Annotated in this window: 57 protein-coding genes, 1 pseudogene and 3 riboswitches (1 of these 61 running past the window's edge); of the genes and pseudogenes, 44 read left to right on the forward strand and 14 right to left on the reverse strand. The window is 28.4% G+C overall.

The genetic code is table 11. The features are described 5' to 3' along the window. Positions 1 to 228 (forward strand): annotated as a pseudogene (locus OREMA_RS17315) (IS30 family transposase); the annotation flags it as partial. A 208-nt stretch (positions 229 to 436) separates the two neighbouring features. Here the strand turns inward: OREMA_RS17315 and OREMA_RS0106570 are convergent. Beyond that, positions 437 to 853 carry an Hsp20/alpha crystallin family protein gene (locus OREMA_RS0106570; RefSeq protein ID WP_018248477.1) on the reverse strand — a complete coding sequence of 139 codons (417 nt, stop codon included), beginning with the start codon at positions 851 to 853 and terminating at the stop codon, positions 437 to 439. A gap of 265 nt (positions 854 to 1118) precedes the next feature. Here OREMA_RS0106570 and OREMA_RS0106575 point away from each other — a divergent pair, with 265 nt between their 5' ends. The 4 genes from OREMA_RS0106575 to OREMA_RS0106590 all read left to right on the forward strand — a co-directional run bounded on the left by OREMA_RS0106575 (position 1119) and on the right by OREMA_RS0106590 (position 3654). Further along, on the forward strand, positions 1119 to 1508 hold the full coding sequence (locus OREMA_RS0106575) for a DUF2721 domain-containing protein (RefSeq protein ID WP_018248478.1): 390 nt from the start codon (positions 1119 to 1121) through the stop codon (positions 1506 to 1508). Between the two features lie 10 nt (positions 1509 to 1518). Further along, positions 1519 to 1944: a DUF2721 domain-containing protein gene (locus tag OREMA_RS0106580; RefSeq protein WP_018248479.1), complete on the forward strand. Its 426-nt coding sequence runs from the start codon at positions 1519 to 1521 to the stop codon at positions 1942 to 1944. 414 nt (positions 1945 to 2358) lie between these two features. Further along, complete coding sequence (locus tag OREMA_RS0106585; protein ID WP_018248480.1) at positions 2359 to 3063, forward strand: cytochrome c biogenesis CcdA family protein; 705 nt, start codon at positions 2359 to 2361, stop codon at positions 3061 to 3063. 333 nt (positions 3064 to 3396) lie between these two features. After that, positions 3397 to 3654 (forward strand): hypothetical protein, encoded by a 258-nt coding sequence (locus OREMA_RS0106590; protein WP_157280033.1) that lies wholly within the window; start codon positions 3397 to 3399, stop codon positions 3652 to 3654. Between the two features lie 66 nt (positions 3655 to 3720). Here OREMA_RS0106590 and OREMA_RS0106595 read toward each other — a convergent pair whose 3' ends face one another. Next, positions 3721 to 3990 (reverse strand): hypothetical protein, encoded by a 270-nt coding sequence (locus OREMA_RS0106595; protein ID WP_018248482.1) that lies wholly within the window; start codon positions 3988 to 3990, stop codon positions 3721 to 3723. Between the two features lie 251 nt (positions 3991 to 4241). On the opposite strand from OREMA_RS0106595, the gene OREMA_RS0106600 reads away from it, so the two are divergent. The 9 genes from OREMA_RS0106600 to OREMA_RS0106640 all read left to right on the forward strand — a co-directional run bounded on the left by OREMA_RS0106600 (position 4242) and on the right by OREMA_RS0106640 (position 17081). Then, positions 4242 to 4487, forward strand: a complete 246-nt coding sequence (locus OREMA_RS0106600) for a hypothetical protein (RefSeq protein ID WP_018248483.1) — start codon at positions 4242 to 4244, stop codon at positions 4485 to 4487. A gap of 131 nt (positions 4488 to 4618) precedes the next feature. Then, positions 4619 to 5689 carry an IS30 family transposase gene (locus tag OREMA_RS0106605; protein ID WP_018247563.1) on the forward strand — a complete coding sequence of 357 codons (1071 nt, stop codon included), beginning with the start codon at positions 4619 to 4621 and terminating at the stop codon, positions 5687 to 5689. Between the two features lie 165 nt (positions 5690 to 5854). Beyond that, a riboswitch (Lysine riboswitch) is annotated at positions 5855 to 6031 on the forward strand. Between the two features lie 237 nt (positions 6032 to 6268). After that, complete coding sequence (locus tag OREMA_RS0106610) at positions 6269 to 7552, forward strand: IS110 family RNA-guided transposase (RefSeq protein ID WP_018248371.1); 1284 nt, start codon at positions 6269 to 6271, stop codon at positions 7550 to 7552. A gap of 430 nt (positions 7553 to 7982) precedes the next feature. After that, positions 7983 to 9569 (forward strand): Na+/H+ antiporter NhaC family protein, encoded by a 1587-nt coding sequence (locus OREMA_RS0106615; protein ID WP_018248484.1) that lies wholly within the window; start codon positions 7983 to 7985, stop codon positions 9567 to 9569. 185 nt (positions 9570 to 9754) lie between these two features. Continuing rightward, positions 9755 to 10453 (forward strand): vWA domain-containing protein, encoded by a 699-nt coding sequence (locus tag OREMA_RS0106620; RefSeq protein ID WP_018248485.1) that lies wholly within the window; start codon positions 9755 to 9757, stop codon positions 10451 to 10453. Between the two features lie 255 nt (positions 10454 to 10708). Then, complete coding sequence (locus tag OREMA_RS0106625) at positions 10709 to 11896, forward strand: HEAT repeat domain-containing protein (RefSeq protein WP_018248486.1); 1188 nt, start codon at positions 10709 to 10711, stop codon at positions 11894 to 11896. Between the two features lie 42 nt (positions 11897 to 11938). Next, entirely contained in the window at positions 11939 to 14737 is a 2799-nt protein-coding gene (locus tag OREMA_RS0106630) for a UPF0182 family membrane protein (protein WP_018248487.1), read from the forward strand. A 152-nt stretch (positions 14738 to 14889) separates the two neighbouring features. Next, on the forward strand, positions 14890 to 15930 hold the full coding sequence (locus tag OREMA_RS0106635; RefSeq protein ID WP_018248488.1) for a hypothetical protein: 1041 nt from the start codon (positions 14890 to 14892) through the stop codon (positions 15928 to 15930). A gap of 119 nt (positions 15931 to 16049) precedes the next feature. Continuing rightward, positions 16050 to 17081 (forward strand): DUF4899 domain-containing protein, encoded by a 1032-nt coding sequence (locus OREMA_RS0106640; RefSeq protein WP_018248489.1) that lies wholly within the window; start codon positions 16050 to 16052, stop codon positions 17079 to 17081. Between the two features lie 11 nt (positions 17082 to 17092). Here OREMA_RS0106640 and OREMA_RS18270 read toward each other — a convergent pair whose 3' ends face one another. Beyond that, on the reverse strand, positions 17093 to 18013 hold the full coding sequence (locus tag OREMA_RS18270) for a VanW family protein (RefSeq protein ID WP_018248490.1): 921 nt from the start codon (positions 18011 to 18013) through the stop codon (positions 17093 to 17095). A gap of 271 nt (positions 18014 to 18284) precedes the next feature. Between OREMA_RS18270 and OREMA_RS0106650 the strand changes: the two genes are divergently transcribed. The 5 genes from OREMA_RS0106650 to OREMA_RS0106670 all read left to right on the forward strand — a co-directional run bounded on the left by OREMA_RS0106650 (position 18285) and on the right by OREMA_RS0106670 (position 24306). Next, positions 18285 to 19802 (forward strand): Mur ligase family protein, encoded by a 1518-nt coding sequence (locus tag OREMA_RS0106650; RefSeq protein WP_018248491.1) that lies wholly within the window; start codon positions 18285 to 18287, stop codon positions 19800 to 19802. Positions 19803 to 20242: 440 nt separating this feature from the next. Further along, positions 20243 to 21298 carry a M42 family metallopeptidase gene (locus tag OREMA_RS0106655; RefSeq protein WP_018248492.1) on the forward strand — a complete coding sequence of 352 codons (1056 nt, stop codon included), beginning with the start codon at positions 20243 to 20245 and terminating at the stop codon, positions 21296 to 21298. Then, positions 21289 to 22308: a M42 family metallopeptidase gene (locus OREMA_RS0106660; protein WP_018248493.1), complete on the forward strand. Its 1020-nt coding sequence runs from the start codon at positions 21289 to 21291 to the stop codon at positions 22306 to 22308. The genes OREMA_RS0106655 and OREMA_RS0106660 overlap by 10 nt, the downstream gene beginning before the upstream one ends. A 2-nt stretch (positions 22309 to 22310) precedes the next feature. After that, a complete protein-coding gene (locus OREMA_RS0106665; RefSeq protein WP_018248494.1) occupies positions 22311 to 23321 on the forward strand; it encodes a M42 family metallopeptidase in 1011 nt (336 codons plus the stop codon). A 187-nt stretch (positions 23322 to 23508) separates the two neighbouring features. Then, complete coding sequence (locus tag OREMA_RS0106670; RefSeq protein WP_018248495.1) at positions 23509 to 24306, forward strand: SDR family NAD(P)-dependent oxidoreductase; 798 nt, start codon at positions 23509 to 23511, stop codon at positions 24304 to 24306. 208 nt (positions 24307 to 24514) lie between these two features. Here the strand turns inward: OREMA_RS0106670 and OREMA_RS0106675 are convergent, their stop codons facing one another. Together OREMA_RS0106675 and OREMA_RS18275 are read right to left on the reverse strand one after the other, a co-directional pair. Continuing rightward, entirely contained in the window at positions 24515 to 24745 is a 231-nt protein-coding gene (locus tag OREMA_RS0106675) for a hypothetical protein (RefSeq protein WP_018248496.1), read from the reverse strand. Positions 24746 to 24911: 166 nt separating this feature from the next. Further along, entirely contained in the window at positions 24912 to 25496 is a 585-nt protein-coding gene (locus OREMA_RS18275) for a hypothetical protein (RefSeq protein WP_018248497.1), read from the reverse strand. Between the two features lie 215 nt (positions 25497 to 25711). Between OREMA_RS18275 and OREMA_RS0106685 the strand changes: the two genes are divergently transcribed. The 4 genes from OREMA_RS0106685 to OREMA_RS0106700 all read left to right on the forward strand — a co-directional run bounded on the left by OREMA_RS0106685 (position 25712) and on the right by OREMA_RS0106700 (position 30140). Beyond that, entirely contained in the window at positions 25712 to 26698 is a 987-nt protein-coding gene (locus tag OREMA_RS0106685; RefSeq protein ID WP_018248498.1) for an asparaginase, read from the forward strand. A 199-nt stretch (positions 26699 to 26897) separates the two neighbouring features. Further along, positions 26898 to 27911, forward strand: coding sequence for a spore photoproduct lyase (gene splB / locus OREMA_RS0106690; RefSeq protein WP_018248499.1), 1014 nt, complete (start codon positions 26898 to 26900; stop codon positions 27909 to 27911). A gap of 234 nt (positions 27912 to 28145) precedes the next feature. Next, positions 28146 to 28427 carry a hypothetical protein gene (locus tag OREMA_RS0106695; RefSeq protein ID WP_018248500.1) on the forward strand — a complete coding sequence of 94 codons (282 nt, stop codon included), beginning with the start codon at positions 28146 to 28148 and terminating at the stop codon, positions 28425 to 28427. A 225-nt stretch (positions 28428 to 28652) separates the two neighbouring features. Beyond that, positions 28653 to 30140, forward strand: a complete 1488-nt coding sequence (locus OREMA_RS0106700) for a sodium-dependent transporter (protein WP_018248501.1) — start codon at positions 28653 to 28655, stop codon at positions 30138 to 30140. Positions 30141 to 30180: 40 nt separating this feature from the next. Here the strand turns inward: OREMA_RS0106700 and OREMA_RS0106705 are convergent, their stop codons facing one another. Both OREMA_RS0106705 and OREMA_RS0106710 read right to left on the reverse strand, forming a co-directional pair. Further along, complete coding sequence (locus OREMA_RS0106705) at positions 30181 to 30789, reverse strand: 5' nucleotidase, NT5C type (RefSeq protein WP_244871491.1); 609 nt, start codon at positions 30787 to 30789, stop codon at positions 30181 to 30183. Between the two features lie 37 nt (positions 30790 to 30826). Beyond that, a complete protein-coding gene (locus OREMA_RS0106710) occupies positions 30827 to 31600 on the reverse strand; it encodes a DUF1385 domain-containing protein (protein ID WP_018248503.1) in 774 nt (257 codons plus the stop codon). Positions 31601 to 32048: 448 nt separating this feature from the next. Between OREMA_RS0106710 and OREMA_RS0106715 the strand changes: the two genes are divergently transcribed. The 16 genes from OREMA_RS0106715 (at position 32049) to nhaC (ending at position 48918) form a co-directional block, all read left to right on the forward strand. Then, positions 32049 to 32348 carry an MTH1187 family thiamine-binding protein gene (locus OREMA_RS0106715; protein WP_018248504.1) on the forward strand — a complete coding sequence of 100 codons (300 nt, stop codon included), beginning with the start codon at positions 32049 to 32051 and terminating at the stop codon, positions 32346 to 32348. Between the two features lie 232 nt (positions 32349 to 32580). Next, complete coding sequence (locus OREMA_RS0106720) at positions 32581 to 33630, forward strand: IS30 family transposase (protein ID WP_018248379.1); 1050 nt, start codon at positions 32581 to 32583, stop codon at positions 33628 to 33630. A 221-nt stretch (positions 33631 to 33851) separates the two neighbouring features. Next, a complete protein-coding gene (locus OREMA_RS0106725; protein WP_018248505.1) occupies positions 33852 to 35003 on the forward strand; it encodes a cysteine desulfurase family protein in 1152 nt (383 codons plus the stop codon). Positions 35004 to 35008: 5 nt separating this feature from the next. After that, complete coding sequence (gene thiI / locus OREMA_RS0106730; protein ID WP_018248506.1) at positions 35009 to 36193, forward strand: tRNA uracil 4-sulfurtransferase ThiI; 1185 nt, start codon at positions 35009 to 35011, stop codon at positions 36191 to 36193. A gap of 331 nt (positions 36194 to 36524) precedes the next feature. Beyond that, positions 36525 to 37187, forward strand: coding sequence for a SatD family protein (locus OREMA_RS0106735; RefSeq protein WP_018248507.1), 663 nt, complete (start codon positions 36525 to 36527; stop codon positions 37185 to 37187). Positions 37188 to 37281: 94 nt separating this feature from the next. Further along, on the forward strand, positions 37282 to 38166 hold the full coding sequence (locus tag OREMA_RS0106740; protein ID WP_018248508.1) for a DUF3307 domain-containing protein: 885 nt from the start codon (positions 37282 to 37284) through the stop codon (positions 38164 to 38166). Between the two features lie 260 nt (positions 38167 to 38426). Continuing rightward, a complete protein-coding gene (locus tag OREMA_RS0106750) occupies positions 38427 to 39371 on the forward strand; it encodes a L,D-transpeptidase family protein (protein WP_026188934.1) in 945 nt (314 codons plus the stop codon). An 18-nt stretch (positions 39372 to 39389) separates the two neighbouring features. Further along, positions 39390 to 40820, forward strand: a complete 1431-nt coding sequence (locus OREMA_RS0106755; protein ID WP_018248511.1) for an ABC transporter substrate-binding protein — start codon at positions 39390 to 39392, stop codon at positions 40818 to 40820. A gap of 96 nt (positions 40821 to 40916) precedes the next feature. Beyond that, complete coding sequence (locus OREMA_RS0106760; RefSeq protein ID WP_018247563.1) at positions 40917 to 41987, forward strand: IS30 family transposase; 1071 nt, start codon at positions 40917 to 40919, stop codon at positions 41985 to 41987. A 134-nt stretch (positions 41988 to 42121) separates the two neighbouring features. Beyond that, a riboswitch (SAM riboswitch) is annotated at positions 42122 to 42229 on the forward strand. A 54-nt stretch (positions 42230 to 42283) separates the two neighbouring features. Next, positions 42284 to 42499: a DUF6485 family protein gene (locus OREMA_RS19420; RefSeq protein WP_407667763.1), complete on the forward strand. Its 216-nt coding sequence runs from the start codon at positions 42284 to 42286 to the stop codon at positions 42497 to 42499. 265 nt (positions 42500 to 42764) lie between these two features. Continuing rightward, entirely contained in the window at positions 42765 to 43964 is a 1200-nt protein-coding gene (locus tag OREMA_RS0106765; protein ID WP_018248512.1) for an O-acetylhomoserine aminocarboxypropyltransferase/cysteine synthase family protein, read from the forward strand. Between the two features lie 307 nt (positions 43965 to 44271). Then, on the forward strand, positions 44272 to 44601 hold the full coding sequence (locus tag OREMA_RS0106770) for a hypothetical protein (protein WP_018248513.1): 330 nt from the start codon (positions 44272 to 44274) through the stop codon (positions 44599 to 44601). A 61-nt stretch (positions 44602 to 44662) separates the two neighbouring features. After that, positions 44663 to 45907 (forward strand): PIG-L deacetylase family protein, encoded by a 1245-nt coding sequence (locus OREMA_RS0106775; RefSeq protein ID WP_157280034.1) that lies wholly within the window; start codon positions 44663 to 44665, stop codon positions 45905 to 45907. A gap of 103 nt (positions 45908 to 46010) precedes the next feature. Continuing rightward, complete coding sequence (locus OREMA_RS0106780; RefSeq protein ID WP_018248515.1) at positions 46011 to 47057, forward strand: type I phosphomannose isomerase catalytic subunit; 1047 nt, start codon at positions 46011 to 46013, stop codon at positions 47055 to 47057. Positions 47058 to 47269: 212 nt separating this feature from the next. Then, positions 47270 to 47455 (forward strand): type Z 30S ribosomal protein S14, encoded by a 186-nt coding sequence (locus OREMA_RS0106785; protein WP_018248516.1) that lies wholly within the window; start codon positions 47270 to 47272, stop codon positions 47453 to 47455. 77 nt (positions 47456 to 47532) lie between these two features. Further along, positions 47533 to 48918 (forward strand): Na+/H+ antiporter NhaC, encoded by a 1386-nt coding sequence (gene nhaC, locus OREMA_RS0106790; protein ID WP_018248517.1) that lies wholly within the window; start codon positions 47533 to 47535, stop codon positions 48916 to 48918. Positions 48919 to 48954: 36 nt separating this feature from the next. Here the strand turns inward: nhaC and spoVB are convergent, their stop codons facing one another. After that, positions 48955 to 50508 carry a stage V sporulation protein B gene (gene spoVB, locus OREMA_RS0106795; RefSeq protein WP_244871492.1) on the reverse strand — a complete coding sequence of 518 codons (1554 nt, stop codon included), beginning with the start codon at positions 50506 to 50508 and terminating at the stop codon, positions 48955 to 48957. Between the two features lie 124 nt (positions 50509 to 50632). Between spoVB and OREMA_RS0106800 the strand changes: the two genes are divergently transcribed. The 3 genes from OREMA_RS0106800 (at position 50633) to OREMA_RS19030 (ending at position 52263) form a co-directional block, all read left to right on the forward strand. Then, positions 50633 to 50827 (forward strand): hypothetical protein, encoded by a 195-nt coding sequence (locus tag OREMA_RS0106800; RefSeq protein WP_018248519.1) that lies wholly within the window; start codon positions 50633 to 50635, stop codon positions 50825 to 50827. Positions 50828 to 50869: 42 nt separating this feature from the next. Next, the gene (locus tag OREMA_RS0106805) at positions 50870 to 51919 is read left to right on the forward strand and encodes an IS30 family transposase (RefSeq protein ID WP_018248520.1); all 1050 of its coding nucleotides are present in this window, start codon (positions 50870 to 50872) and stop codon (positions 51917 to 51919) included. Between the two features lie 191 nt (positions 51920 to 52110). Then, entirely contained in the window at positions 52111 to 52263 is a 153-nt protein-coding gene (locus OREMA_RS19030; RefSeq protein ID WP_018248521.1) for a hypothetical protein, read from the forward strand. A gap of 32 nt (positions 52264 to 52295) precedes the next feature. On the opposite strand, the gene OREMA_RS0106815 is transcribed toward OREMA_RS19030, so the two are convergent. Then, entirely contained in the window at positions 52296 to 52508 is a 213-nt protein-coding gene (locus OREMA_RS0106815) for a DUF1540 domain-containing protein (RefSeq protein ID WP_018248522.1), read from the reverse strand. Between the two features lie 473 nt (positions 52509 to 52981). On the opposite strand from OREMA_RS0106815, the gene OREMA_RS0106820 reads away from it, so the two are divergent. After that, positions 52982 to 53434 (forward strand): hypothetical protein, encoded by a 453-nt coding sequence (locus tag OREMA_RS0106820; RefSeq protein WP_018248523.1) that lies wholly within the window; start codon positions 52982 to 52984, stop codon positions 53432 to 53434. On the opposite strand, the gene OREMA_RS0106825 is transcribed toward OREMA_RS0106820, so the two are convergent. The 5 genes from OREMA_RS0106825 to thiT form a co-directional block, all read right to left on the reverse strand. After that, positions 53429 to 54364, reverse strand: a complete 936-nt coding sequence (locus OREMA_RS0106825; protein ID WP_018248524.1) for a tyrosine recombinase XerC — start codon at positions 54362 to 54364, stop codon at positions 53429 to 53431. The two genes, OREMA_RS0106820 and OREMA_RS0106825, sit on opposite strands and share 6 nt — an antisense overlap. Before the next feature lie 679 nt (positions 54365 to 55043). After that, positions 55044 to 55214, reverse strand: a complete 171-nt coding sequence (locus tag OREMA_RS19035) for a hypothetical protein (protein ID WP_018248525.1) — start codon at positions 55212 to 55214, stop codon at positions 55044 to 55046. 251 nt (positions 55215 to 55465) lie between these two features. Beyond that, positions 55466 to 55720 (reverse strand): 4Fe-4S dicluster domain-containing protein, encoded by a 255-nt coding sequence (locus OREMA_RS0106835; RefSeq protein WP_018248526.1) that lies wholly within the window; start codon positions 55718 to 55720, stop codon positions 55466 to 55468. Positions 55721 to 55956: 236 nt separating this feature from the next. Beyond that, positions 55957 to 56595, reverse strand: a complete 639-nt coding sequence (locus OREMA_RS0106840; protein ID WP_018248527.1) for a thiamine diphosphokinase — start codon at positions 56593 to 56595, stop codon at positions 55957 to 55959. Beyond that, the gene (gene thiT, locus OREMA_RS0106845) at positions 56595 to 57164 is read right to left on the reverse strand and encodes an energy-coupled thiamine transporter ThiT (protein ID WP_018248528.1); all 570 of its coding nucleotides are present in this window, start codon (positions 57162 to 57164) and stop codon (positions 56595 to 56597) included. Before thiT ends, OREMA_RS0106840 begins: the two co-directional genes overlap by 1 nt. A 74-nt stretch (positions 57165 to 57238) precedes the next feature. Further along, positions 57239 to 57340: riboswitch (TPP riboswitch) on the reverse strand. 226 nt (positions 57341 to 57566) lie between these two features. Between thiT and OREMA_RS0106850 the strand changes: the two genes are divergently transcribed. Next, on the forward strand, positions 57567 to 57671 hold the 5' end (the start) of the coding sequence (locus OREMA_RS0106850; RefSeq protein WP_018248529.1) for a hypothetical protein. The gene runs 294 nt beyond the window's last position; 105 of the gene's 399 nt are visible here — the first part of the coding sequence; the start codon lies at positions 57567 to 57569; its stop codon lies off the right edge, out of view.

The following is a 57671-nucleotide window of genomic DNA, read 5'->3' on the forward strand; positions in this document are numbered from 1 at the left end:
CCAAGAACTAATCATTACTATGCTGATGCCTATTGTTCTTGGCAAAGAGGTAGTAATGAAAATTTAAATAAGATGATTAGAAGGTTTTTGCCAAAAGGAAGCAGTTTTAAAGATATTAGTACGAGTGAGGTTAAAAATATTCAACAATGGATGAATAACTACCCAAGAAAGATGTTTGATTTTAAAACTTCGAATGAAGTTTTTGAAAATAAATTAAAAGTAGCTTAAAAGTTTATATTATATGGGGTATAAGTGTTTCACAAAAAAACGTGCATTTTATATTGCAATTCTCATTAATCAATTTAGATAAAGAAAAACTTGAAGAATTAGCTTGAGTATTTTAAAGTAATATGAATTGTTTGGTTGATATATGAAAAGTAAATTAATAATTCAGCTCCTTTAGAAATGAACTGAATTATTAATTATGTTATTTAATTTAATTAATTGTAATACTTCTTTTTTCCTTGCTAGTAGCATTTTCTTTAGGAAGAATAACTTCTAGGAGCCCATTCTCATATTTAGCTTGAATTTCTTCTTTTTTAATGTTTTGCAATTGGAAATTACGTTGAAAGCGACCTTTTCTTCTTTCTTTTCTGATATAACTTTCATTTTCTTCAGTATTATTTTCTAGGATAATGGCAGATATTGTTAAGTAATCTTCATCTACTTCTACATTTATATCCTCTTTTTTTACTCCTGGTAATTCAGCTTGAATTAGATAGTCATTCTTTCTTTTTCTAATATCTGTCTTAAATCCAAAATCATTAAAGTCCATTAAGTCACTAATGTTATTAGATATTTTACTTAATGGTTTAGTTAATTTACGATTATCAAAAGGGCTTAAGTCAAACATTTAAATCACCTCTGTAGATTTAATTTAGATTTCTATAAATTATTATAGCTTATAACTTAAGCTTATATACATTAAAGTAGGATATAAGTTATAATAACTTTAATCATTTTTAATTATTTATTATCTAATTTGGATTAGAATATTGAAAGTTGTAGTAAAAAGATAAGATATTGTGGTTGATATATATTCGAAATATATGATATAATGGGAGAAATATTATTCTTTTCTAAAGTTTATGATGATTGAAAATCAGGGAGGGGTAAAGATGGGGTTAAATATAAATATTCCTGCTTTTCTTTTTTCTACCATCTCATTGTTGATGTCAGCCTATGGTGGTAGGTTTTCAAAGATATCTAAATTAATAAGAGATTTATCCATAGAATTAGATAATAATAATTTAGAAGAAAGAATCTATCTTAAAAAGCAGATTCTGATCTTTTCTAAAAGAGTAAGATATATTAAAAGGTTACAACTAGCAGCAATCTTTTCTTTGTTCTTTTCTGCTTTATCTATGTTCTGTTTATTATTTGAGAAGATTAATTTTGCAAATATAACTTTTATAATTGCTTTAATATTCTTTTTAATTTCTCTTTTAATATCTTTAATTGAAATTTTGTATTCAATAAAAGCTTTACAAATAAATTTTAAAATATGAGGTGATTAAGATGAAATTTACTCTAACAACACCTGCTCTTATTTTTTCTACTATTTCGCTTTTATTGTTAGCATATACTAATAGATTTTCAGTTTTAGCCAATTTAATTAGAGGGTTGCATGATAAAGCAAAAGAAAAAGGGGAAAAGGATCATATTATTGCTTCTCAGTTATCTTCATTAAAGAAACGAGTTAAACTTATTAGAAATATGCAATTTCTTGCTATTTTATCTCTTTTTTCTTGTGTATTCTCAATGTTTTTATTATTTCTTGATAAAAATATAGCTGGAGAAATTGTTTTTGCAGTAGGACTTGCCTTATTAATGTTCTCTTTAATTTTATCTGCTATTGAGATTAATATTTCTGTTCATGCTTTAAATATTCAATTGAGTGAAAGTGTAGAGAGTGAATCTTTTGACGATAATAAAGAAGAGTAAAAACAATAACTTATAATGTATAAAAACTGCTACACTGACTTGTACAAGTCAGTGTAGCAGTTTTTTAGTGACTCAGTATTTATGAATAGTTAATTAAAACTTAGTCATTTATGACTATAATCTAAAATAAAATTTAATAAGTATAAAGAAATACTTTTAGGTGCTAGGTGATAGGTCATAGGAGTTAGTAAGATCTTTCTATCTCCTAGCTCCTAGCTCCTAACTCCGAAACTGTCGCTTTATTATTCTATAAAGTCATATTTAAGCTTGAATAGCTATTTAATAAATTGAAGAACTTATTAATTTAACTTAAATAAAATTTTGAATTAGTTTATTAAATATGTTATATTTAATTAAATATTATTGTATTTGAATATTAAGATTTTGAAATTAATTTAAAAGAAAGGAGATAACATGGAGGATATTTCTATTATTATTGCTTTTTTTGCTGGGATTATTTCTTTCTTTTCACCATGTGTTTTACCGTTAGTTCCTGCTTACATAGGATATATAACAGGTAGCACTACTATTAGAAGGAGGTTCTTTACTCTAATAAGATCTATAGGATTTGTGCTTGGTTTTTCATTAATCTTTATCCTAATGGGAGCTTCAGCTAGTTATCTTGGTCAATTATTTGCTAGATATAAATTTATATTTACTAAAGCAAGTGGAATCTTAATTATTATCTTTGGTTTACATATAACAGGATTATGGAAGATAAATTTATTTTATAAACAGTTTAGGTTTAGTGAACCAAAACAAGCTGGAACTTGGTTAAGCTCTATCCTAATGGGAATTGCTTTTGCAGCCGGTTGGACTCCTTGTGTAGGTACAGTTTTGGGATCAATTTTATTATATGCTGGTACTGGGGCAACCTTAAGTAATGGAATAATATTATTGGCGTTTTATTCCTTAGGAATGGGAATTCCATTTATTCTAACTGCAATCTTTATTAATAAATTCACACAAATATCTCCTAAAATCAATAAATATCTACCTTTGATTTCAAAGATTAGTGGTTTTATAATGATCATCTTTGGCTTATTACTTTTCTTTAATAGGGTTCAAAATTTAAGTAGATATTTTTATTTTTTAAATAATATTTTACCAGAGTATTAATATAAGAGTTGATAAAGAAGGTTATGCTCTCTTATTCTTTTTAATAATCTTTGAAGGATAATATTCTTAAAATAACAGGTGAATTAAAATTCACCTGTTATTTTAATTTAGTTAACTAAATTAAAGGAGGATATATATTATTATGGTCATTTATGACCATAATAATATATATCTTTTGTAATAGAAAAGAGACAAAGAATAATATACTTAAATAAGATATTTATTTTGGAGGTGTTAATAATTAAGAAAAAGGATAGATATAAAGAATTTTGGATTTGGCATCTTGGAGAATATATAAAAATAAAATATGAAGGTAATCTCAAAAAAGAGGATATGTTTGAGATAATTAATAACAATCACAATCAATTCCAAGTATCTCCTTATGAAGCTGACAAATTATATATAGGGACTTTAAATAGTAAAAGAGAAGGCCGAAAAGAAAAAAATCAAAGTCCTGAAGCTGTTGGAGAGTGGGAGAAGTTAACTCCTATTCGAGTAATAGTTGCAATTAAGCAAGCTAAATATGAACATCAGTTTGAAGAACAAATTAGTATTTATCCTTTTCCATATGATTTAACACAAGATTTATAGTATTAAGAAATAAGTGATAATTAATAAATTAAAACACAGCTTTTAAAAGCTGTGTTTTAATAAATGTTAGCATCTCTGTTTTTTAGTAAGTTTCTTCTTTATAAAATCTTTACCTTTGCTAGTTAACCAGATCATACGTTTATCTTTATTATATTTATCAGACTCTATATGAATTAATTCTCGTTCTAACCCTTTTTCTAATGCTCTAAGAATGGCAATCTTATTAAAACCTTTTTCCTCGATTTCATGTAAGTAAATAGGTGAACAAGAATTATAAATACACTTAAAAATCTCTGATTCATTAATAGCAGAATAATTAAAAGAAAACTCTTGCATTAAAACTCCTCCTCTGGTTTTATTTTATTTTATTTCATCTTTATTATTCTATTAAGCAAAATTTCCTTTTAGAACATAATTGTTAAAAAAATATTTTTTTAATAATTGTAAATACAAAATAAAAAATCATTATAAATACTGTATATAATATGTTTAAGCAATTCTATTGTGATTAAAATCATTATAATAAGTTTTCTTTTCTTATAATATAGTATAAAATTAAATTAGATACAGATATTAATAAAAAGGGGATGATTAAAATAAATTCAAAATACACTATTCAATTGGCAGAAGCAGATTATGAAAAATTAAAAACCATAGCCTATGAGAATAACACTGAAATTGAAGAATTAATATCAGAGATGATAAATGAGAAGACTGAGTTATTAGAATTAGACTTCAATTTAAATAAAGCACCTGATTCTTTTAATTTATTAGCTAATGATGAATATCTTAGCAAATCAGATTCTTTTAAGGATAAATTTAATGAGGTTTAAAGTAATAATTAATAATAAATCGGTGCATTGTATAATTAAATGCACGGATAGTTCAAAAAATAAAAAATGACACACATTAATACCTCATATATAATGTTAACTGACCAAAGCAAACATTGGAGGTATTAAATATGTGCCAAAATAATTATAACACAAAAAGTAGAAAAGGAAAACATTTAAAGTGGGAAGAGAGAAAGATAATAGAACATTTATATAATATACAAAACAAATCGAAGACAGCAATAGCAAGAGAGTTAGGGAGGCATAGGACGACAATAAGTCGAGAAATTGAAAGGGGAAAGCTTGTATTATTAAATTCAGATTACACTAAAAGAATAGAATACGATGCTGATATAGCTCAAAACTTATATGATAACAATGCGACTGCTAAAGGAGCTAAGATTAAAATAGGAAAAGATCATCAATTAGCTGAATTCATAGAAGAAAAAATAAAAGGAAATTATTCTCCAGAGGTAATTGCAGAGATGATTAAAGAGGATGATGGGTTTGAAATTAAAATACATTGGAAGACGATATATAATTATATAGATAAAGGCATTCTGTTTATAGATAGAGAAGATTTGGTTTATGGTAGATATAAAAAGACTAATAAATCTAAACAGAAAGAAAAAGAATCAACAAAAAGGAGAAAAGAGGGAAGAAAGATATCAGATAGGCCTAAGGAAGCTGATAAAAGGTCAGAAATAGGTCATTGGGAAATGGACTTAGTAGAGGGTAGGAAAGGTAAAGATGAGCCCTTTTTATTAGTTTTAACAGAGAGATATAGTCGCAAAGAAATAATAGAACTAATACCTAATAAGACTCAAGAATCTGTAATAAAAGGATTAGATCGCGTAGAAAGAAGAATAGGAGTTAGAAAATTTAGAGACTTATTTAAAACTATAACTACAGATAATGGTAAAGAATTCTATGATTATGAAGGGATAGAAACTTCCTTTACAGGAAGTGATATCTCAAGAACTAGTCAATATTATGCTGATGCTTATTGTTCTTGGCAAAGAGGTAGTAATGAGAATTTAAATAAAATGATTAGAAGGTTTTTACCAAAAGGAAGTAGCTTTAAGAATATTAGCAGAAATGAAGTTAAAAGAATTGAGCGATGGATAAATAATTATCCACGAAAAATGTTTGGGTTTAAGAATGCAAATTATATATTTGAAGAACAGTTAAAGGCAGCTTAAAATTTATGAGGTATTGAGTAAATAAAAAACCGTGCATTTTATATTGCAATTTATAATTAATAATAAATCTCAAAAAAATCTTGAATGATTATTAATCTTATGTTATAATCTTCAACGTTGAAGCTCAATATAAAATTTAATATGAAACCTCATTTCTTAAAATTGAAATGGGGTAGAGGAGCAATCTGTCAATAGTATTTTCATGTAGAGGGAGAAAACTTGATGATATGAAAAGAAAGGGGCGATTGCCGAAACAATAATATTATTCTCAATTTTATTGTTGGGTCTATGCTTAATAGGTATAGAACTGTCACTAAAATCTAGTGAAGCGCTATCTCATTTATTTTTTAATTAAATGATTACTTACGTATGCAACCCTAGATAAATTATCTAGGGTTTTTTGTATAATTACATTAAAATAAATCTTAATTATTTGAGAGATATTGCTTAAAAAATTAAGATTAAATTAATAAGGAGCATTCCTGTAATAAATAAATATCTAGATAGACAAAAAGAGCACCTCCTGATATAATACGGGGTATCTAAAAGATCCCTAAATAAAAAGGAGGTACTCATAAAATGAATTATAATCGAAATCGTAAAATAATGCAAGTAAAAACTTCAACTTTAGTGATTGGGGTTGATATTGCAAAGAAAAAGCATGTTGCAAGAGCTCAAGATTATCGTGGTATTGAATACGGAAAAGCGTTAGCTTTTCAAAATTCAAAAGAAGGATTTGATAACTTTTCAAAGTGGATGTTTAAATTAAAAGATCAATATGAGAAAGAAGATATAATAGTTGGAATGGAGCCAACAGGTCATTATTGGTTGAATTTAGCTCAACTTTTAAGATGCAAGGAAATAAAGTTGGTATTAGTCAATCCAAGTCATACAAAGAGAAGTAAAGAGTTAGATGATAATTCTCCGACAAAGAATGATAAGAAAGATGCTAAAGTAATAGCTCAATTAGTTAAAGATGGGCGCTATTCAGAGCCTAATATACCAGTTGGTGTTTATGCTGATGTTCGTGTAGCAATGACCCATATGGAAAGATTAAATAAAGATTTACAACGGGTAGTAGGAAAGATACATCAGTTTATTGATAAGTATTTTCCTGAATATTTAACAGTATTTAAAGGTTGGGATGGAAAGGCGTCTTTAGTTACACTAAAGACATTTCCTCTGCCGTCTGAAGTAGTAAAAATGACACCAGAAGAAATAGTTTCAATTTGGAAGAAAAAAGTTAAAAGAGCAGTTGGAATAAAACGAGCTAAAAAGCTTATAAGAGCTGCTGAAAATTCAGTAGGTTTAACTGAAGGAGCTGAAATAGCAAAGTTTGAATTAAATTATTTCTTAGATCAATATGAAAATATAACAAATCAAAGCGAAGAATTAACCAATAAAATAGAAGAGTTATTAAAGAAAGTACCAGATTCAGAATCAATGTTAAGTATCAAAGGGGTAGGAATAAAGACAGTAGCAGGATTTATTTCAGAAGTTGGAGATATAAATAACTATGAACATCCACGACAAATACAAAAGCTAGCAGGGTTGAATTTAATGGAAAATAGTTCAGGCAAACATAAGGGAAGAACTTGTATTACTAAAAGGGGAAGAGCTAAATTGAGAGCTTTACTATATAGAGTGATGCTGCCTCTGGTAGCAAAGAACGAAGAGTTTAAAGCACTTCATGAATACTACACAACTCGCTCTGAAAACCCTTTGAAGAAAAAGCAATCCCTAGTAGCTTTATCATGCAAATTAATTAGAGTATTATTTGCCTTATGGAAAAAGCAAGTGAAATATGATAGTGAAAAATTATTTAGAGATATTAAGCGTTCAAATTTACAGGAAGCTGCTTAAAGATATTTAAAGTAAATTATTGGAATGTAAATTTTATAATATAAATCAATTATTTATGTTTGTTTTTCTTAGAGTAAGTACTTTGAAAAAGGAAGACTGGAAGAGCTGGAATTAATTTTTTCAATACGGGCATAGACCCTGACAAGGAGCATATCCAGCCTCCACCCATGGATAGGTAGAACGAAGGAATGTAGGGACATAGATCCTGGGAGATATGGGAGGTTAAACTACCATGGAGATGTGGAGTTCCAATAAGCGACCATATTTTTTAAAATAATTGTTAAGTTTTTGGGGTTAGTTTATCCTTTCAATTCCAAATATTAATTGGTTTTAATAATTAAATCCATATTCCTTTTTTATAAGAAAACGAAATTCTAAGAATGAATGAGCATGAGTGAGATAAATTTAATTTATAGAGGGAGGAAAAATTATGGAGAATTATGGTTTGTTATCTCTATTGCCACCATTGTTAGCAATTTTGTTAGCTTGGAAAAGTAGAGAAGTTTTAATTTCATTATTTGTTGGTATATTAGTAGGTGCGACTATTTTAGTAGGATTTAATCCATTAGTAGGTTTTATGAAGACTTTTGATACCTATATTGTAGGGTCTTTATCCGATTCATGGAATGCAGCAATTCTATTATTCTTAATTACTTTATCAGGAATGGTAGGAATAATTACAAAATCAGGTGCAACTAATGCAATTGCAGATTTTGTAGCTAAGAAAGCTAAAACTGCTCGTAGAGCACAGATTGCAACTTGGTTTATGGGAGTTTTAATCTTTTTTGATGACTATGCCAATAGTTTAATTGTAGGTACAACAATGCGCTCTATTACAGATAAGTTAAAGGTATCTAGAGAGAAATTAGCTTATATTGTTGATTGTACTGCAGCACCAGTAACAAGTATGGCCTTAATCTCTACTTGGGTTGGATATGAAATGGGATTAATTCAAGAGGCTTTTAATAATTTAGGAGAAGGTGCTTTGGCTCAGATTGGTCTTAGTACAAATGTTTATGCAACCTTTATTAAGACAATACCATATAGATTTTATAGTATTTTAGCATTATTTATGGTATTATTTATTGCTTGGTTAGGTAAAGACTTTGGTCCAATGTTAAAAGCTGAAAGAAGAGCTAGAAAAGAAGGAAAAGTATTAAGAGATGGTGCTACACCATTAGCTTCTAAGGAACTAACAGATATGGAGGTAAATCCTAATAATAGTATGAAGTGGTATGATGCATTTATTCCAATGATAAGTGTAATTGTAATTACTATTATTGGTCTGTGGTATAATGGTGGGGGATTAGAAGGAAAAGCTATTAGAGATGCTTTTGGTAATGCAGATGCTAGTGTTGTATTACTATGGGCTTCCTTTGGAGGTACATTTATTGCAGGTTTAATGGCTTTAGTTAAAGGTGGATTATCTATTGAAGAGACAGTTGAATCTTGGGTAGATGGTGCTAAAGCATTAACTGTTGCTTGTGGAATCTTAATTTTGGCTTGGTCTTTAGGTTCTGTAACTAAAGAATTAGGTACAGCAAATTACCTTGTAGAGATAACTAAAGGTATAATTCCACCATTTATGGTACCTGCAATGATCTTTACTATTTCAGGTATAATTGCTTTTGCTACAGGTACTTCATGGGGAACAAATGCTATTATTATGCCTTTGGCAGTACCAATGGCATTCCACTTTGGTGCACCAATGATTCCAACAATAGGTGCAGTATTAACAGGTTGTGTATTAGGAGATCATTGTAGTCCTATTTCTGATACTACAATTATGTCTTCTACAGCCTCAGCTTCTGATCATATTGACCATGTAAGTACTCAGTTACCATATGCAATTGTAGTAGGGGTAGTATCTATTATCTTTGGATTTATTCCAGCAGGATTTAATCTTCCTAGTTGGACTGTAGCTCCATTATTGCTTATTGGCTTAACAGTTATTTATTTGATTGTTAACTATTATGGAGAAAGTGTAGAAGAAAATGAAGGATTACTTAATGAATAAAATTATTTCAGTAAAAAGAAGGCATAATAGCCTTCTTTTTTATTTATAAGTTAAATACAATTACAACTTGGTCATTTATGACTATAAATAATTTAAATTAAAAGGTAATAGATAAAAAAACAAAATCATAAAAATATAAACAATAGACAATAAAAGTAACAGCTATAGTATGAAAGGAGGTAAAAATGAGATTAAAACAAAATCTCACTTTAGTAATCTTAATTATAATTTTATTATCCGCAATTTTTAGTATTAATACATTAAATATTATAACAATACCTACTAACAAAAAAATAAATAAAGAGATAAAGGTCAATAGTAACCAAAATCCTCTTGAATATAACAGAATAAATGTAGAAATAATTTGGGATTTATCTGGAAGTATGTGGGGTGAAATAGAAGAGAAAAATAAAATAAATACTTCTAAAAAAATTTTAAATAGAATAATAAATGATTTTCCTAAGGAAATAAATATAGGGTTAAGAGTATTTGGCAGTAAAGAATCAAACAGAGAAGGATCTTATCTAGCTATTCCCATAAAAACAAATACTAAAAAAGATATTTTAAATTTTATCGATCAAGTTAAACCCTTAGGTAAGTCACCTATTGCTTTAAATTTATCTTATGCTGGAGAAGATTTGAAATACCTACAAGGTAAAAAGCATATATTATTAATAACGGACGGTAAGGATACTGGTAATATTATGCCAAGTAAAGTGATAAACAGATTAAGCAAGCTTGGAATTAAAACACATATAATACAGGTTGGAAAAATAGATAAATATAATCAATTAAAATTAAAAGAACTTTCTAAATTAGGCAATGGAAAATATTTCACCTATTTTGAAGAAGAAGAGATAGTTCCAACAATCAATTTAAATTAATTATTAATTACTTACCAGAATATAAGAAAAGTAACCTAATAATCGTCTTTAGTCAGAATACAATTTGTCTTTAATTTTATAAAAAAGATTATTTAAGAATTAATTCTTAAATAATCTTTTTTATTTCTATTTATCATAACTAATAAATATTAAATATAAAACACTTTAAATAACTATTAAAATCCATCATGAAGGAAAAACTATAAGCTATATAGAATAAATGATACAAGAATTTATAAAAGGGGAGATCATAAAATGAATCCAGTACTTTTCATGGAAAAATTAATAACTTTTTTGATTATACATAAATTTATAACTATTTTAAGTACTGCTTTTATCTTGTATCTAATAAGTAGAGGTATTAAATTTATAATCTATCGAAGAAGTTATGATTATTTAAAAAGATTACTTAAAAAAAATCTATATAAAGGGTTAAAAAAAGTATCTAGATTAAAAGATATAAATATTAAAAAGAGACTAATTTTAGAAGGCAAGAATTCATTAGGCAAGGATACATATAATCAAGTAAAAGACGAGCTTTTAGTTAATGGTTTTATAGATGAATTATTTAATGAGATAATTTCTGAGAAAAACGAAAGTAAAATTGAGGCTTGTAAAACATTAGTTGAGCTTAATACACCACAGTCTATTGATTATGCTATTATTGCTTTATATGATAACGATGAAGAAGTAAAAAAAGAGGTTATCGAAGCTCTTAGAACAAAAGCTAATCCTAAAATAATAGAGACACTTATTAATTATCTCGAATATTGTGATAATACTTTATTATTAGAGATATTAAGTAATGCTTTTGAAAATATTGGCATTCAAGCCTTTGACCAATTAGTAGAAGTGACTTTTACTAAGAAGCAGGTTTATAGAAGTTGGGCAATAAAAATATTAGCTAGTTTTGATTACAATATTCAAAATAGAAATAAAGCTATCGAAATATTTATCAAACTTTTAAATGATAGTTCTGAAATAGTAAGGATACATACTATTAAAGCATTAACTAAATTTAAAAATAATAAATTAATCTTTAATAATCTAATAAATAAATTAAATGATAGTAGTTGTAAAGTAAGAAGTCAAGCAGCTAAGAGTTTAGGAGAATATCAAATCAAAAAAGCTGCACCCTTTTTATTTAATTTAATAACTGATAGTAGTGGTATAGTAAGAAGTAATGCGTATCAAGCCTTAGTAAAATTAGAAGAGGAAGGTTTAAAATATATAATTAAGGCTACTGAATCAGTAAAGACTAAAGAAGAAGCATTGAATGTATTAAAAAAATTAGATGTTGAAAAATTAGTAGTAGGCATTAATAAGATCTATAATAATAGTGAAATAAGTAATAAAGTAAATTTTGAAGAGGTTGAAAAGTTTCTAACTAAAGAAGATAATAAATCAAATTTAGGAGAAAGAAAGTTAGAAATAATAAGTTAACTTATTATTTCTAACTTATAAAGATTAAAAAGAGGTGGAAATGTGAAAAAAATTTATAGAGGATTAATCTTAGCTACAATATTAACGGTAATATTAATGATTAATTTTTTAGGAGTAGGAGTTAACTTTTACACTGATGTATTGTGGTTTAAAAACTTAAATCTTAATGATGTTTTTTGGACTATTTTTAAAACTAAAATACTTGTAAGGTTTGGAGTTTGGATATTATTTTCTTCATTTATTTTTATTAATTTATTATTTACCAGAGATAAGATAATAGATTTAATTAATAATTTAAAAGAAAGAAAAGATCAAGATGACCATATTATTGAACTAAAGCCTAAAGGAAGTAATGGAATATTGACTTTGTTGACTCCCGGAAGATTAAATCTTATTTATTTACTTCTTAGTTTACTAATTGGTTTTATTTTTAGTACTATAGGATCTAATAGCTGGAAAGTTGTACTTGAATTTTTGAATTCTACTAGTTTCAATCTTAAAGATCCATTATTTAATAAGGATATATCATTTTATATCTTTAAATTTCCTGCATACCAGCTAGTGTATCAATTACTATCTACTTTACTTATAATTACAGGCTTGATCATTGGTGGAGTTCATTTACTAATTAACCAAAATAAATCTATATTAAATAGGATTAACAATAAGGCTAAATACCATTTGTCTTTTTTAATCAGTCTATTCTTTATCTTAAAGGCTTGGGGCTATAGATTAAATATGTTTCAACTCTTATATTCTAAGCGGGGAGTTGTCTTTGGAGCAAGTTATACCGATGTACATGCACAATTACTTGGTCTAAAAGCACTTTCTTTCATAGCATTATTACTTGCAATTTTTATTTTTATCAATATTTTCATAAGAAATACTAAATTAATTATTGGAGGAGTTGTTACTCTTTTTGTAACTTCTATATTATTAACTGCTATCTATCCTGGCATTATTCAACAGTATCAAGTGGAACCAAATGAAATAGCTAAAGAAGCCCCATATATAAAATATAATATTAAGTTTACTACAAATGCTTATAATCTAGAAGATATCAAAGAAGAAGATTTTAATGTGAAAGAAGATTTAAACTATGAAGATATTCTTACTAATAAAGCAACTATTGATAATATCAGATTATGGGATAGTAGACCACTAAAAACGAGCTATGGCCAGCTACAGGGTCTTAAATCTTATTATAATTTTAATGATATTGATATCGATAGATACAATCTTGATGGAAAAATATATCAAGTGATGTTAGGAGCTAGAGAAATAAATCAAAGACTATTACCAAATCAGACTTGGGTTAATAAAAGATTGAATTATACTCATGGATTTGGTTTAGCTATGAGTCCAGTAAATGGAGTTACAGAAGGTGGAGTTCCAGAGTTTCTGATTAAAGATATCCCTCCAAAAAGCCAAAAGTTAGAAGTTAAAGAACCAAGAGTTTATTATGGCGAATTAACAGATCAATATGTAATATCCAATACTCGAACTCAAGAATTTGATTATCCAGCAGGTGATACGAATAATTATATTAATTATCAAGGAAATGGGGGAGTAAAATTAAATTCTCCTATTAAAAGGTTAGCTTTTGCGATTAAATATGGTACTTTGAAACTATTATTAAATAATGATATCACAGAAGAAAGCAGGTTGATGTTTGATCGTAATATTAAAAAAAGAGTAAGAAAGATTGCACCTTTCTTAAAGTATGATAGTGATCCTTACTTAGTAGTAAGTCAAAATGGAAGATTGTATTGGATTCAAGATGCATATACAATAAGTAATAGATATCCATACTCTGAACCCTTAAGTAATCTAAAAAATAATTATTCTGAACAATTAAGTAGATTAGGATATAATATAAATTATATTAGAAATTCAGTCAAAGTAGTTATTGATGCGTATAATGGTAAGGTTAAATTTTATATCTCAGACCAAAATGATCCCATTATTGAGACCTATAATAAAATTTTCCCTGGATTATTTAATAAATTGGAGAAAATGCCTGAAAATCTTAATAATCATATAAGATATCCCCAAGACTTATTTAAGGTCCAAGCAGCTATTTATAACAAATATCATATGAAAGATCCTAAGGTATTTTACAATAAAGAAGACCTATGGGAACTACCACAAGAAAATTATGCAGGAACTCCTATTGCAATGGAACCATATTACACAATTATAAAGTTGCCAGATGAAGAGAAAGAGGACTTCTTATTAATGTTGCCTTTTACTCCAATTAAGAAGAATAATATGATTTCCTGGTTAGCTGCTAAATCTAATCAAAAAGATTATGGAAAGTTAATTTTATATAAATTTCCTAAGAGAAAATTAGTTTATGGACCAATGCAAATAGAGGCTAGAATTGATCAGAATTCTGAAATATCAAAGCAGTTGAGCCTCTGGAATCAAAGAGGATCTAGAGTGATAAGAGGGAATCTCTTAACAATTCCGATTAAGAATTCAATTCTTTATGTTGAACCAATTTATTTACAAGCTGAACAGAGTCAATTACCAGAGTTAAAAAAGGTTGTTGTATCATATGGAGAAAAAGTGATTATGGAAAATAATCTAGATTTAGCATTAAGAAAGTTATTTAATATAAAAGATAAAAGTGATAGAGAAGATCTTGAAGTAAACAGAGAAGAAAATTATGAAGACATTGGTATAGATTTAACAGTCCAGCAATTAGTTGAAGATATTACCAGACTATATCAAAAATCTAAGAAAGAATTACAAGCAGGTAATTGGAGTGAATATGGTCAATTAATTGAAAAGTTAGAAGAAAAATTAAATACTTTAGAAAATAAAACTAAACAATAGTAGTTTAAGCACTAAGGGGCTATTAATATCCCCTTAGTGCTTTTTTATAGAAGGAATTAGAGATGAAATATAGAAATTGTTAATATATAAAATTTTATAAATTAATAATTAGTATATATTTTATGTTTTGATAGAATCAAAAGGAGGAAGTTATGGAAGAAAAGATTAAGGTTATCCAACAAGTTTTAGAAATTAATGAAGAAGAGGCCAAAAAAGCTCTAAAATTAGCTGAAAATGATTTAGATAAAGCTCTTAAAATGGAAGAGTACATTGCAAAAAATTATCTTACGATACAAGTTAAATTTAGATATGGAGGGCAAAATTATAATGAACAATATGGGCTAATTAGTTTGATTTGGAATGGTAAAGAAGGTGAAGTAATTAATACAATATCTGTTATAGATAATAAAGAAAAGATTTCTGATATATTGATTGAAGTTGATCATTCAGTTTTTATGAAAGCCTTAAAACAGATATCGGAAGAGACTACATCAAATCTTGAATATCAATTTAAAAAAGGCTTAGAAGATCAGTTCAACCCAACAGTTATTTATCAAATTTTTAAATTTATCAAAGAAGAAACTCCTTCAAAGGTTGAGGCTATCATAGGAGAAAAGATTAGAAATATTATAGAAGAAGATATAGAATTAGAACTATATGCAGAACTAATTACTAAAGAGAAGTTATTAAAAATATATCCTGAATATTTTCAAGATAATATTGACTCAGAAGATAAATCAGATAATGTGTCAAATGATGGTAATAAAAAGAACTTTAATCTTGATATTAATTTAAATTGTGTTCCTGTTATTTCAGCTACTAAAGGAAAAAGAGTTCAAGAATTATCTATAGGAGATAAACTAAAGGTACAAATTACTGATAATAAAGAGATAGGAAAATATCTCAATAACTTACTCAAGGATAGTTCAGGAACAGCTACTGCTATAATTAAAAATATAGAATTAAATAAGAATTTAAAACGTTATTCAATAACTGTTCAATTTGGCCCTAATATTTATGGGACTATGTTAGTAGAACCTGAAGTTAAAATAAGTACTATTAGTGAAGGAGAAAAAGAATCAAAAGAATTTACTTCAATTTTAGCCAATAATAAGAATACTATTATTTTTTCTGGTATTATTATAGCAATTATTCTTTTAACCGTGCTATTTCTAAAATTTTACTATTTATAATGTTTATATTAGATCAAGAAAAAATTTAAAATATTGAACTAAATAAAGGAATACTGCAATAAGTTGAAGAAATAATTTACTATTGGTAATTAAGTTATAATTGATAAAGGGTGGAAGTGATGAATGAAAAAATTGATATTATTAAAAGTACATTAGGAGTAAATCAAAATCAAGCAGAAAAAGCATTAAATCTAGCTAATGGAGACTTAGATAAAGCTATAGACATGATAGATTATATTATTGAAAATCATATAGTAATTCATGGCAAAATTAGCTATGGAAAATATAATAAGACTTATATTCTATTCAGTATAATTGCTAATGGTAAAAAAGGGGAAATTATTAAAGTCGATTTGGCTTCAACTTCAAAAAGTAGTTTATACAATATTAACCTGGATATAGACCATAAGATATTTGTAAAGACTTTAAGTGAAATTGATAAGCGAGAAAGAAAGAACATAAATAATGATATCAATTTCAATCCTAAGCGATTATTTACTGCTGCGGAAATCTTTGAACTATTTAATATAATTCAAAATGGAAAAGAAGATAAGATTAAGAATATTTTTAAAGATAAAATAGAAGGCTTAGTTAAAGAAGCTATAGATTTAGATTTATATACCTCTATTATGACTAAAGTAAAATTAGAAAATTATTATCCAGATTTATTTTCTGAAGAAGAAAATAAGGATCAAGATAACAGTGAACAAAAAGAAGATAATAAACTAGGTTTAGATGTTAATTTAAATTGTATTCCTTTGATTTCGCCTAGTTATGGTAAAAAAGTTACTGAACTGGATATTGGAGATAAAATTGTAGTTGAAATTTCTGATACTAGTGAGATTGGAAGATATCTTAGTAATCTATTAAAAACTTCAGAAGGAGTAACTTTTGGCTCGATTAAAAAAATAGATTTTATTAAAGAAACTGGTCGCTATTCAGTATTAATTGAATTTGGACCTAGTATTTATGGTAATTTGATAGTAAGTTCAGAATTAAAAATTGAAACTCCAGAATCTAATGATAAAAAAAGAGATCAGAAAGAAGATATAAATAGTAAAGAAAATAATGGTGAAGAAGGGGCTTTAATTGTTTTTGCTTTAATATCATTAATTTCCATTTTAGTTATTTTAATAGTTTTAATTTTTTGATTATTTCAATTTTAATTAATTTTAGATATCTCCTCAATAATATACACCACTACATATTTATCAATTAAATCAGTAAAAATAATTATGGGGTTTTTCAAAGTATTTACAAATCTAAAGTCTTTTTTCTGAGGAACAATAGTAGCATCTTCTCCACGTGGAACATAGCTAACTGCTTTACTATGGTGGTGTCGTTCTACTATTTTAAGATTCGATTTTTTAACTGCGTTATATAAGGTTGATGATACTTGACAAATTCCACCCCCAACTTTCGGAATGAATTCCCCTGCTTCTATAATAGGTGCTGCCTTATATCCATCATTAATAGTTGGTATACCAATCACTTGATTAAATGAAAATTCTGCTGAAGGTTTTAAATAATAATATTTCATCTTATTTAAGGAGATATTAATATTATTTCGCCTATTTGATTCATTATTTATTAAATAAGTAGCATGGTGTGATAATAATTTTGCTTTAATTTGATATTTTTTAAATTTAAAGATTTTATGATTAAGAATAATATCTTTAGTTATAGTTGGAACTATGGGATTATATATCAAATTGATTTGTTGATTAATATTTGCTGTTAAAATTTTGTTCATGCTTTTTTTTATATTTATACTCCTTCCTTTCTTTTCACTAAAAATCTTATTATTAAATATAAAAGCATTTTGTGCCTCTCTATTCTTCTTACCCTTTAAACTATACAGAATTTTATAAACCTCATTAATTCTAAGTCCGCTTAAGTTAATATCATTTAAACTAACACCCCGATTTACTATTTCATTAATTGATAATTTTTTATTAGATCTGAATTCTTCTGTGGTATAATTATTTTTTTGATCAGTCTTTTGAGGAATAAAGCTGATAATTAATTGTATTAAAAAGATTATAATTAGAAAAATATATAATTTCAATTTTTTTGGCTGCATATTGATATCCCCCAATTTAGATTATATTTTTATAATTTCCTTCATCTTTTCAATTATTCATCAATTTAATTCCATAGATAGAATAAGATTCTATCATTTAGTTTGTTTGATAAATAGTAGAATAGTAATATATTGTAGATAAATCAATTGTATATGTTATACTATAATATATAGCTATAATAAAATATATCTATATTAATTTAGCAATTAAATCCCCTGTAATTAATAAAATTAAAGAGAATAATCTAATCTGGATGAAGGGGGGGGAATTTTGTTTTATAGACCATTACCAGAATCGAAGGGTTTTACTTTAGATGAATTAATTAATGATTTATCAATAAAGGAAGTCACTAATTTTCAAGATTGGACGATTAAAAATATAACTGATAATTCAGTGAAAGTTGAAGATGCTTCATTGTTTGTAGCTATTAAAGGTTTTAATGTTGATGGGCATCAATATATTAAGCAAGCCATAGAAAATGGAGCAGTTGCAATTATAGGTGAGTCTCAAATACAAATAGATAAAAATACTACTTATATTAGAGTAGAAAACAGTCGTAAAGCCTTAGCAAAGTTGATTAACCGAATATATAATTATCCTAGTAGAAAATTGAGACTGATAGGAGTAACAGGAACAGTTGGCAAAACAACAACCACCTCTATGATTGATCATATTACTGGTCAAATTGTCGGTAAAAGTAGCTTGATTGGGACATTATATACTAAGATCGATCAAGATTATTTTGCTAATCCCAATAAATGTACTACACCTGATATTATAAGCTTAAATAATATTTTTAGTGAAATTAAGAATCGAGAAATTGATTATGTTAGTATGGAAGTTTCATCCCATGCTTTAAAATTGGATAGAGTTTTTGGTTTAGATTATGATATTGCTGTCTTTACTAACCTTTCTTATGATCATTTAGAGTTTCATGAAAGTATAGAAGATTATCTATATAGTAAAAAGAAGCTATTTAGCAGTTTATCAGAAGATAAATTAGCAGTATTTAATCTAGATAATGCCTATTCTAAAGTTTTAATGGAAGATATAAAAGCTGACTACTATACTTATGCAATTAAAAATAAAGATGCAGATATTATAGCTAAAGATATAAAATTAACTAAAAGAAAGTTGACTTTTGATATTCATATCCAAAATCAACTACTTAATAATTATGGAAAGATAATTCAACCAACCTCTTTAAGCATTAATTTACCCCTAATAGGATATCATAATATTTATAATGCTTTAGCAGCCTTCACAGCAACTATACTTTTAGGATTTCCTATTAATAAGGTCAAAGAAGCTTTAGAATCTTTTAAAGGCATCAGAAGGAGAATGGAAGTAATTTATGATCAAGAATTTACTATTATTGATGACTATGCTCATAATCCAGCCAGTTTAACTGCAAACTTCAAAACTATTGAAAATTTTGATTATAATAAATTAATTATTCTTCACTTTTTAAAAGGTAAAAGAGGGATTAAGGCTAATAAAATTAATGCTTATTTGATGGTAAAATGGGCAGATAAATTAAAAACAAAAAAAATTATAACTTCATTATGTGAAGAAGAAGTAATAGAAAAGAATCAGGTACTAAAAGAGGAGGAACTTGCTTTTACTAAGATTATTAAAGACTCAGGTTTAGAAATTATAAATACAAATAAATTAGCAGAAGGTATTAATAGAGCTTTAAAATATGTAGAAAATAATGATCTACTACTATTAGTTGGTGGACCTGGATTAGATAAAGCAGCAGAAATTATTAGTAAAATAATAACTTAGATCAAAAATTGAGGATAGTATTAATACTATCCTCAATTTTTGATTATATAATAAAATATTTAGTATTATAAATAATATAGGTGCTTAGTTGGATAAGATAATTACTAAGAGAGAATACTTTAATTATAATCGGTTAATTTAAGAATAAGTTGTTATAGATAGATATTGCCACAGTTTCGGAGTTAGGCATTAGGGGATAGGAGGTAGGAAGACCTTACTAACTCCCAACTCCTAACATCTAAAACCAAAAATTAGACTTAGATATCTATATTTATGTATATTTGTAGCAAGGATTATTAGCAAATATTATTAACTAATTGACAAATTTGTTTTTTTGCGAAATAATTAATAAGGATAATCTTAGTTTTATAAGTAAATTTAACTTGATTTAGTATAACCTATTATAATATTAATTGTAATTTTAAAAGGAGGGAAATAAAATGGAAGCTAAGATTTTTTTACAAGAGTTATCTGATGCAGTAGGTGTATCAGGTTATGAAAGAAAAATTTCTAGGCAGGTAGCAGAGGATTTTAAGAAATATACTGATAGTATTAAATATGATTCTTTAGGAAATTTGATTTCACTTCAAAAAGGATTTCAATCCTCCGAAGAATTGACAGTAATGTTAGCTGCTCATATGGATGAAATTGGTTTAATGGTTACTAAAATTGAAGATGGTGGTTTCTTAAGGTTTACTGCAGTAGGTGGTGTAGACCCAAGAACTTTAGTTGGGCAAGAAGTAAGTGTACATGGTAAGGAATCTTTAAATGGAGTTGTTGGTGCTAAACCACCTCATATCCAAAGTGCTGATGAAAGAAAAAAAGCTTATAAAATGGAAGATATGTATATAGATTTAGGACTAAGTGAAAAAGAAATAAAAGAAACTATTAGAGTAGGAGATGTAATATCTATTAAAAGAAGATTTACAGAATTAAAAAATAATAGAGTAACAGGTAAATCTTTAGATGATAGAGCAGGAGTTTTAATGGTGTTAGAAACCTTAAAACATTTAAAAAAACTAAAACACCAAGTTGATGTATATGGAGTAGCTACTGTACAAGAAGAAGTTGGAGTTAGAGGAGCGATTACAAGTACATATGGTATAGTACCCGATATCGGAATAGCAATTGATGTTTGCCATGCTACTATGCCTGGAGTTAGTAAAGAGGATGCTGCTGAATTAGGTGAAGGTCCTGCTCTTGGCTTTGGACCACACGTACATCCCAAAATATTTAAAAAATTAAAAGAGATAGCCAAGGAACTTGATATCCCTTATCAAGTTGATCCATCTAATACTCCAGCAGGAACAGATGCCTATGCTATACAAGTAACACGTTCTGGAATAGCAACTGCCCTATTATCTATTCCACTACGTTATATGCATACCTCTGTTGAAACTGTTAGTTTAGATGATATTAAGCGTGGAGCTAGATTGTTAGCCCACTTTATTGCCGAAATAAATGCTGACTTTGTGGAGGGGTTAAGATGCTTTTAAAGAAATTAAGTGAAGCTATCGGTGTTTCTGGTAGAGAATCGGAAGTAAGGAATATTATTAGAGAAGAACTAGTTAATTATGTGGATGAAATCAAAACAGACACTTTAGGAAATTTAATTGTCTATAAAAAGGGGAAGAAACAAGGTCCTAAAATGATGTTAGCAGCTCATATGGATGAAATTGGTCTAATGATTACAGATATAACTGATGATGGACTATTGAGTTTTAAACCTGTGGGAGGAATTGATAAGAGGGTTTTAGTATCTAAAAGAGTATTAGTAGGAGATGATAAGATCCCAGGTGTAATAGGTGCTAAGGCAATTCATCTACAAAAACCTAATGAACGAAAAAAACCATTAGATTATAAAGCCTTATATATAGATATTGGAGCTAAGAGTAAAGAAGAGAGTGAGAAATTAATAGATCTTGGGACTATGGCAAGCTTTGATAGTAAATTTGAAAGATTAGGATCAAAAACTGTTAAAGGAAAAGCTTTTGATGATAGGGTAGGCTGTGCAGCATTGGTTGAAATTATGAAAAAAGATTATAACTTCCCTTTATATGGCGTCTTTACAGTTCAAGAAGAAGTAGGAGCGAGAGGAGCAACTGTAGCTGCCTATGATATAGAGCCTGATTTAGCTTTAGTATTAGAGTCTACTACAGCTGCTGATGTTCCTGATGCTAAAGAAGAAGGATATTCTACTAGATTAGGAGAAGGCCCAGCTCTAACTTTAAGAGATGGTAGTACAATTGTTTTTAAAGCAATATTAGATAGACTTATTAGTGTATGTGAAGAAAAAAATATCAAATATCAATTTAGAAAATTTACCAAAGCTGGAACAGATGCAGGAAAGATTCATCTATCTAAAAATGGAATAGCTACAGCAATTATTTCAGTACCAGCTAGATATATTCATTCACCAGCATCTATAATCAACTTAAGTGATTATGAGTCTACAGTAAAACTAGTAGATGAATTTTGTAAAGAAATTGAAAAAGGAGGGTTTTAATAATGAAAAAATTAATCAAAGAATTAGTAGAAGCTTATGGACCATCTGGAAATGAAGAAAATATAAGAGAGATTATTAAAGATAAAATAGAAGATAAGGTAGATCAGATAAAAGTTGATAATCTAGGTAATTTAATCGTTCTAAAAAAAGGTAAAGACTCTAGTAAATCTATAATGTTAGCAGCTCATATGGATGAGATAGGATTGATTGCTACCCATATTGATGATAATGGATTTATTCGTTTTTCTAATGTAGGTGGTGTATCACCATATACATTATTAGGTGAAAGAATTATATTTAATAATGAAATTATAGCTGTAATTGATAAGGAAGGAAAGTTAGAGGATATTAGTAAGTTAAAACATGAAAAATTATATGCTGATATTGGAGCAAGTAGTAAAGAGGAAGCTAAAAAGAAGGTTAATATAGGTGATACAGCATCTTATTATCGGAAGATGGATGATTTAGGTGATAGATGTGTTGCTAAATCTATGGATGATCGCAGTGGTTGTGCTCTTTTAATCGAAACTATCAATCAATTAGATGATCAACCAAGCTATGATACTTATTTTGTATTTACTGTACAAGAAGAAGTAGGGTTAAGAGGATCCAAAACATCTGCTTATGGTATTAATCCTGATTTGGGAATTGCAGTTGATGTTACTTTAACTGGAGATACACCTGAAGCTAAGACCATGGAGGTTGGTTTAGGAAAAGGTCCTGCTATTAAAGTTAAAGATAGATCTGTTCTTGTCCATCCACAAGTTAAAAACTTAATGATTGATATTGCAGAGAAAAATAATATTCCATATCAATTAGAAGTACTTACAGCAGGGGGGACAGATGCAGGAAGTATTCATTTAACTCGATCAGGAGTTCGTTCTGGAGCTTTATCTATACCTTGTCGTTATGTTCATTCTCCTTCAGAAATGATAGATATTAATGATATGAAAAATGGTGTGAAATTATTAGTGAATATATTGGAGTCTGACTATGGAAAAGCATTTGAATAAAGTTGGAAATGATTAGAAGGCAGACTTAATGTCTGCTTTTTATTATTTGTACTGAGATATCTTAAAAAGACAGTAACAAGTGACTAGTAACTGGTAACAAGTTAATTTCTTCACTGTTTACTCCTTACTTATCACTAGTTATTGAATTATAATAATCTCAACCTTGATCTATAAAAGGAGGTTAAAATTGAGTAATCTAAAGAGACTAAAAGAAAAATATACTTTAATCACAGGAGCATCTAAAGGTATAGGCTATGAATTAGCTAATATCTTTGCTCAAAATAAATTTAATTTAATATTAGTAGCACGAAGTGAAGATAAGTTAGCTGAAATAGCTAAAGAACTAATAGAGAAGTATAATATAAATTGTTATATCTTTGCTGCTGATTTATCTTCGCTAGATAATGTAAAAAAATTATATAATAAGATTCAAAATAAAGGCTTAGATGTTTCTGTATTAGTTAACAATGCAGGCTTTGGAAAATTAGGCTTGTTTCATAAGACTGATATAGAGACTGAAATTGATATGATTAATTTAAATATTACTACAGTTACCTTTTTAACTAAATTATTTTTACAAGATATGATTAAGATGGGTTATGGCAAGATAATGAATGTTGCTTCAACTGCTGCTTTTCAACCTGGACCATATATGTCAGTATATTATGCTAGTAAAGCCTATGTTTTATCTTTTAGTGAAGCCTTAGCTAGTGAATTAAATAATTTAAAGATAAGTATTTCTACTTTATGCCCTGGGCCTACGGATACCAATTTTCAAGATGTTGCTAATATGAAGAAGGTTAAATTGTTTGAAAGTGAAGTTATGAAGGCTGAAACTGTAGCAAAAGTGGCTTATAAAGGACTTCTGAAAGGCAAAAGGATAATCATTCCAGGGATTCAGAATAAATTGCTTGCTACTTCATCAAAGCTAATGCCAAGCAAAGCTATTACAGAGATAGTTAAAAAATTACAATCACCTAATTGATTACTATTAGGTACTGTTAAAGAACTTTATAAAGTTTTTTAACAAATAACTAATTTTATATTTGACAAGATTAATTACTTATTATATAATAATGATATCGAAAGTCATTATCAATTATAAAGAAAAGCCTTTTCACTCCAAGTTTATATCAAAAAAGCGCCATCAACTTATAAGTTGATGGCGCTTTTTAATTTGAATACTAGATAAATTAAAAATTATTTTTCTTTTGTAGATTCAAGCTAATATCTTCTATATTTGCTAATTGGCTTATTTTGCAAGTCTTATTTGCACCATAAAAATGACAATCAAATTCTATACAATTGCTCAACTTTATTATTTCGCCTTTAAATCGCTGAAACTCACTAAGAGTTTTAGCTTTAGGGAAGAGGTTGCTATTAGCCATTAAAAGGAAAGGGCATAGGTTCTTGTCTTCTGACATTGAAGGAACCTCCTTTTTATCAGAATATTTTCTTATATTATACTTATGAAATAATTAGCTAGATAGAAGTTAATAAAAATTTAATTTTATTAATTAAAGTCTATATAAAAAGCTGGAGTGTTAAAGTTTGAAAAGTTCTTATTTGATAATTAGGATAGTTTTTATATTATAATCCTTCAATATAGCTTTTATCAATTAAATAAGCATAATCTTTACTTATATATTTAATCATTAGCTCTATATCATTATTAGCACCAAAGAGTAATAAGAAAATTTTAGTCTTATCTGTTTCCCAAATACTAGCAAAGGCTAAATCGCCTCTTTCTAGTGCTGCTCCATATTTGATTTTGCTACTGCAATTATTATTTAGCCAAATTTTATTACTATTAAGCGGAGTACCATATCTTTTAATCAATAAGTACTTTAATTTCTGATAATCATTTATGTAAGATGCTTTATTATGGTGTTTTTCTAAGAAAATATATAAGGCAGTAGTTAATTTCTGATTATTAAACTTATAAACTAAACCTGATCTTCTATGAGCAATATTTGTAATATATATTAGCTTATTTTTATATTCATCACATACTTCTAAAGATTCTCTTTTTTTGACTTCTTTCATATTCATTCCCCATTTTATTTCTCTAAAATCATATTCTGAATTTCTAAAATTACTTGCTAGCATAGTTTTGGGTATTAAGATAATTAATATAAATAATGTAATTGAAAGATAGATATTACTTTTTTTCATAAAACTCTCCTCTTTTATATATTAAATTTATAAAATATATTAAAAATCAAAAATAAAGTTCTTAATATTGCATTTAACAATAATAAAAGACATAGTCTATTAGTGTAAAAGTATAAATATTATATGAACCCAACATTATATGTATATATCTGTCTATGATTAATTATGAATATTTTTTTGATAAAGGGTCTTTATTAGATAAAAGGAGGTCAACTGTGAAGAAGATTAAAGTTATTACTACCGGTGGTACGATTGCTATGGGGGAGGATCAAAATACTCACCAGATAGTTCCAAAGTTATCAGGAAAAGATTTATTAAACTCCGTACCTGAATTGAATAATATTGCTGAATTAGAATTAATTCAATATAGTAATTTAGATAGTTCACAATTAACTCCTAAGATGATCTTGGAACTATCTAAATTAGTTAAGGAAGCTTTAGCAAGCAAAGATATTAGTGGTGTCTTAATTACCCACGGTACAGACACCTTAGAGGAGACTGCGTATTTATTAGATTTAGTTTTGGATACTGAAAATCCTGTAGTTATCACAGGTGCTCTAAGGAGTTTTAATCAATTAAGTTCAGATGGAAAAGCTAATCTGGTCCAATCTTTACAAACAATAATCGAACCCCATAGTAAAAATAAAGGAGTGCTTGTTGTTCTAAATAACCAGATTCATGCGGCTAGATTTGTTTCTAAAGTCCATACAAATAAATTGTGGGCATTTGATTCAATTAATACTGGTTCAATTGGTAGTATAGATCACTGTGGAGTTCATTATTTTTATAATTTAGATAAACAGGTTACAATTAATACCGAAGAATTAGAAGATAATGTCCAGTTAATAAAATTAGCTATAGGAAATGATGATCGATTAATTCAGGCATCCTTGGATTATGGTGTTAAGGGATTAGTATTAGAAGCTTTTGGATTAGGGACCTTACCAAAGAGTATAGTTTCTTCATTACTTAGAGCAAAAAAAGAAAAGATACCTGTAGTTATAACCTCGCGTTGTTTAGAAGGAAGAGTATACAATCTTTATGGTGCTTCAACAGGCAAGACCAATATTGCAGAGACTGATATTATTTTTGCTGGTAATTTAAATAGTACTAAAGCAAGATTAGTCTTAATGTTATTATTGGGTCAAGGGCTTAGCAAAAATGAAATTAGACAGTTTTTTGGTTTGAAGTTAAAGATGTAAAACACTAACTTGTTTTATTATTCTTTTCCTTTACTAAGATCTAATCTTTTCAAAACTTATTTATAAAGCTATCACTCCTTAACTTTAGAAACTATAATTTATCTTTCAAGTATTTATATTTTATTTTGAGGAGATAATAAATTTATAGAATTAAATTAATAACTAATTGAAATAATGAATGTAAACGGAGAGGGGATAGATGAAGCAATTTAAAGCCAAAAGAGTTTTGATAGAAGATCAGGCCTTAGAATATTCTTTGGGAAGAAAGTTGGATAAAAGGTTTAAAGAAGAAGGAATTCCAGTAGAATATATTAAATCTCACAATCGAGTTAGTCCTGATGAGCAGATGAGCCCAACTGCTTTATTTAATTGGACTAAAGAAACATTAGTAGTTGGAGTAAAGAAGACATTAAGATTTAAATCTTGTTATCCTTCAGCTGATTATAGACTGGTTATGAATACTAGCTGTCCTGGGAAGTGTGAATATTGTTATCTATCTACTAATTTAGGATCTGCTTCTTACTTAAGAGTTTATGTTAATGTTGAAGAAATTCTAGAGGCTGCAAAAAAACATATTGCTAAAGGGGAAGGAAAGATTGTTAGCTTTGAAGCAAGTAGTTCTTCAGATCCAATAGCAGTGGAACACTTAACAGGAAGTTTAAAAAAGTTAATAGAATTCTTTGCCAAAGAAGAAAAGGGGAGATTAAGATTAGTTACTAAATTTGCTTTTGTTGATAATTTATTAGATATTAAACATAATCAGCATACTAGATTTCGCTTTAGTATCAACTCTAATTATGTAATTAAAAATTTTGAACATTTAACAGCAACCTTAGATGAAAGAATTACTGCAGCAAGAAAGATTCAACAAGCTGGATATCCTTTAGGTTTTATTCTAGCACCTTTGATGATTTATGATGGTTGGCAGAAAGATTATGAACAGACATTAAAAAAATTAAGTTCTGAATTAACGATAACTCAAAATCAACCTTTGAGTTTTGAGTTAATTATGTATAGATTTACTACTAGATCTAAGAAATTAATAGAAGCTAGATTTCCTAATACTAAATTGAAACTAGACAAAGATAGTCACCATCATAAAGGATTTGGAAAGTATGTTTATCCTGAAGAAAAGGCAGAAAGGTTAAAGGAGTTTATAGAAGGTAGAATAAAATATTATTTCCCTCAAGCTAAGATAGAATATTTTACTTAAAATAAGAGCTAAGTGGCTTAAGCCACTTAGCTCTTATTTTTCAGACTAATAAATAAATAGATGATTATATTTTTCAATAGAAAAATAGTAACTTTTAAATTCTAATAATTTCATATAAATTCTTTATTATTTTCTATTTTTTAAAACAAAGTAATATATCTGCTATTATAGTTTGTTCAATAATAAATATAATAAAGAGGTTGAAATTAGAAATTAAAAAAGGAGAGGTTAATTTTGAATAATAATTATAAGGTATTAAAATTTATAGGTATTGGATGCAAAATTCTAGGAATAATAGCTCTTATAGGATTAATATTAACAACAGTTGCTAAAATAGCAAGTGATGGTCTAGGAATGGGACTGGTAAATCAAAACCCTATTTTTATATTATTTAATAATTTATTCCCGATATACATTGGTGTTTTTCAGTTTTTATTTCTTTATGGTATAGGAGAATTAATTTATCTATTGATCGATATTAAGTTAGATTTAGATGAGATAAAAAAGAATAATTAACAAATTAAAATGATATTATTATAAAGTTTTATGCTTTCTTTAAAATCTTGACATAACTATAAGGAAATGATATATTTATTTCATAATCTAACAGATTTCACAACATTATAAATCATAGTTTAAAAATTAAAGATAGGTTGAATTTATGTAAATGATAATTAATTTTTAATAAGTTTAACCTAATATTTTTTAATTTTTATTACTAGCAGAAGAGGAGGAGAGAAGTTGTCAGAAGAAAATCAATGGGGTAGTAGATTAGGATTTATTTTGGCTACTGTTGGTTCAGCAGTAGGTCTCGGTAATATTTGGAGATTTAGTTATGTCTCTTATGAAAATGGTGGAGGAGCATTTTTAATACCTTATCTAGTTGCTTTATTAACTACAGGTATTCCACTATTAATTTTAGAATTTAGCTTTGGAAAGAAGATGAGGGGTTCAACTGTATTAGCGTATAAGAAATTAAAGAAGAAGTGGGAATGGGTCGGTTGGTGGCCAGTTTTATCTGTGTTTGTATTATTAACATACTACGTAGTTATTATCAGTTGGAGCTTAAAATATATCTATTATGCTCTAAGCCAAGCTTGGGGATCTAATCCAGAAGCATTCTTTTACTCAGAACATTTAAATTTAACTTCTGGAATAGAAAGTATAGGTGGAATAAATATAACTATACTATTAAGTGTAGTAGCTATTTGGTTCATTAATTATATTATTGTTTATAATGGAGTTGAGAAAGGTATTGAGAAAGCTTCTAAAATATTTATGCCTTTATTAGCTTTATTAATGTTAATTATCACAGTTAGAGGTATTACTTTACCTGGAGCTGTAGCAGGAATAAATAAATTTTTAGAGCCTGATTTCTCACAATTATTAAATTCTAAAGTATGGCTAGCTGCTTATGGACAGATATTCTTTACTTTAAGTGTCTGCTTTGGAGTGATGATTACTTATGCAAGTTACTTACCGAAAGATTCTGATATTGTTAATAACTCCTTTATTGCAGCATTAGCAAATTGTGGCTTTAGTTTTATTGTAGGAATTGGAGTGTTTGGAATTCTAGGTTATATGGCAACACAAACTGGTACTCCTTTCGAAGATGTTGTAACACAAAGTATAGGGCTTGCTTTTATAGCATTTCCTAAAGCAATTAATATGTTGCCAGCTTTCAGTACATTATTTGGAGTTTTATTCTTCTCTGCTTTAGTTATAGCAGGTATATCATCAAGTATATCTATGGTAGAGGCTGTAGTAAAGGCACTTAATGATAAATTTGCTTGGAGTAGAAGGAAAGCATCCACTATTGTAGCTTTAGCTGGATTGCTAGGAAGTCTGATCTTTACAACTGGTGCTGGATTATACTTTTTAGATATAATCGATTATTTTAATATGCAATTTGCGATTGTAAGTATTGGGATTATTCAATGTATTGTTTTAGGGTGGATTTATAAAGCAAGTAAGTTAAGAGATTACTTTAATCCTATTTCTAACTTTCAAATTGGTTCTTGGTGGGATATAATGATTAAATATTTCACACCTATAATCTTAGGAACTATGCTAATTCTAAGTTTAATTAGTGAAATAAAAGAAGGTTATGGGGGATATCCTATCTCAGGATTAAAAATAGGATGGATAGTAACAGGATTAACCTTAGTATTTGCTATCATTTTAAATAATATGTCTTGGCAAGAAAAATATAAAAATATAGAAGAATAGTAATGAAAAAAGGTGAGAGGAATATTCCTCTCACCTTTTTTCATTCTAAAATTTGGGGAATATGTTTCTCTATATCTGTCCAATTATCTACCCTAATAAACTCACCTGATATACCTTGATTATGATCCATATTCATTAATAAAACTGGAATTCTTAATAACTCTCTTATAGGGATTAGGTGTTTAGGATTATCATCTATAAAAAATTCTATATCTTCTTTCTTACAAACGTCAGCTTTTTCTTCACTATGAATTAATTTATCGAAAGGAATTTGATGTTCCTCTAGCCATTCTAAAGTTACTGTATTATTTTCAGCTGGTCTAGCTGTCACTAAAATAATGCTATAATCCTTTTCTTTTAAATCACTTAAAACCTCTTTGCATCGAGGGCGAGGAGGAACCTCTCTAAATATTGTCAATCCTTTTGCAGCTATAAACTCTTCTACTTCTTCACTGCTTAGACCGTAAGCATCTCTAAAATCATATACATTATCAATTCTTTCTGTTAAGTCAAAATACTTGCATATATTTGAATGCCAAATATTTTCCTCTCCTCGTCCTTCATCAGTCAAAACTGCATCAATATCTACACCAATTCTTTTTGTCATATTAATCACCTCATCAACAAATATTACTATACATTCTAACATAAATAAGCCCATCTTGCATTAACTAGCTCCTAATCTTTCAAATTATTACTGGTGGTGAGCCTTCATCTTCTTGAGACATTAAAACATTTAATGCTGTTTCTGCAGCTTTTAAATGTCTTTTATCAGGCTCAATAGTAGTAAATTTCTGGAACAGATAAGCAATAGATAATATACTATCTGGAGCTAAAGATATGATTTCATAAGCAATCCCAATTGCTAATAAACTTTCTAAATATGCATTAATATATATACCAAAAAAAGCAAATAAACTAATAATAATAAAGTAAAATACTATTAGATTGGTCCCACAACGATTAGCTAATCTAGATTGTTCTATGAGTGGCGTTTCATACTCAGCTTCAAAATAATTCACTGCTTTATGTTCGGCACCATGAAATTTAAAGGTATCTTTTAGTAATGTTTGTCGCAATAAGAAGGCCACTATTATTCCCATAATAATATAAAACTGAGAATTGATTTGGGACAATGTAGTTAATAAATTATTACTACTTTCAGGCATTAGAATAAAATAACTTTCTAATAAGATATCTAAGCTAAAGATTAATAAAATTGGCCAATACCTTTTAGGATTACCTGAAGCTTCTTTAAAAAAGGAGACCAATGCAAATATAAAGCTAATCATACCACGAATTATAGGTATTTTTTTACTTACTACTAAGAATTTATTTTTATTTGCTATTTTTCGATTAATTATATATTTTAATTGATCATTATCATAATAAGCTTTGACTGAATAGTTCTCACCTACTAGCCGAACACCATTTTTATATGCTCTTCCACCTATTTTCATATTCTACACCTCCTAGTAACTAGTTTATTATGTCTAATATAATATGTCAATTAATGATATATACTTTGTTTATTTAAAAAAGCTTGTAATTGTCTTTTATTTATTATCTGAATATCCTAAGAATTAAATTTTAGTAATTTATAAAATATAAACTATCCTTTAAATTATTACTCTTAATTGTTATAATATAATGTTGTAGTATAGATCTATATTATTTAGATTTCAGATTTTTTACATAACTAAATTACTTAGATATCTATTGATAATATATTTTATTTAGTAATACTTAAGTACATAACTATGAATAGATTTAGAAAAAATAGTAGCATAGAAAGTAATAACTATTATTTGATTTTAGATTTCAATCTTCTTTATTCATTTCTGATTATAGTTATTTTCTATAGTGCAATATTAATATTTAGATATCATTAGAGGGGGAAGTTGAAAATTGGCTATTGTAGAAGTTAGTGTGGTACCTATAGGTACAGAGGATACTAGTTTAAGTAAATATGTAGCTGGTTGTCACAAAATTTTAGCTAACGAAGATAATATAGATTATCAGTTAACTGCGATGGGGACTATTATTGAAGGGGAACTAGATGATATTTTAGAAATTATAAAGAAGATCCATAAGCTTCCTTTTGATAATGGGGCTAAAAGAGTCTACACTAATATTAAGATAGATGATAGACGAGATAAAAAAGCTAATATACAGCAAAAAATAAGATCAGTTAAAAGTAAATTATAGCTAGTTATTAACTACAAAAATATTTGTATTAATTTATAAATACTTTAAATATAACATGAAATAAAAACAAAATAATTACTAAGCATAGCATGAAATTTAAAAATAATCTTTTTGCCACAAATATTCGCTTCATTGTAAAATCAAATTGAACAAAATAAAAATAGCCATAGGGCACCAACCTGTAATATAATTAAATCACCACAAAATAACCAGTTACAGGAGGGTGCACACTATGACTTACTTAAATGATACACCAAAATCCCGAAAAAATAAACACCTAAATGCTTATGAACGTGGTCAAATTGCATTATTACATTCCGAAGGAATGAATCCAAATGCTATTGCAAAACGTTTAGGTAGAGCTTCTAATACCATTAGAAACGAACTAAAACGTGGTACAGTTTCTCAAATTAAAGCTAATAAAAAGATTATGGTCTATTACCCTGACACTGGTCAAAGAGTTTATGAATCTAATCGCAAGAATTGTGGTCCTAAATTTAAACTTTTGCAATGTGAAGAGTTCATTGATTATGTTATAGAACAGTTCTACGAAAAAGGACATTCTCTTGATGCTATATGTGGTGCAGCAAAACTTCATAATAAATTTCCAAAGCCAGAGATGGTATCTACTAAAACGCTTTATAACTACGTCAACGCTGGATTATTGACAATTAAAAACATTGATTTACCTTTGAAGCTTAAGCGTTCTTCAAAAAGAAAGCACACTAAAAATAATAAAAAGAAGCTTGGTACAAGTATAGATCAACGCCCTGAAAGTATTAATAATCGTAGTGAGTTTGGTCACTGGGAAATTGACACTATGATAGGCAAAAAGACTAAAAATGAATCAGTTTTACTTACTATGACAGAACGTATGACTCGTAAAGAAATTATTCGTAAAATCCCTGCCAAGACTGCTCAAGCAGTTCAAGATGCTATTTTAAAGCTCGTTAATGAAGCAGGAGATTGTTTTCCAAAAGTATTTAAAAGCTTCACTTGTGATAATGGCTCTGAGTTTGCTCAAATGTCATTTTTAGAGCAAATTAGTGATACTAAAGTATACTTTGCACATCCATATTCATCATGGGAAAGAGGAACTAATGAGCGTCATAATGGTCTTATAAGACGCTTTATCCCTAAAGGTAATAGTCTAAACCAATTCTCTATTGAATCTATTGCTAGAGTCCAAAACTGGTGCAATACTTTACCAAGAAAAATCTTAGATTACCTAACCCCTGATGAAATATTTGAAGATAAATTAAAACAAATTCTTTATGACTAAATAACCAAATTATTACAGTTTGAAAATGTTCAATTTATTATTGCAATTTAAGGCCACAAATATTCACAGATTAGAACCTTATTTTCTAATTTAAGGCTCCTATCTGTGTCCATTTGTGTTAATCTGTGGCTAATCATTTTGATTTTTTATTTCATTAATTGGGTTAACATTTGATCATTTATAAAGCTCCATGCTAATTAACTAATAACGGAGGAATAAAGATGAAAGAGATTTATCTAGATAATGCAGCAACAACTAAGCCTCATCCCAAGGCTGTAGAAGAGATGAAGATTGCTTTAACTACAGCTTATGCTAATCCATCTTCATTGCATGGAATGGGAATAAAAGCAGAGAAATTAATTAAAGAAGCGAGAAAGAGAATAGCCAATAAATTGGAGGTGAATCCTAAAGAAGTATACTTTACATCTGGAGGTACAGAATCTAATAATTTGGCTATTCAAGGTGTAGCAAATTCTCTAAAGAGATATGGCAATAGAGTAATTACTACCTCAATAGAACATCCTTCTGTATTAGAGGTCTTTAACAGATTAGAGGAAGATGGTTTTGAAGTTAAATATTTGAATGTTGATAATACTGGAAAGATAAAGACCGATGAATTAAAAAAATTCTTAAATGAAGATACTATCTTAGTTAGTATCATGGGAATTAATAATGAAATAGGTTCGATTCAATCCTTAGCTGAAATCGGTGAATTAATTGCTAATTATGATAATCTATATTTCCATGTAGATGGTGTACAAAGTTTTGGTAAAGCTGATATTTATCCTGAAAAGGTTGGGATAGATTTATACTCAATTAGTAGTCATAAGATTCATGGTCCTAAAGGAGTAGGGGCCTTGTATATTAGGAAGGGTACTAGATTAGATAACTTAATGGCAGGAAGTGGCCAAGAAGCTGGCATTAGACCTGGGACAGAGAATGTTCCTGGAATTGTAGGTTTTGGTAAAGCCGCTGAGTTAATTCCTACTAAAGAGGATAGAGATAAGATATACAAACTAAAAAAATTATTAGTAAATAGAATTTTAGATGAGATAGAGGGAACAATCTTGAATGGTCCAGATATTTATTCTGGAGCTTGTCATATAGCAAACATCTCTTTTGAGGGGGTTAAAGGGGAAGTTTTAGTCCATACTTTAGAAAGAGAAGGAATTTATGTATCAACAGGTGCAGCTTGCTCTTCACGCCAAGAAACCCCTAGTTATGTTTTAGAAGCAATTAATTTAAGAAAAGAGATTATTGAAGGAGCAATTAGATTTAGTCTTTCTTTAGAAATCACTGAGGAAGATATTAATTATGTAGTAGATAAGCTAAAAACTAGTGTAAAAATGTTGAGAAAAATCATGCAGAGGTGATAATAATGAAAAAATTATATTTAATTCGTTACGGTGAGATCGGTATTAAGGGAAAAAATAGATATCTATTTGAAAATAAATTAATCTCTAATATTATCAAAGCTCTTAAGAGTGAGGATCCAGAAGTAGATGTTTATAAAACTTATGGCAGAGTTTATGTAGAGACTAAGATTAAAGAAGATAAGGCTATTAAAAAATTAAAAAGAATCTTTGGAATTGTAGGTATTGCTCCAGCTCGTAAGGTAGATTTAGATGTAGATAAGATTAAAGATACCTGCCTAGAAATGGTACATAATGATCTACCTAAAGAAGGTACAACTACCTTCAAAATTAGTGCTAGAAGAAATAATAAGAGCTTTGAATTAGATAGTATGGAATTAAACAGAGAATTGGGAGCTCATGTGTTAATAAATACTGAAGATGGAAGATTAAAAGTTGATGTACATAATCCTGAAATTAATGTTAAGGTAGAAATCCGGGCTGATTTCGCTTATATTTATACTAAAGATATTGCTGGTTCTGGGGGGTTACCAGTAGGTGTAACAGGAAAATCAGGATTATTATTATCAGGTGGAATTGATAGTCCAGTTGCAGGTTGGATGATAGCTAAGCGTGGAGCAAAGATAGTCCCTATCTATTTTCATAGCTTTCCTTTTACAAGTGATCGAGCTAAAGAGAAGGTTATTGATTTAGCAGAAACCCTAGCAACTTATCAGGGTGAAACAAAATTACATGTAGTACATTTTACTGATATTCAAACTGAAATGAATGATAAATGCCCAGAAGAATTAACTACAATCATTATGAGAAGGATTATGATGAAAATTGCTGAAAGAATTACTTTAAATAATGGTGGTAAATCTTTAATCACAGGTGAGAGTATGGGGCAAGTTGCTAGTCAAACTATGGAATCTATGTATGTGACCAATATGGTACCAGAGATGCCGATATTTAGACCATTAATTGGACTAGATAAGGTGGAAATTATAGCTAGAGCAAAAGAGATAGGAACTTATGAAACATCTATTGAACCTTATGAAGATTGTTGTACTGTCTTTGTACCAAAAAGTCCTGAAACCAAGCCTACCCCTAAACAGATAGCTATAGGGGAAAAGAACTTAGAAATAGAAGATTTAATCCACAAAGCTATCGATGAAGTAGAGGTTATTAATATTAATCCATATGAATAATTCAATTTTGTATAGCTGTAACCTTATTGAATAGCTATGCTTAGAATAATTTTATATTGTTTAAATAAGGAGAACTTTAATAAAGATAAGGGGGAGTATTTATTGATACTCTTCTTTTATTTTTGTATTAGAAGCTTATATTATGTTCTTATATAGTTTAGATTATAGCAGGTTATAATATGCTAGCAGCTGTTAGCAGCTACAAGCTATTAGCACTATAATTTTTAGATAATAGCTAGTCACAATATATTGAATATAATTTAGATTAAATTTCCAATATCGGCTAATTTATGTTAAGATAATATTATAAATATATTCGGAGGGAAGACAAATGAACTATTGTGCTATTATTTCTGATGTAGTAGATTCTAGAAAATTAAAGAACCGTGCTAAAGCACAAAATAAAATTAAAACTGCAATCAAAGATATTAATCAGAAATATAAAGAAGAATTAGCAGCAAAATTTATGATTTATGCTGGTGACGAAGTTCAAGGTCTACTTAAAATACCTTCATTAAGTTATGAAATAATTACTCAGTTACAAGCTAGACTTAGGCCTATAAAATTAGCTGTTGGAGTAGGTATAGGAGGTATAGCTACTAGTATTCCATCCAATCCAGTCACTTGGGAATTAGATGGTGAGGCCTATCATCGAGCAAGATCTATGTTAAATAAAGCTAAAGAAAAAAGACCCAGTATCTGTTATTCCTTTTCATCAAATAGTAGCTATTCTAGTTATAATGAAGTTGAAAGTGATTTAATTAATTCTTTACTTTATTTTATAGAGTCTAATAGAGAATATAGGACTAAAAGACAGAAGGAGATAGTCCAACTATATAAAGAATACAAAAATCAAGAAAGAGTAGCAGATAAGCTAGGTGTTAGCCAAGTGTCTATTAGTAAAGTTCTAAATAAAGCTCTATATTATGAAGTAAATAAAGCAGAGAATAGTATAATAAATTATTTGAAGAATTTTGATAGTCGGAATATATAACCTATGAAGGTTATATTGAATTACATAACTTCCACAGGTTATTTGAGTAGAGATAACTTGTGGAAGTTATAATATAGAGTTGAGGTGATTTGATATGATCGAAAAAAAGCTTTTAATTGCATTATTTATATTGTCTCATCTACTATCTGATTTTATCTTTCAAACCGATGATATAGCTAATAAAAAGAGAGAAGATAGTAACTTCTTGATCAAACATATCTTTTGGGTATTTATTATTCCTTTTTTATTGACCGTACAATATATTTCTTGGAATCTAATTCTAATTGAAATTGTAATAACAGTTATGCATTTGATAATCGATTGGGCAAAAATAAGGTTAGAAAAGAAAAATATCGAGTTTTTAAATCAATATCGACTTTTTTTAATTGATCAATTACTTCATATTCTTATTATTATTCTTACAGTTGATTTTATATTAAAAGAAATATTTGTAAGGGAATGGGCACTTAAAATTAGTGGTTTTATTGGTGCAAAGTTTTCTTTACTTTCGCATCTATCTTTGACAGAGCAGGATTGGTATATCACTATTTTGATTATTTCTGCTTATATCTTTGTTTGGACTCCAGCCGCCTTAATGGTTGATAAGACTTTGATTAATTTTAAGGCTATTAAAAGCGAAGAAGAAGAAAATGAATTTGATTCAATTAAAAACTGTTCTTTAGATAGTCAACTAGAAGAAGATATAACCCCAGCAAATCCAGGGGAATTAATTGGAAAGTTAGAAAGAGTAATGTTACTTTCTTTGTTCTTAAGCAAGAGTTTTGGAGCTATCTCTATAATATTTGCTGCTAAATCGATAGCTAGGTTTAATAATTTTAAAAGTAAAGATTTTGTTGATTATTATATTGTAGGTACTTTCGTTAGTCTTTTAACTGCTATCTGTATTGGAATGATTATAAATTACATTATCTATCTAGAAGATTATACAGGGGATTTTTTATTTTATAATATTTTTTAGAATGTTTTATTTATAAGATATAAATAGGAAGAGTCTAATTTGAGAGATAATCTTGAATTAGACTCTTTTTTTATTATGTATAGAAGGATAAAGCGACAGTTTTTATTAGCTGCTAGCTACTGGCTTAGAGTTTATAAATAGCTAGAGGCTAGCGGCCAAAATGTCGCACTATGATAGTATAAAATAGAGACTACAAACAATCCTTTGTATATTTTAAATCTCCTTTACATAATTATTGATAAGATTAAAAAAGAAAAAAGGTGATAAAATTGTATTTTATCAAGATATTCATTCTTATTTTATTAATTTTGATCTTATTCATGACTAATACTTTAGCAGAAGAAAATAAAGATCTTTGTGACTGTAAACCACTTAGAAATTTATCATTACATAACCCCTTAATGGAAGGTGATGATATTTGGGAATTACAGCAACAATTAAAAGACTTAGGCTTTTATAAAGGTGAAATCAACTCAATTTATGATTGGCAGACTTATCTTGCAGTTAGGAATTTTCAATATACTAGCGGGTTAAAAGAGACTGGTATTGTTAAAGAAGAGTTGTGGGTTGAATTAGCTGAGGCACTAAACAAACGATCAACTATTACAGCTACTAATAAAAGATCTCAAACTCCTGAAGGAAAAGTATCCTTATTAATAAATGGATATAAGAGGCAGATGACAGTTCTTTCAGACAGAGAAGCTTATTATACCTTTCCTGTAGCTATCGGTAAAGCATCTACTAAATCACCAATTGGGGAATGGGCAATAATTGCCAAGGATAAAGACTGGGGTGGTGGATTTGGAGTAAGATGGATGAGATTAAATGTTCCTTGGGGAATTTATGGTATTCATGGTACTAATAAACCGGGGTCTATTGGCTCGGCAGCTAGCCATGGTTGTATTAGAATGTTTAATCGTGATGTCAAAGTGCTTTATGATTGGGTAGAGGTAGGGACTAGAGTAAAGATTATTGGAAGAAGGGATAAAATCGAAATAAATCATGATCTAAAACCTAGAAATGTAGGTGCAGATGTCCTATTATTTCAAGAAAAGCTAAGAGGCTATGGATTTAATCCAGGATATACAGATGGGAGGTTCGGTGGAGATACTAAAAAAGCTATGGAAGAATTTAAGTATATTTATGGTCTTAAAGATGATTTAGAAGGTGACAAAAATTCTTTTTATATCTTAAATATAAAATAGTAAAGGAGGTAATTAGTATTGGCTAATAAATCAATTTTTAATTGGAGATTGCTAGCGACGATTTTTTTACTTATATCACTAATTAGTGGTGGTGCTACCTATTACTTTAAAATATTCAAGCTAAGGGAAGGAAAAACTTTTACTATTGATCCAGATGTAGAAATAGATCATAATCAAGAATATCAGATAGTATATTGGGATTATCCACTTTTTATAGGTCAAAAAGATAGGTACGAAGAATTTTTAAAGAAAAGCATTAAAGAATTCAATACTTTATACCCTAACATTAAGGTTAGCTATAGATTATTATCATTTGTAGAAGGTGAAGATTTATTATATCAAAGTTTAGAAAGTGGGAAACCTCCTGATATTTATGATAATATTTATGGGAGTAGATTAATAAATGAGAAATTACAAATTCCTATTAATCTTTTTTGGGTTCCAAGCAGTAAAGAAAAGGAACAGAATATAGTAAAAAATGATGAAGAAAAATATGACAACTTAGCTTTAAAAGCTTTAACTTATAAGCAAAAAATTTGGGGACTCCCCAATTGCTTATTACCACAATTTTGGGTAGGAAATAAAAGAATTTTAAAAAAATCTAATTTAGATATCAATAAAATTGCTCGGCAAGGATGGACTTGGGAAGAATTTAAAGACTATAGTCTAAAGCTTAAAGAAAAAGATTATTCTATTATATTTAATCCCTATAATAGTGATTTGTTTTATCAATTACTTACTGCAAATAATAAGAACATAGTTTCTAATGAAGGGGAATTATTATTAAAGCAAAAAATCTTGACCAATATCTTTGAAAACTTAAATAAATTAAAAGAAAATAAGGTCTTTCCTCAAAGAGTAACTAAGATGAATAAGAGATTATTACCGGATTTTTGGCAAGGAAAAGCAGCTATAATAGCCCCAATTAATATGTGGTTATTAAATAACTTATATCAGAAAGATTCAAAAGTAAGCAGTGCAGAGATGATATTACTTCCTATACCAAATTCTAGCGACTACAAATCTTCTTTAAAAGTATCCTCTTTATTGCTTTTTAGACAGCAAGCTTATAAAGGCGATGATCATAGTAAAGCTGTTTATGAATTTGCTAAGTTTATTAACCAGGAAAAAAATCAAATTATCAGCCAAAGATTAAAGGTTTTACCTGCCTATCTTCCTTTACAAGAGAAATGGAAAAGGGAAGTAAAATTAAAAGAAGAGATTAAAGATCAGCTTATTCTTACTTCTAATTCTTCTAGAATCGCAAGTCTAACTAGCTCCAAAAATTTAATTTTGGAAAATAAAATTAAAGAGATAATTGATCAAAATTATAAAAACTTTTGGCTGAAAAATTTAACAGTAGATGAAGTTGTTCATAATATCTTAACTTCTTCTCAAAAACTTATTGATATTAATAAAAAACAATCACAAGAAAGGTGCATTGTATAATTAAATGCACGGATAGTTCAAAAAATAAAAAATGACACACATTAATACCTCATATATAATGTTAACTGACCAAAGCAAACATTGGAGGTATTAAATATGTGCCAAAATAATTATAACACAAAAAGTAGAAAAGGAAAACATTTAAAGTGGGAAGAGAGAAAGATAATAGAACATTTATATAATATACAAAACAAATCGAAGACAGCAATAGCAAGAGAGTTAGGGAGGCATAGGACGACAATAAGTCGAGAAATTGAAAGGGGAAAGCTTGTATTATTAAATTCAGATTACACTAAAAGAATAGAATACGATGCTGATATAGCTCAAAACTTATATGATAACAATGCGACTGCTAAAGGAGCTAAGATTAAAATAGGAAAAGATCATCAATTAGCTGAATTCATAGAAGAAAAAATAAAAGGAAATTATTCTCCAGAGGTAATTGCAGAGATGATTAAAGAGGATGATGGGTTTGAAATTAAAATACATTGGAAGACGATATATAATTATATAGATAAAGGCATTCTGTTTATAGATAGAGAAGATTTGGTTTATGGTAGATATAAAAAGACTAATAAATCTAAACAGAAAGAAAAAGAATCAACAAAAAGGAGAAAAGAGGGAAGAAAGATATCAGATAGGCCTAAGGAAGCTGATAAAAGGTCAGAAATAGGTCATTGGGAAATGGACTTAGTAGAGGGTAGGAAAGGTAAAGATGAGCCCTTTTTATTAGTTTTAACAGAGAGATATAGTCGCAAAGAAATAATAGAACTAATACCTAATAAGACTCAAGAATCTGTAATAAAAGGATTAGATCGCGTAGAAAGAAGAATAGGAGTTAGAAAATTTAGAGACTTATTTAAAACTATAACTACAGATAATGGTAAAGAATTCTATGATTATGAAGGGATAGAAACTTCCTTTACAGGAAGTGATATCTCAAGAACTAGTCAATATTATGCTGATGCTTATTGTTCTTGGCAAAGAGGTAGTAATGAGAATTTAAATAAAATGATTAGAAGGTTTTTACCAAAAGGAAGTAGCTTTAAGAATATTAGCAGAAATGAAGTTAAAAGAATTGAGCGATGGATAAATAATTATCCACGAAAAATGTTTGGGTTTAAGAATGCAAATTATATATTTGAAGAACAGTTAAAGGCAGCTTAAAATTTATGAGGTATTGAGTAAATAAAAAACCGTGCATTTTATATTGCAATTTATAACAATCACAAGAAAAATAATTAAAACTTGACAGGTTTACTTGGAATATGTTATTATAATAAAAAATCAAATAGTAAGTACTCTTATCAAGAGTGGTGGAGGGACTGGCCCGATGAAGCCCAGCAACCGGTAGTTTTATTACTATGGCGGTGCTAATTCCAGCAATACCAGGTATTGGGAGATAAGAAGAGCATAGATATTTAAAAAACTCTTCTGATCAGAAGAGTTTTTTATTTTAGGGGGTGACATTAATCGCTAAACACTTTTGTAATTGTCAAGATTTGAAATGTAAGCACCATCCTAGTAATCATTCCAAGGGATGTGACCCTTGTATTGCAAAGAATCTCCAGGCTAATGAAATCCCTGCCTGCTTTTTTAGAGTAGTTTCTGAAGATTTAAGTACTCTTGAAGCTTATCACTTTGGTGACTTTGCTAGATTTTACTTAGAGAATAAATAATTAAAAGTAAAAGATATTTGGAATCACGAATAGACACAAATTTTCAAAAAGTACGTATCAACAAAGAAGAATATTAATAAATTCTAAGTAAATTAGATGAATTTAGAAAGCTACTTTGAATTTTATTATTATATGATAATGATATTAGATGATGCATTAAATTAATATTTAAATTTATTTTGTATTAGTATCAATTCGTGGTAAAAAAGTTTTGTTTTTTAAATGTAGAAGAACTTAAATAATTATAAATTAGGAGGAATTAATAATGAGTAGTAGAGAAGGAAAATATGAATTTGAAACAGTTGCATTACATGGAGGCTATAGTCCAAAACAGGACAGTCAAAGTTCAAGGGCAGTACCAATCTATCAGAGTACATCTTTTGTATTTAATGATGCAGAACATGCAGCCAAATTATTTGCTTTAGAGGAAGCAGGAAATATCTATACTAGAATTGGTAATCCTACTCATGATGTATTTGAGAAGAGAGTAGCAGAATTAGAAGGAGCAGAAGCAGGGTTGGTTACCTCTTCAGGAATGTCTGCAATTCATTTAACAGCTATCACTCTAGCTGAAGGTGGTGGAGAAATAGTAGCTTCCAAATATTTATATGGAGGTACTTATCATTTATTTGCAGAAACTTTACCTAAATATGGTATTGAAACTAATTTTGTTGATCCACATGATTTTGATGCTTGGGAAGAAGCAATTAATGAAGATACTAAATTCTTATATTTAGAAAGCCCAGGAAATCCAACCTTAGATATAGTTGATATTGAGAAGGTAGCTAAGATAGCACATCAGCATGGCTTAAAATTGGTGGTTGATAATACTTTCTGTACCCCATATTTATCCCAACCGATTAAATTTGGCGCTGATATAGTAGTTCATTCAGCTACTAAATATATTGGAGGGCATGGAAGTTCAATTGGTGGAATTATCCTAGGACCTGCTGATTTTCTTTTAAAAGCAAGAACTGAAGGATATCGTGATATTGGTCCAGCAGCTAGTCCTTTTAATACTTGGTTATTTATTCAAGGATTAGAGAGTTTAGCACTAAGAATGGATAGGCATTCTGAAAATGCTTTAAAAGTAGCTCAGTGGTTAGAAGAACATCCACAGGTAGAATGGGTTAGATATCCTGGTTTAAAAAGTCATCCCCAACATGATCTTGCTAAAAAACAACAAAGAGCTTTTGGTGGAATGTTATGCTTTGGAATTAAAGGTGGTATCAAAGCAGGCAAAAAATTAATTAACAATGTAGAATTATGTTCATTATTAGCTAATGTAGGAGATGCTAGAACCTTAATTATTCATCCAGCATCTACAACTCATGAGCAGTTATCAGCTCAAGAACAATCAGAAGCAGGAATTACTGATAATTTAATTAGATTGTCTGTTGGTATTGAAAATATTGATGATATCATTGCCGATCTTGAACAAGCTTTTAATAAGGTTAATTCTTAATTTTAAAGGTGTTTGAATAGCGGATCAAATAAACTTATAAGTGATAAAACCTAGAGAATTTTCTCTAGGTTTTATATTTGTAGTATCAAAAATAGCAAAAATTTAAATTATAATAGTTAAGTGATTGTAGAAAATATCAGAGTATTACTTTAGAAGATAGAGTAGGAATTTAATCTTTTTTATTGAATTAAGATAATATCTCATATAACTTAATTTTTCTAATATATGATATACAGCTTTAGATAAGATGTAATATACTTCCTATTCCTATAAATAATTATATTACTTAAATAAAGGAGGATTTATTTTGAAACAGAGAGTTAAGAAATTATTGAGAACAGGATTTATCTTCATAGTATTAACACTAATTGGATTGATGTTTATCTCTATTATTAAAAATGAAACTCTAACCTTACAATGGATAAGTGATATACTCTTTTCTGAATTCCTAGTCTTACTTGCCTTATCGAGTTTTTTAATTATCAAGGAAGAGTTTTTATCTAAAATAAAAGAAGCTAATAATGATAAAGGTAATGATAGGAATAAAGACAATATTTCTAAACTAAATAGTGGTATTGAGTTACTGATTATTGCTTTGCCTATATTACTAAGTAGTATAATTATTGCATTCTTATAATTTTAGCTTCGATATTAGTATTATTTTATCTCCAGAAGTATCTATTACTGAGGTGAAGACCATGAAAAGAGATCTGATATTTTTACTTTTATTGTTTATGATAATAATTAATAGCCCAATAATTCTAGCTCAGAAAGTACTAGTTGTAGCCCCCCATCCTGATGATGAAGTTCTAGGGGTTGGAGGTAGTATTTATGAGCATTTAGCTTTAGAAGATCAAGTTAAAGTTATTATAATGACCAATGGAGATGGTTATTTACTTGCAGAGAAGCTATTTCATAGAAGCTTGTTTAGTAGCAGTGATGATTTAATTAAATTTGGTAATACTAGAAGAGAAGAAAGTATCAAAGCTTTAAAAGTTATGGGATTAGCTAAAACAGATATAGTCTTTCTTAATTTTCCAGATGGATATTTGAAAGATATTCTATTTCATACTATAAGGGATCCTTATTTTGTAGTAAAATTGAAAACCTCGCACTCACCATACTCAGGTTTTAAAGTTGATTATAGTCAACATGAATTAATATCAAGATTGGAAAGAATAATTAAGACTTATGATCCAGATCTTATTTATACACCCCATCTTGAGGATAGACATTCAGACCATTGGGTTACTTCTCTTGTAATAGATCTAATATTAAGCAAGAATAAATTAAATATTCCTCAATATCAGTATTTAGTTCATTGGCCTAATTACCCTCAAAAACTTAAATTGGATAAGAACTTACAATTAATAGAACCTTCTGAATTAAGGGATAAATACAATTGGGTTAGCAGATCTCTAACAGATAGAGTAATTACTTTAAAAGAATTAGCCCTAAATGAATTTAAGACTCAAAGGCTAATCTCCAGATTCTTAGATAGTTTTCTAAGAAAGAATGAAATTTTTGCAATTAACCCTACAAGATATATAGTTCAAAATCCTAACTTAAGACACTTTAAAGAGATAATATTAAAAGATATAAAAACACTTGAGAAAAAGAACTTAGAAAAAGCTAGAACTAAGATTAAAGAATTATCATTATATAATACAAAGGATAAATTATATGTAAAGATTAAAACTACTTCTCTAAGAAATAATAAGATAGTATTTTATCTATTAACTCCACAACAGAATAATTTAATCCATAAATTTTCTTATAATTCAAATAATAATCAGTGGGAGCAGTTGAATGATAATCTCTATCTTAAGATTAATAAAGAGCAGTTTAATTATAGAGAGAATATAATTGTTTCTGCTTTTTCATATGGCCAAAGAAAGATCTTAGATAGAACGGGATGGTATAATATAGAGTTATTGAACTAATATCCTCATAATAAAGGACTTAGATCAAAACTTAAGAAATAAATAGTATAATTCTAAACTCTCAGAAATATAAAAGATATTATTTTAGAAAGGAAGATCAGAATTGTATCCATTAAAATTTGCACCGCTTTATAAAGAAAAAATTTGGGGAGGAAGGCGTTTAGAAACAAAACTTAATAAAGAATTACCAGAAGGAAAGATAGGTGAGAGTTGGGAGATAGCTGCCCACGAAAAAGGAAGTAGTAAAATTATAAATGGAAGATTAGCAGGCAAGACATTAATTGAAGCTATTCAAGAAGAAAAGGAAAAAATTCTAGGCAATACTGCTAAAAACGAATACTATAATAAATTTCCTTTACTTATTAAAATCTTAGATGCTAATGATAAATTATCAGTTCAAGTTCATCCTGACGATAATTATGCTAATAAGCATGAAAATGGAGAATTAGGTAAGACAGAGATGTGGTATATTATTGATTCCCAAGAAGATGCTCAACTAGTATATGGAGTCAAAGCAGATATCGATAAAGAAGAATTTGCTAACTCTATTAAAGATGGTAGATTAGATGAGAATCTTATCAAAATTAAGGTTGAAAGAGGAGATGTCATATTTATTCCTTCAGGAACTGTACATACTATTGAAGGAGGAATCTTACTTGCTGAGATTCAACAGAACTCTGATACCACTTATCGGGTCTATGATTGGAATAGAGTAGGTAAAGATGGTAAGGAACGTGATTTACATATAGATAAAGCTTTGGATGTGATTTCTTTTGGAGAAGAAGCTAAGAAGAAGGTTCAAGGCTTAGAAATTAAAAAGGAAGGTTACGTAAGAAAGATCTTGGTAGCATGCCCTTATTTTATTACAGAAACACTAGATATAGAAGAAGTATATGTAGATAAAACTAATGGAAGCCGTTTTTATATATTAATGGCTTTAGAAGGAGTAGCTAAAATATCTTATAAAAGTGGATCTATAAACTTAAGTACAGGGGAAACAACTTTATTACCAGCAGCTTTGGGAAGATATAAGATTGAAGGTAACTGTAAATTGATTAGATCTTACATTAAAGAACCGATCAAATTAAAGGAAGAATTAGAGGCAGAAGGCTATAGTTTAGATGATATCGCTAAAATAGAAGGTCTATAAGGTCTAAGTAGTGCTTTTCAATAGTATTTTTAAGTTTGTATTATAAACTGACATATGTTATAATTGATTGGTGTTTAATAAAAACACAAGTGGTTATAGTATAAGTATAACAGAAGCAGAAAAAGTTTAACTTATCAAACTTTAACTTATATGTCATTATAGAGTCTTAGAAAGAAGTAAGAATGAAAATCCACTTGAAAAGGAGGGATAAAATGGCTCGTAAATCAAAAGTAGAAAAAGCTAATAGAGATCCAAAATTTTCTAGTCGTCAAGAACATCGTTGTAGACGTTGTGGACGTCCTCACGGTGTTATTCGTAAATTTGAATTATGTAGACTTTGTTTTAGAGAATTAGCACATGAAGGAAAATTACCAGGAGTTAAAAAGTCTAGCTGGTAAATTATAATAGACCTCCTAATCTTGGGAGGTCTTATTTGTTTAAGTAAAATATTGTCTTGGGAGGTAATTGGAAGAAGATGAGTAGTAGAGATAGTAAGAAACCTAGTTTAGCGTTAGCACTAGGGTTGATTATAATTAGTGTTATAATATTGAGTATAGGAATTCTAAAATTAGGGGTTTATCCTCATATCCCTTTATTGTTCTGTGCAACTATAGCTTCTTTAGCAGCTTTTAAGTTGAATTATAGTTGGCGTGATATACAGGATAGTATTATTAAAGGTATAAATATTGGGTTACCATCTATCTTGATCTTAATGACTGTAGGTACTGTAATTGGAACCTGGATTTTGAGTGGAACAGTACAAACTATGATTTATTATGGTTTACATTTATTATCCCCCAATATATTTTTAGTAGCGACAGTTTTAATTTGTGCTATTGTTTCTTTGGCTACTGGTAGTTCTTGGACAACTGTAGGAACTATAGGAGTTGCTTTAATAGGGATAGCTCAAGGGCTTAATATTCCTTTAGCAATAACTGCAGGAGCAATTGTCTCTGGTTCTTTTTTTGGTGATAAGATGTCACCTTTATCTGATACAACTAATCTAGCACCTGCTGTAGCAGGAAGTAAACTATTTGAACATATAAAACATATGTTTTACACTGTTACACCGAGTTTAATCTTATCATTAATACTATATGGAATTATCGGCTTTCAATATAGTGGATCAGAGTTAGATAGTAGTAAGATTGATTTAATTTTAAATAGCTTAGGCCAAGAATTTTATATTAGTCCTATATTGCTGATACCACCTGTTTTAGTTATTATTTTAGCTATGAAGAAGTTCCCTGCTTTACCTACTTTGATTGCAGCTTCCTTATTAGGAGGAATATTTGCTATGATTTTTCAAGGAGCTGGTCTGAAGGATGTAATCAATGCTATGCATCTTGGATATCAAAGTAGTACAGGAGTAGAATTCATTGACAAATTATTAACTCGAGGTGGGTTGAACAAAATGTTAGGTTCTGCCTCTTTAATTATAATTGCATTAGCCTTTGGAGGGATACTAGATAAGACTAAAGTTCTAAAAGTAATTTTAAATAAGCTTTCTACTGCTACTAAAAGTCAAGGTGGGCTTGTTTTGACTACAGTTTTAACTTGTTTAGGAGTTAATGTTTTGCTAGCAGATCAATATTTATCAATTGTATTACCAGGAAAGATGTACTCGACTGCTTATAAAAAATTAAAATTACATCCTAAAAACTTATCAAGGGTATTAGAGGATTCAGGAACTTTATTTAATGCTATAGTACCTTGGGGATTAAGCGGATCTTTTATTTATGCTACTTTAGGAGTTTCTGCTGTTGATTACTTTATCTTTTCATTCTTGTGCTTGATTACTCCAATTGTATCAATCATTTATGCTTTTGCCGATATTACTATGGAGAAAATAGAAGAATAGAGATCAAATTGAAGGGTGTCTTATAAGATACCCTTTTTATTTTGCGATTTTTTTGAAATCATCAATTACTATTCCATTAGTCCAAAGTAAAAAAGCAAAATAAAAGACACTACTAAATATAATTGCTAGAATCAAGCTAAGAGTATTATTAGCAGACATGTAATTAATAACTTTATAAAGTTGTGGTAAGATCATAACTACTAAAATTCCTGCTAAGATCGGTTTAATAAATAAATGATTGATAGGCAGATTTAACTTCACTTGTTTAGAAATAGATCTGAAGTTTAGTAAGGTCATGATAATATATCTGATTGCAATTGAACAAGGAATAATCTCAAAAGCCAAACTATGAGGTAAATAAATTACTGAATATATCAATAATAACTCTGCCATTAAGGAAATAATAGAGTTTCTAACTACTAGATTAGGTGCTCCTAAGCCTTGCAGTATACCACCAGAAATTTGAGATAAATATAAACAGATTGCTGGAAGTGCTAATATTCTTAAAATATCTCCAGCTTGAGGATAATTAAATAATAGATTACAAATTTCTTCAGGTACTATAAACAGAATAATATTTGCTAAAAAACCAAAGTAAAAAGTCAATCTAATGGCTTCTTGGGACCGTTTTCTAATAGCATTATTGTTATTTTGAGCTACAGATTCTGAAATTGCTGGAATTAAATTTGAGTTAAGAGCAATTGTGATAATAGTAGGTAAGTAAATTAGTTGTAATACCATCCCTGATAATTGACCATATAAGGAAGTTGCTTGGGATATGCTATAACCAACCTCTTGTAATTTGCCTGGTATAGTTATTGCCTCAACTGTATACATTAAAGAAGCAACTATTCTACCAATAGTAATAGGAATGCCAAACTTAATTAACTTTTTAAGGATACTAAAGGTGGAATCAGATGTAGTACTATCTTTAAAGCTTCGTAACTGTGGTAAATAATAAACAAAAATAACTGACAAAGTTAAAAAACCTACTAATTCACCAGCTGATGTACCAATAGCTGGAGCCAATGTTTGATAGTTTAATGAAGCCTCTATTAATTTAGCAAGTAATAATAATGTTATTATCATTCTTGCTACTTGTTCAAAGATTTGAGAGATAGCCGTAGGAGTCATAATTCTTAAACCCTGAAAGAATCCTCGAAATATAGAAGATAAACTAACAAATAATAGAGCTGGTGTGATAGATAATAAAATATAGTAGGTTCTATTATCATTTAATAGTTTTTGAGCAATAAAATCAGCCTTAACAGCAAATAAAGCTACTATAATTAAAGTACTTAAAATTACTATTAACATAGAGATTTTAAAGATTTTTAAAGCATTGCGATATCTTTCTTTAGCAACTTCTTCTGATACAAACTTAGAGACTGCTACTGGCAAGCCCATAGTAGTTATAATAGAAAAGGTAATAAAAATAGGAAATACCATCTGAAATAAACCTAGACCTTCATCACCAATTATTCTAACTAATATAATTCTTAAAATAAAGCCAAGCACTCTATTAAAAAGGCCCGCTAACATTAAGATAAAGGCACCTTTTATTAATGATTGATGTTTGATCTTAATCACTCCTTTCAGCCATTAATATAGTTTATTAAGGATGTGATTGTATTTATTACTGAATAAAGAATTATAATAAATTTGCATATTAAAAAGAAAGAAGATAGACTATTTATATAGAAGGGGGCATTTTATGAAAAATAGAATAGTAATTATAACATTAATTTTAGTACTAAGTTCTACTTTTGTGGCATCTAACTCTTGGGCTAAAGAAGATTCATCCTTCGAAAATAAAATTAAAGCCGATTCACCTTTTTATTTTTTGCTTCATTGTAAAATCAAATTGAACAAAATAAAAATAGCCATAGGGCACCAAACTGTAATATAATTAAATCACCACAAAGTAACCAATTACAGGAGGGTGCACACTATGACTTACTTAAATGATACACCAAAATCCCGAAAAAATAAACACTTAAATGCTTATGAACGTGGTCAAATTGCATTATTACATTCCGAAGGAATGAATCCAAATGCTATTGCAAAACGTTTAGGTAGAGCTTCTAATACGATTAGAAACGAGCTAAAACGTGGTACAGTTTCTCAAATTAAAGCTAATAAAAAGGTTATGGCTTATTATCCTGACACTGGTCAAAGAGTTTATGAATCTAATCGCAAAAATTGTGGTCCTAAGTTTAAGCTTTTACAATGTGAATACTTTATTGACTATGTTGTGGAACAATTCTACCAAAAAGGACATTCTCTTGATGCTATATGTGGTGCAGCAAAACTTCATAATAAATTTTCAAAGTCAGAAATGGTGTCTACTAAGACGCTGTATAACTATGTTAACGCTGGATTATTGACAATCAAAAACATTGATTTACCCTTAAAGCTTAAACGCTCTTCAAAAACAAATCGTACTAAAAATAATAAAAAGAAGCTTGGTACAAGTATAGATCAACGCCCTGAAAGTATTAATAATCGTAGTGAGTTTGGTCACTGGGAAATTGACACTATGATAGGCAAAAAGACTAAAAATGAATCAGTTTTACTTACTATGACAGAACGTATGACTCGTAAAGAAATTATTCGTAAAATCCCTGCCAAGACTGCTCAAGCAGTTCAAGATGCTATTTTAAAGCTCGTTAATGAAGCAGGAGATTGTTTTCCAAAAGTATTTAAAAGCTTCACTTGTGATAATGGCTCTGAGTTTGCTCAAATGTCATTTTTAGAGCAAATTAGTGATACTAAAGTATACTTTGCACATCCATATTCATCATGGGAAAGAGGAACTAATGAGCGTCATAATGGTCTTATAAGACGCTTTATCCCTAAAGGTAATAGTCTAAACCAATTCTCTATTGAATCTATTGCTAGAGTCCAAAACTGGTGCAATACTTTACCAAGAAAAATCTTAGATTACCTAACCCCTGATGAAATATTTGAAGATAAATTAAAACAAATTCTTTATGACTAAATAACCAAATTATTACAGTTTGAAAATGTTCAATTTATTATTGCAATTTAAGAAAATAATATAAAGCAAATTTTTGATAAATAAAATTAATTACAGGCCATCTGATTGAAGATGGTCTTTATTATTATAAGTAACAAAAACAAATCACTACAAATATATTGGAGTATATGGACTTTTGAGGGGGAGGAGGTATGAAAGAAAAGGAGATAGAACATTTGATTAAAGTAGCCAAAAATCTAAAGGCTAAACGTGATAAAGATCAAATAACAGCTTTTGAAGAGGCAGAACTAAAAGAAATCTATAAGCTACTGTTGGTGGGGGAAAATATAATAGAAGATAAATAAAGACGGAGTTTATTACTCCGTCTATTAATTACTTATTGCTTTGGCTTAAAGGTTACACATTGTGTTGTATGGGAATTATCAGCAGGAGCAGACTTTCCTAACTTGCCTGCTTCCATATCTTTCATATTGGTACCAAACTCAATATTACTTACTTGAATTTTGTTCGCAACACATATATCTCCCTCACCATAATAATGGCAATTTGAAACATTACAAGCAACTTGAATACATTTTTGTTGTGCCATAAATTCACCTCCTGCTATTATCATTAACTATTATATTTTTTTTATACTATAGTGTATTTAGCAACAATATAAAGGGGAATATAAATTATAGATGTCCAACCATAAAGTGAAATAAAAATAAAATCAAAAGATAGTTAACCACAGATAAAATATAAATTCAAGAAATAATAAGAAACTAAACATCTGAAGAGAATCATAAAAATTAAAATTTCACGAAGGGTTATGTTAGGCTATGCAAGGTCGAATTATCTTTTCAAATTCGTAGGTCAAACCCAAAGAGATAGTTTTTATCGATTGAGTAATTAGTCTTGAAGTAGATGATTATAAATATACACGAATAAGAGTAGTAAAAATATAGACTATGAAAAAATCTTGATTATTTATTAGTGATAATTCGTGTAGATTAGTGGTAAAAATAAGGTTTTAAATTTGATTTTAGAATTGTTTATCTATATATAAAATGGGGTGTTATAATGAGTTTTGATATAAATTCAAAAAATAATTATGATGAAATAATGGATCAGCAATTTAACTTATTACAAGATATGATAAATCTTTCTGACTATGTTATTTATCAAGAATATGAAGATTTAGAGCTATTAGAAACGGGGATGGATCTTTTAAAGAAGATGATAAAGGTAAATAAACTTAACTATCATTTAGTAGATAACTTTGCAGAAGAAAGAGAAGTTAAGTTTATCAAAGAACAATATCATTCCTATAGCTTAGATCCTTTAGATAAAATAGGGGAGGAGATAAGGAATCTACAGATTATATTAGAAGATATAAGTGAAGTATATAATAATTTTGATAGTATTGATGAAGATTTAAAGATAGAAGCAATGAATACAATTGAGACAATTGCTACTTATAATCTCAGAGACTATGAAAATACTATTAAGAATACATTTAAAGGTAGTTTATAGCTCAGGTAGCTGATCTACTGCATTCTTACGTTGTTCTTTATCTGTATGGGTATAAATTTGGGTTGTAGAAAGATTACTATGGCCCAACAGTTCTTGTAGTACTCTTAAGTCTTTAGTTTCTTTATATAATATACTAGCAAAGGTATGGCGCAATTTATGAGGAGTTACCTTTTCAGCATTACGAACACCAGCTCTTTTAGCATATTTTTTGACCATTGTTTGAACAGTTCTAACACTGATTCTATTACCACGGTTTGATAGAAAGAGGGCTTTTTTAGCATCGTGATTACTTGTTTTTATCTTATTTCTATCAGGTAAGTAATTTTTAATTGCCGATATAACTTCCTGATGCAAAGGCACATAACGTTCTTTATTTCCTTTTCCGTAGAACTTAATAGAGCTATCTGCATAATCTAATTCATCAACGTTTAAATTCACAAGTTCTGAAATTCTTAGACCACAATATAAAAACATCTTATTGATAGCTAAATCTCGACTTTGATTTTTAGAATTATAGTTTTTGATCGCATTTAAGTAATTTCTGATATCGTCAGCATTTAAATAAATTGGCTCAGATCTTAAATTTGTTTTAGTAGATTCAATAGATAAAGTAGGGTTGTTATTTATAAAGTTACGCTTTACTAAGAAATTGAAGAAAGACCTCAAGCTATATAACTTACGATTTCTAGTTGCAGCTGAGTTATCATTAATTAAGATAATATCGCTTAGAAATTCAGAGAGATGAAATTGGTTAATTTCTTCGATCTCTAAACTTTCGATCTCATAGTCAAATTCTTTATTTAGATATCTAGCAAAAAGATCTAGATCTTGATTATATTCTTTAATAGTCAATTCAGAATAACCTCGTTCGGCTAAGAGATATTTCAAAAAACTTTTTACAGCTTGTTTATACTTTAAATTTTTAATCAAAACAAAAGACCTCCTTAATTAGACTCAAAAATTAGACTCAAAAACAACGGTTAATTATTATTTATCTATTTAAATTATAATATCCAGAATAAAATATTGCAAATATAGGTATAATATTATTTAAATTCGGGAATAATATTATTTTAACCTCATTATTGCGCAAAATACATATTTTGCGCAATAATATAAAACAATAATACCTTTATAATAATCCCCTCCTTATACACTTTTCTCTTTACACCTAGCAATATAGACCTCTGATCTTCAAAAAAGATTCTAAACTTGTTCAAAAGCTTTTATTTTGTAATTTTATTCTTATTTTCTCCATCGAGCTGTTAATTTACTATGAACTAATGATAATTTAGGATTCTTCTTAGTTTTATCTGTATTTTTCATAATAATCCTCAATAAAAAGCAGAATTTAACACACTAAAGTCCATCGCCCCAAATCGCAAAGTCTTAATATTTGCTTGTATATTTTATCGACTTTCTATTCTGTTTTTCATTGAATTTAAGGTCTAAAATTATCATTTTGCTTTAACTTAAATTCAATTTAAAAGTTCAACAACAAATTCAAATATAATCTTTTTCTATATTTAACGTTCTAAACAGAAAAATAGTTATAAAAAAACATCTACTATACAAGCAGATGTTTTTTTAGGATAATAATATTTTGTTTTTATTCTTCATCATATACTACGTCATCTATTCCTATGGCATTAAAATCTATATTAGTATCAATACATTCCATACAATTATTACAATTTTTGCTTCTATCTAAATCACAGATCAAGCATTCTCCGCAGTTATTGCAAGTTTTATTTTCTAATAAACACTCTTTAATTGGCATATTAATTTTTACCTCCTGTTTTTTGCTTTTATGCTTTCTGTCCCTTAGTTTAACATAGAAATTCTTAAAAATAAAGCTATTTTATTTACTAAGTATAAAACTTAATAGATATAAAAAGACACTTTTAGGTGCTAGGCGATAGGTCATAGGAGTTAGTAAGATCTTTCTATGTCCTAGCTCCTAAAGCCTAACTCCGAAACTGTCGCTTTATCTATCATTCCACAGTTCTTTAATAGTTACACTTATTAACTTTATATTTGCTGGGGCTTTAATTTTAAAGCATCCGTTGGACACTTTTTTAAGCAATGACCTTCCCCTAAACATCTTTCTGCTGCAATTATTTTAACTTTATAACCGTGAGAGGTATTTACCATCCTTAAAACATCTGCTCCACATGCTTTAACACAATTGGAACATCCTATACATTTTTCATAATCAATTTGGTCAATGTATTTTAATAGATATTCTTCACCGTTCCTTCTTTTAGCAATAGAATATTCATCCAATCTCCTCACCTACTCTTTAAATAATTAAGCCACTCTTTTTATTCTATTATTCAAGCAATAAAATGGTGAAGAATACTTTGTTCTCCAGCAAAAAATTATAAATATACATCCCTTTGTATCAAACCCCCGATAATAGCGAGAGATTATTAATTGCATTGTATAAATATTAGATATAATAACTTTGAAATAATAAAAACCTAACTAAAAGTTAGGTTTTTATTACTCTTTTATTCTATTTAATTATTAATGATCATTAACATCTTTCCTTTAGAAATTTCAACCTTAGCTACTTTTGATTTAATTATATTGCTTAAGCCTAAAGTATCACCTCGTGTAAATACTGCATCCACTAGTTTATATTTAAAGCCAGTTAAATATACTCCTTTAACCTCTCTAGTCAAGGGCAAAAAAGATACTGTTTTATTTGTTTTATTAACTATCTGCTTTTCATCAGTTATTAGTTCTACAGTCTCATACTGGCTTATTAACTTAATATTAAAATCATCAGCATTAAAATGTTCTAATAAGTATAAGTTTGCTAAAGTATGATCTAAACGGCCACCTAAAGCAGCAAAGATAATTATCTCATCATAGCTCTCTCCTATTAACTTCTCTAAGACTAACTGTGTATCGGTCTTATCTTTATTAGCGGGATACTTAGAAAACTCGACACCTTTTTTTTGATAATAATTAAAAACTTCAGCTGGAATAGAATCTAAATCTCCTAAAATTAAATCAGGTATCAATCCTAACTTATAAGTATGTTTTGCCCCTCCATCTGCGCAAATGATCTTATCATTATCCCTTATATAGTTTAGATAAAAATCTTTTTCACCTCGTAGCTCACCATTAATAAATAAAACAACCTTCTTCATTATTTAGCTTCCCTATTATTTACTTCGTTTAATGAGGTATTGGCTAAGCCTTTGTCTAATAAGATCATAGCTACAATAGTAATTATAATTTGAGGAATCATATAAGTTGCATTATATCCTAAAGAATAAACCCAAACATCTACACCTTCAGGAGCATACTTTCCAAAAAAGACTACACCTGAAATTACATGAGCTAGAAATCTAAAGCTCCCTCCTAATAATGTAGCCATAACTATTAGAATAGACTTAATCTTGAAATTTGCTTCATCAAAAAGTTTAGATACTAAGCCAGAAAAACCTAAAAGTCCAAAAGCTAGAGGATAATCAATAAATGCTTGGCTAGGATAATATATTTTAGCACCTAATAGCAATTGTAAAACCCCATATGTAGCACCTAAAAAGAACCCTTTCTTCCATCCCCAACGCAAAGAAATAAAGATGATTGGAAGCATCTCCAAAGTCAAAGAACCTCCTTGAGGCATCTCATAAAGCTTTAAAAAGCTCAAAATTGTAGCTAAAGCTAGTGCAACTCCTAATTCAGTTAATTCTTGAATTTTATTATTCTGCAAAATTATCATCCTTTCTAAAATAATTAATTATATAATAAAAACCACTTCCATTTACAAAGAAGTGGTTTTTAGCTAATTTAAAATAACCACTTCCCTACGCTGGTATTATCCAGATCAGGTTATAGAGTTAGAGTAACAACTCTTCTCAGTCTTTTCAGACACCCCTAGTGTGCTTTTTATTATATTGAATTTTAATATAATTATAACAAAATATAACTTGAGCTGCAATAACTTAAGAGAAAGTTCAAAGCTAAAAGGATTATTATTTATATTGAAAAGTATCTATAATATGTTACAATAATATTAAAGCAAGTTAATGAAGAAGAGGCTTATTAGATTAAGACTCTAAATAATAGAGATTACTTAAAATTGATCTAAATAATTTATAAAGGAGGAAATTTAATGAACACAGAATTAATTATTGGTACTTCTTTTATACTTATAGTTTTAACACAGGCTATTATTCTTTTAAAAAATTTAAATTATTCAGATGAAAGAGAAAAGAAA

Source organism: Orenia marismortui DSM 5156, assembly GCF_000379025.1.
Classification (GTDB): domain Bacteria; phylum Bacillota; class Halanaerobiia; order Halobacteroidales; family Halobacteroidaceae; genus Orenia; species Orenia marismortui.

What these genes read in the sequence shown, in the direction of transcription:
- OREMA_RS0106805 (WP_018248520.1), top strand. Translation starts at nt 50,870, where the DNA reads ATGACTTACTTAAATGATACACCAAAATCCCGAAAAAATAAACACTTA.
- OREMA_RS0106625 (WP_018248486.1), top strand. Translation starts at nt 10,709, where the DNA reads ATGAATCCAGTACTTTTCATGGAAAAATTAATAACTTTTTTGATTATA.
- OREMA_RS0106590 (WP_157280033.1), top strand. Translation starts at nt 3,397, where the DNA reads ATGTTTGAGATAATTAATAACAATCACAATCAATTCCAAGTATCTCCT.
- OREMA_RS0106655 (WP_018248492.1), top strand. Translation starts at nt 20,243, where the DNA reads ATGGAAGCTAAGATTTTTTTACAAGAGTTATCTGATGCAGTAGGTGTA.
- OREMA_RS19035 (WP_018248525.1), bottom strand. Translation starts at nt 55,214, where the DNA reads ATGCCAATTAAAGAGTGTTTATTAGAAAATAAAACTTGCAATAACTGC.
- OREMA_RS0106665 (WP_018248494.1), top strand. Translation starts at nt 22,311, where the DNA reads ATGAAAAAATTAATCAAAGAATTAGTAGAAGCTTATGGACCATCTGGA.
- OREMA_RS18270 (WP_018248490.1), bottom strand. Translation starts at nt 18,013, where the DNA reads ATGCAGCCAAAAAAATTGAAATTATATATTTTTCTAATTATAATCTTT.
- nhaC (WP_018248517.1), top strand. Translation starts at nt 47,533, where the DNA reads ATGAGTAGTAGAGATAGTAAGAAACCTAGTTTAGCGTTAGCACTAGGG.
- OREMA_RS0106570 (WP_018248477.1), bottom strand. Translation starts at nt 853, where the DNA reads ATGTTTGACTTAAGCCCTTTTGATAATCGTAAATTAACTAAACCATTA.
- OREMA_RS0106775 (WP_157280034.1), top strand. Translation starts at nt 44,663, where the DNA reads ATGAAAAGAGATCTGATATTTTTACTTTTATTGTTTATGATAATAATT.
- OREMA_RS0106725 (WP_018248505.1), top strand. Translation starts at nt 33,852, where the DNA reads ATGAAAGAGATTTATCTAGATAATGCAGCAACAACTAAGCCTCATCCC.
- OREMA_RS0106585 (WP_018248480.1), top strand. Translation starts at nt 2,359, where the DNA reads ATGGAGGATATTTCTATTATTATTGCTTTTTTTGCTGGGATTATTTCT.
- OREMA_RS0106735 (WP_018248507.1), top strand. Translation starts at nt 36,525, where the DNA reads ATGAACTATTGTGCTATTATTTCTGATGTAGTAGATTCTAGAAAATTA.
- OREMA_RS0106785 (WP_018248516.1), top strand. Translation starts at nt 47,270, where the DNA reads ATGGCTCGTAAATCAAAAGTAGAAAAAGCTAATAGAGATCCAAAATTT.
- OREMA_RS0106740 (WP_018248508.1), top strand. Translation starts at nt 37,282, where the DNA reads ATGATCGAAAAAAAGCTTTTAATTGCATTATTTATATTGTCTCATCTA.
- OREMA_RS0106610 (WP_018248371.1), top strand. Translation starts at nt 6,269, where the DNA reads ATGAATTATAATCGAAATCGTAAAATAATGCAAGTAAAAACTTCAACT.
- OREMA_RS0106705 (WP_244871491.1), bottom strand. Translation starts at nt 30,789, where the DNA reads ATGTTAGAATGTATAGTAATATTTGTTGATGAGGTGATTAATATGACA.
- OREMA_RS0106765 (WP_018248512.1), top strand. Translation starts at nt 42,765, where the DNA reads ATGAGTAGTAGAGAAGGAAAATATGAATTTGAAACAGTTGCATTACAT.
- OREMA_RS18275 (WP_018248497.1), bottom strand. Translation starts at nt 25,496, where the DNA reads ATGAAAAAAAGTAATATCTATCTTTCAATTACATTATTTATATTAATT.
- thiI (WP_018248506.1), top strand. Translation starts at nt 35,009, where the DNA reads ATGAAAAAATTATATTTAATTCGTTACGGTGAGATCGGTATTAAGGGA.
- OREMA_RS0106635 (WP_018248488.1), top strand. Translation starts at nt 14,890, where the DNA reads ATGGAAGAAAAGATTAAGGTTATCCAACAAGTTTTAGAAATTAATGAA.
- OREMA_RS0106720 (WP_018248379.1), top strand. Translation starts at nt 32,581, where the DNA reads ATGACTTACTTAAATGATACACCAAAATCCCGAAAAAATAAACACCTA.
- OREMA_RS0106820 (WP_018248523.1), top strand. Translation starts at nt 52,982, where the DNA reads ATGAGTTTTGATATAAATTCAAAAAATAATTATGATGAAATAATGGAT.
- OREMA_RS0106615 (WP_018248484.1), top strand. Translation starts at nt 7,983, where the DNA reads ATGGAGAATTATGGTTTGTTATCTCTATTGCCACCATTGTTAGCAATT.
- OREMA_RS0106595 (WP_018248482.1), bottom strand. Translation starts at nt 3,990, where the DNA reads ATGCAAGAGTTTTCTTTTAATTATTCTGCTATTAATGAATCAGAGATT.
- OREMA_RS0106580 (WP_018248479.1), top strand. Translation starts at nt 1,519, where the DNA reads ATGAAATTTACTCTAACAACACCTGCTCTTATTTTTTCTACTATTTCG.
- OREMA_RS19030 (WP_018248521.1), top strand. Translation starts at nt 52,111, where the DNA reads ATGAAAGAAAAGGAGATAGAACATTTGATTAAAGTAGCCAAAAATCTA.
- OREMA_RS0106840 (WP_018248527.1), bottom strand. Translation starts at nt 56,595, where the DNA reads ATGAAGAAGGTTGTTTTATTTATTAATGGTGAGCTACGAGGTGAAAAA.
- OREMA_RS0106605 (WP_018247563.1), top strand. Translation starts at nt 4,619, where the DNA reads ATGTGCCAAAATAATTATAACACAAAAAGTAGAAAAGGAAAACATTTA.
- OREMA_RS0106815 (WP_018248522.1), bottom strand. Translation starts at nt 52,508, where the DNA reads ATGGCACAACAAAAATGTATTCAAGTTGCTTGTAATGTTTCAAATTGC.
- OREMA_RS0106600 (WP_018248483.1), top strand. Translation starts at nt 4,242, where the DNA reads ATGATTAAAATAAATTCAAAATACACTATTCAATTGGCAGAAGCAGAT.
- OREMA_RS0106710 (WP_018248503.1), bottom strand. Translation starts at nt 31,600, where the DNA reads ATGAAAATAGGTGGAAGAGCATATAAAAATGGTGTTCGGCTAGTAGGT.
- OREMA_RS0106620 (WP_018248485.1), top strand. Translation starts at nt 9,755, where the DNA reads ATGAGATTAAAACAAAATCTCACTTTAGTAATCTTAATTATAATTTTA.
- splB (WP_018248499.1), top strand. Translation starts at nt 26,898, where the DNA reads ATGAAGCAATTTAAAGCCAAAAGAGTTTTGATAGAAGATCAGGCCTTA.
- OREMA_RS0106575 (WP_018248478.1), top strand. Translation starts at nt 1,119, where the DNA reads ATGGGGTTAAATATAAATATTCCTGCTTTTCTTTTTTCTACCATCTCA.
- OREMA_RS0106675 (WP_018248496.1), bottom strand. Translation starts at nt 24,745, where the DNA reads ATGTCAGAAGACAAGAACCTATGCCCTTTCCTTTTAATGGCTAATAGC.
- OREMA_RS0106660 (WP_018248493.1), top strand. Translation starts at nt 21,289, where the DNA reads ATGCTTTTAAAGAAATTAAGTGAAGCTATCGGTGTTTCTGGTAGAGAA.
- OREMA_RS0106760 (WP_018247563.1), top strand. Translation starts at nt 40,917, where the DNA reads ATGTGCCAAAATAATTATAACACAAAAAGTAGAAAAGGAAAACATTTA.
- OREMA_RS0106640 (WP_018248489.1), top strand. Translation starts at nt 16,050, where the DNA reads ATGAATGAAAAAATTGATATTATTAAAAGTACATTAGGAGTAAATCAA.
- OREMA_RS0106800 (WP_018248519.1), top strand. Translation starts at nt 50,633, where the DNA reads ATGAAAAATAGAATAGTAATTATAACATTAATTTTAGTACTAAGTTCT.